Origin of the sequence: Salmonella sp. JXY0409-18 (assembly GCF_020268625.1) — a bacterium.
In the GTDB taxonomy this organism is placed as follows: Bacteria; Pseudomonadota; Gammaproteobacteria; order Enterobacterales; family Enterobacteriaceae; genus Salmonella; species Salmonella enterica.
This window is the reverse complement of sequence record NZ_CP084216.1, coordinates 2012607-2070277: the sequence shown is the minus strand read 5'-3', so window position 1 is coordinate 2070277 and position 57671 is coordinate 2012607. Positions and strand designations below refer to the sequence as shown.

The 57671-nt window shown below is 51.8% G+C and carries 50 protein-coding genes, 2 tRNA genes and 3 other RNA genes (2 of these 55 cut by a window edge); 33 read left to right on the top strand and 22 right to left on the bottom strand.

Annotated features, from left to right (window positions below; translation table 11 throughout):
* Both oppA and LDB27_RS09915 read right to left on the bottom strand, forming a co-directional pair.
* On the bottom strand, window positions 1-625 hold the start of the coding sequence (gene oppA, locus LDB27_RS09920) for an oligopeptide ABC transporter substrate-binding protein OppA (RefSeq protein WP_001530765.1). The gene continues 1007 nt to the left of window position 1, outside the view; 625 of the gene's 1632 nt are visible here — the first part of the coding sequence; the start codon lies at window positions 623-625; its stop codon lies beyond the left edge, outside the window.
* Between the two features lie 764 nt (window positions 626-1389).
* A complete protein-coding gene (locus LDB27_RS09915; protein WP_000615840.1) occupies window positions 1390-2037 on the bottom strand; it encodes a YchE family NAAT transporter in 648 nt (215 codons plus the stop codon).
* Between the two features lie 476 nt (window positions 2038-2513).
* On the opposite strand from LDB27_RS09915, the gene adhE reads away from it, so the two are divergent.
* Window positions 2514-5192: a bifunctional acetaldehyde-CoA/alcohol dehydrogenase gene (gene adhE, locus LDB27_RS09910; protein WP_000301678.1), complete on the top strand. Its 2679-nt coding sequence runs from the start codon at window positions 2514-2516 to the stop codon at window positions 5190-5192.
* 194 nt (window positions 5193-5386) lie between these two features.
* Here the strand turns inward: adhE and tdk are convergent, their stop codons facing one another.
* Complete coding sequence (tdk, locus tag LDB27_RS09905) at window positions 5387-6004, bottom strand: thymidine kinase (RefSeq protein ID WP_000068097.1); 618 nt, start codon at window positions 6002-6004, stop codon at window positions 5387-5389.
* Between the two features lie 662 nt (window positions 6005-6666).
* Between tdk and hns the strand changes: the two genes are divergently transcribed.
* Window positions 6667-7080, top strand: a complete 414-nt coding sequence (gene hns / locus LDB27_RS09900; RefSeq protein WP_001287383.1) for a histone-like nucleoid-structuring protein H-NS — start codon at window positions 6667-6669, stop codon at window positions 7078-7080.
* Between the two features lie 131 nt (window positions 7081-7211).
* On the opposite strand, the gene galU is transcribed toward hns, so the two are convergent.
* The 3 genes from galU to rssA all read right to left on the bottom strand — a co-directional run bounded on the left by galU (window position 7212) and on the right by rssA (window position 10332).
* On the bottom strand, window positions 7212-8120 hold the full coding sequence (gene galU, locus LDB27_RS09895) for a UTP--glucose-1-phosphate uridylyltransferase GalU (RefSeq protein ID WP_000729450.1): 909 nt from the start codon (window positions 8118-8120) through the stop codon (window positions 7212-7214).
* Window positions 8121-8322: 202 nt separating this feature from the next.
* Complete coding sequence (rssB, locus tag LDB27_RS09890; RefSeq protein WP_000193432.1) at window positions 8323-9336, bottom strand: two-component system response regulator RssB; 1014 nt, start codon at window positions 9334-9336, stop codon at window positions 8323-8325.
* Window positions 9337-9426: 90 nt separating this feature from the next.
* Complete coding sequence (gene rssA / locus LDB27_RS09885; protein WP_001230575.1) at window positions 9427-10332, bottom strand: patatin-like phospholipase RssA; 906 nt, start codon at window positions 10330-10332, stop codon at window positions 9427-9429.
* A gap of 110 nt (window positions 10333-10442) precedes the next feature.
* Here rssA and LDB27_RS09880 point away from each other — a divergent pair, with 110 nt between their 5' ends.
* From LDB27_RS09880 to LDB27_RS09845, 8 genes are all read left to right on the top strand, one after another.
* On the top strand, window positions 10443-10901 hold the full coding sequence (locus LDB27_RS09880; RefSeq protein ID WP_023257667.1) for a YchJ family protein: 459 nt from the start codon (window positions 10443-10445) through the stop codon (window positions 10899-10901).
* Between the two features lie 50 nt (window positions 10902-10951).
* Window positions 10952-11794, top strand: a complete 843-nt coding sequence (gene purU / locus LDB27_RS09875; protein WP_001191156.1) for a formyltetrahydrofolate deformylase — start codon at window positions 10952-10954, stop codon at window positions 11792-11794.
* Between the two features lie 158 nt (window positions 11795-11952).
* Window positions 11953-12037: transfer RNA gene (locus tag LDB27_RS09870), tRNA-Tyr, on the top strand.
* 44 nt (window positions 12038-12081) lie between these two features.
* Window positions 12082-12213, top strand: a non-coding RNA gene (locus tag LDB27_RS09865) — RtT sRNA.
* A 34-nt stretch (window positions 12214-12247) separates the two neighbouring features.
* Window positions 12248-12332 (top strand) — tRNA-Tyr (locus LDB27_RS09860).
* 44 nt (window positions 12333-12376) lie between these two features.
* Window positions 12377-12508: non-coding RNA, RtT sRNA (locus LDB27_RS09855), on the top strand.
* A 44-nt stretch (window positions 12509-12552) separates the two neighbouring features.
* Window positions 12553-12683, top strand: a non-coding RNA gene (locus tag LDB27_RS09850) — RtT sRNA.
* A gap of 116 nt (window positions 12684-12799) precedes the next feature.
* Window positions 12800-13354 (top strand): AAA family ATPase, encoded by a 555-nt coding sequence (locus tag LDB27_RS09845; RefSeq protein WP_001088482.1) that lies wholly within the window; start codon window positions 12800-12802, stop codon window positions 13352-13354.
* A 167-nt stretch (window positions 13355-13521) separates the two neighbouring features.
* Here LDB27_RS09845 and narI read toward each other — a convergent pair whose 3' ends face one another.
* From narI to narK, 5 genes are all read right to left on the bottom strand, one after another.
* Entirely contained in the window at window positions 13522-14199 is a 678-nt protein-coding gene (gene narI / locus LDB27_RS09840; RefSeq protein WP_000545594.1) for a respiratory nitrate reductase subunit gamma, read from the bottom strand.
* The gene (gene narJ / locus LDB27_RS09835) at window positions 14199-14909 is read right to left on the bottom strand and encodes a nitrate reductase molybdenum cofactor assembly chaperone (protein ID WP_000571669.1); all 711 of its coding nucleotides are present in this window, start codon (window positions 14907-14909) and stop codon (window positions 14199-14201) included. The genes narI and narJ overlap by 1 nt, the downstream gene beginning before the upstream one ends.
* Window positions 14906-16441 carry a nitrate reductase subunit beta gene (gene narH / locus LDB27_RS09830; protein WP_000702628.1) on the bottom strand — a complete coding sequence of 512 codons (1536 nt, stop codon included), beginning with the start codon at window positions 16439-16441 and terminating at the stop codon, window positions 14906-14908. The genes narJ and narH overlap by 4 nt, the downstream gene beginning before the upstream one ends.
* The gene (locus LDB27_RS09825) at window positions 16438-20181 is read right to left on the bottom strand and encodes a nitrate reductase subunit alpha (RefSeq protein ID WP_000032869.1); all 3744 of its coding nucleotides are present in this window, start codon (window positions 20179-20181) and stop codon (window positions 16438-16440) included. Before LDB27_RS09825 ends, narH begins: the two co-directional genes overlap by 4 nt.
* A gap of 387 nt (window positions 20182-20568) precedes the next feature.
* On the bottom strand, window positions 20569-21966 hold the full coding sequence (gene narK, locus LDB27_RS09820) for a nitrate transporter NarK (protein ID WP_000019851.1): 1398 nt from the start codon (window positions 21964-21966) through the stop codon (window positions 20569-20571).
* A gap of 338 nt (window positions 21967-22304) precedes the next feature.
* On the opposite strand from narK, the gene narX reads away from it, so the two are divergent.
* On the top strand, window positions 22305-24101 hold the full coding sequence (narX, locus tag LDB27_RS09815; protein WP_000476241.1) for a nitrate/nitrite two-component system sensor histidine kinase NarX: 1797 nt from the start codon (window positions 22305-22307) through the stop codon (window positions 24099-24101).
* Window positions 24094-24744 (top strand): two-component system response regulator NarL, encoded by a 651-nt coding sequence (gene narL / locus LDB27_RS09810; protein ID WP_001064598.1) that lies wholly within the window; start codon window positions 24094-24096, stop codon window positions 24742-24744. The genes narX and narL overlap by 8 nt, the downstream gene beginning before the upstream one ends.
* Here the strand turns inward: narL and LDB27_RS09805 are convergent, their stop codons facing one another.
* Window positions 24745-26169 carry a YchO/YchP family invasin gene (locus tag LDB27_RS09805; RefSeq protein WP_001116356.1) on the bottom strand — a complete coding sequence of 475 codons (1425 nt, stop codon included), beginning with the start codon at window positions 26167-26169 and terminating at the stop codon, window positions 24745-24747.
* A 176-nt stretch (window positions 26170-26345) separates the two neighbouring features.
* Here LDB27_RS09805 and LDB27_RS09800 point away from each other — a divergent pair, with 176 nt between their 5' ends.
* Window positions 26346-26699: a DsrE/DsrF/TusD sulfur relay family protein gene (locus tag LDB27_RS09800; RefSeq protein ID WP_001179794.1), complete on the top strand. Its 354-nt coding sequence runs from the start codon at window positions 26346-26348 to the stop codon at window positions 26697-26699.
* 79 nt (window positions 26700-26778) lie between these two features.
* Here LDB27_RS09800 and chaB read toward each other — a convergent pair whose 3' ends face one another.
* Window positions 26779-27009 carry a putative cation transport regulator ChaB gene (gene chaB, locus LDB27_RS09795; protein ID WP_001146392.1) on the bottom strand — a complete coding sequence of 77 codons (231 nt, stop codon included), beginning with the start codon at window positions 27007-27009 and terminating at the stop codon, window positions 26779-26781.
* Window positions 27010-27275: 266 nt separating this feature from the next.
* Between chaB and chaA the strand changes: the two genes are divergently transcribed.
* A complete protein-coding gene (gene chaA, locus LDB27_RS09790) occupies window positions 27276-28376 on the top strand; it encodes a sodium-potassium/proton antiporter ChaA (protein ID WP_000148418.1) in 1101 nt (366 codons plus the stop codon).
* A 53-nt stretch (window positions 28377-28429) separates the two neighbouring features.
* Here chaA and kdsA read toward each other — a convergent pair whose 3' ends face one another.
* Genes kdsA through hemA form a run of 6 tightly spaced genes read right to left on the bottom strand, consistent with a single transcriptional unit; the run spans window position 28430 to window position 33733 of the window.
* A complete protein-coding gene (gene kdsA / locus LDB27_RS09785) occupies window positions 28430-29284 on the bottom strand; it encodes a 3-deoxy-8-phosphooctulonate synthase (RefSeq protein WP_000811046.1) in 855 nt (284 codons plus the stop codon).
* A gap of 37 nt (window positions 29285-29321) precedes the next feature.
* Window positions 29322-30131, bottom strand: a complete 810-nt coding sequence (gene sirB1 / locus LDB27_RS09780; protein ID WP_001257069.1) for an invasion regulator SirB1 — start codon at window positions 30129-30131, stop codon at window positions 29322-29324.
* A gap of 3 nt (window positions 30132-30134) precedes the next feature.
* Entirely contained in the window at window positions 30135-30524 is a 390-nt protein-coding gene (gene sirB2 / locus LDB27_RS09775) for an invasion regulator SirB2 (protein WP_000205402.1), read from the bottom strand.
* Window positions 30521-31354 carry a peptide chain release factor N(5)-glutamine methyltransferase gene (prmC, locus tag LDB27_RS09770; protein ID WP_000347310.1) on the bottom strand — a complete coding sequence of 278 codons (834 nt, stop codon included), beginning with the start codon at window positions 31352-31354 and terminating at the stop codon, window positions 30521-30523. Before prmC ends, sirB2 begins: the two co-directional genes overlap by 4 nt.
* On the bottom strand, window positions 31354-32436 hold the full coding sequence (gene prfA, locus LDB27_RS09765) for a peptide chain release factor 1 (RefSeq protein ID WP_000804708.1): 1083 nt from the start codon (window positions 32434-32436) through the stop codon (window positions 31354-31356). Before prfA ends, prmC begins: the two co-directional genes overlap by 1 nt.
* A 40-nt stretch (window positions 32437-32476) precedes the next feature.
* Complete coding sequence (hemA, locus tag LDB27_RS09760) at window positions 32477-33733, bottom strand: glutamyl-tRNA reductase (RefSeq protein WP_000173208.1); 1257 nt, start codon at window positions 33731-33733, stop codon at window positions 32477-32479.
* 313 nt (window positions 33734-34046) lie between these two features.
* Here hemA and lolB point away from each other — a divergent pair, with 313 nt between their 5' ends.
* From lolB to dauA, 4 genes are all read left to right on the top strand, one after another.
* Complete coding sequence (lolB, locus tag LDB27_RS09755; protein WP_000174481.1) at window positions 34047-34670, top strand: lipoprotein insertase outer membrane protein LolB; 624 nt, start codon at window positions 34047-34049, stop codon at window positions 34668-34670.
* The gene (gene ispE / locus LDB27_RS09750) at window positions 34667-35518 is read left to right on the top strand and encodes a 4-(cytidine 5'-diphospho)-2-C-methyl-D-erythritol kinase (RefSeq protein ID WP_225519944.1); all 852 of its coding nucleotides are present in this window, start codon (window positions 34667-34669) and stop codon (window positions 35516-35518) included. Before lolB ends, ispE begins: the two co-directional genes overlap by 4 nt.
* Window positions 35519-35783: 265 nt before the next feature.
* A complete protein-coding gene (gene prs / locus LDB27_RS09745) occupies window positions 35784-36731 on the top strand; it encodes a ribose-phosphate diphosphokinase (protein WP_001518537.1) in 948 nt (315 codons plus the stop codon).
* A gap of 124 nt (window positions 36732-36855) precedes the next feature.
* On the top strand, window positions 36856-38541 hold the full coding sequence (gene dauA, locus LDB27_RS09740) for a C4-dicarboxylic acid transporter DauA (protein ID WP_001037186.1): 1686 nt from the start codon (window positions 36856-36858) through the stop codon (window positions 38539-38541).
* Between the two features lie 44 nt (window positions 38542-38585).
* On the opposite strand, the gene ychH is transcribed toward dauA, so the two are convergent.
* A complete protein-coding gene (ychH, locus tag LDB27_RS09735) occupies window positions 38586-38864 on the bottom strand; it encodes a stress-induced protein YchH (protein WP_000823878.1) in 279 nt (92 codons plus the stop codon).
* Window positions 38865-39139: 275 nt separating this feature from the next.
* Between ychH and pth the strand changes: the two genes are divergently transcribed.
* The 3 genes from pth (at window position 39140) to LDB27_RS09720 (ending at window position 42585) form a co-directional block, all read left to right on the top strand.
* The gene (pth, locus tag LDB27_RS09730; RefSeq protein WP_000985595.1) at window positions 39140-39724 is read left to right on the top strand and encodes an aminoacyl-tRNA hydrolase; all 585 of its coding nucleotides are present in this window, start codon (window positions 39140-39142) and stop codon (window positions 39722-39724) included.
* Between the two features lie 116 nt (window positions 39725-39840).
* Window positions 39841-40932 (top strand): redox-regulated ATPase YchF, encoded by a 1092-nt coding sequence (gene ychF, locus LDB27_RS09725; protein WP_000505850.1) that lies wholly within the window; start codon window positions 39841-39843, stop codon window positions 40930-40932.
* Between the two features lie 885 nt (window positions 40933-41817).
* The gene (locus LDB27_RS09720; RefSeq protein WP_001137287.1) at window positions 41818-42585 is read left to right on the top strand and encodes a hypothetical protein; all 768 of its coding nucleotides are present in this window, start codon (window positions 41818-41820) and stop codon (window positions 42583-42585) included.
* Window positions 42586-43074: 489 nt separating this feature from the next.
* On the opposite strand, the gene LDB27_RS09715 is transcribed toward LDB27_RS09720, so the two are convergent.
* Window positions 43075-44340 carry a DUF4427 domain-containing protein gene (locus tag LDB27_RS09715; RefSeq protein ID WP_000794372.1) on the bottom strand — a complete coding sequence of 422 codons (1266 nt, stop codon included), beginning with the start codon at window positions 44338-44340 and terminating at the stop codon, window positions 43075-43077.
* Between the two features lie 492 nt (window positions 44341-44832).
* On the opposite strand from LDB27_RS09715, the gene hyaA reads away from it, so the two are divergent.
* The 11 genes from hyaA (at window position 44833) to LDB27_RS09660 (ending at window position 56787) form a co-directional block, all read left to right on the top strand.
* On the top strand, window positions 44833-45951 hold the full coding sequence (hyaA, locus tag LDB27_RS09710; protein ID WP_001058312.1) for a hydrogenase 1 small subunit: 1119 nt from the start codon (window positions 44833-44835) through the stop codon (window positions 45949-45951).
* Window positions 45948-47741: a Ni/Fe-hydrogenase large subunit gene (gene hyaB, locus LDB27_RS09705; RefSeq protein WP_000070982.1), complete on the top strand. Its 1794-nt coding sequence runs from the start codon at window positions 45948-45950 to the stop codon at window positions 47739-47741. The genes hyaA and hyaB overlap by 4 nt, the downstream gene beginning before the upstream one ends.
* Before the next feature lie 18 nt (window positions 47742-47759).
* The gene (gene hyaC / locus LDB27_RS09700; RefSeq protein ID WP_000147031.1) at window positions 47760-48491 is read left to right on the top strand and encodes a Ni/Fe-hydrogenase b-type cytochrome subunit; all 732 of its coding nucleotides are present in this window, start codon (window positions 47760-47762) and stop codon (window positions 48489-48491) included.
* Window positions 48488-49084, top strand: coding sequence for a hydrogenase 1 maturation protease (gene hyaD, locus LDB27_RS09695; RefSeq protein WP_000993801.1), 597 nt, complete (start codon window positions 48488-48490; stop codon window positions 49082-49084). The genes hyaC and hyaD overlap by 4 nt, the downstream gene beginning before the upstream one ends.
* Window positions 49074-49478, top strand: a complete 405-nt coding sequence (gene hyaE, locus LDB27_RS09690; protein ID WP_001262570.1) for a hydrogenase-1 operon protein HyaE — start codon at window positions 49074-49076, stop codon at window positions 49476-49478. The genes hyaD and hyaE overlap by 11 nt, the downstream gene beginning before the upstream one ends.
* The gene (locus LDB27_RS09685) at window positions 49475-50323 is read left to right on the top strand and encodes a hydrogenase expression/formation protein (RefSeq protein WP_225519943.1); all 849 of its coding nucleotides are present in this window, start codon (window positions 49475-49477) and stop codon (window positions 50321-50323) included. Before hyaE ends, LDB27_RS09685 begins: the two co-directional genes overlap by 4 nt.
* Before the next feature lie 74 nt (window positions 50324-50397).
* Window positions 50398-51942 (top strand): cytochrome bd-II oxidase subunit 1, encoded by a 1545-nt coding sequence (gene appC, locus LDB27_RS09680; RefSeq protein ID WP_000263601.1) that lies wholly within the window; start codon window positions 50398-50400, stop codon window positions 51940-51942.
* 11 nt (window positions 51943-51953) lie between these two features.
* Window positions 51954-53090, top strand: a complete 1137-nt coding sequence (gene appB, locus LDB27_RS09675; protein WP_000888107.1) for a cytochrome d ubiquinol oxidase subunit II — start codon at window positions 51954-51956, stop codon at window positions 53088-53090.
* A gap of 12 nt (window positions 53091-53102) precedes the next feature.
* Window positions 53103-53192 (top strand): cytochrome bd-II oxidase subunit CbdX, encoded by a 90-nt coding sequence (gene cbdX, locus LDB27_RS09670; RefSeq protein WP_000270306.1) that lies wholly within the window; start codon window positions 53103-53105, stop codon window positions 53190-53192.
* A 394-nt stretch (window positions 53193-53586) separates the two neighbouring features.
* The gene (locus LDB27_RS09665; protein ID WP_001519734.1) at window positions 53587-54861 is read left to right on the top strand and encodes a Glu/Leu/Phe/Val family dehydrogenase; all 1275 of its coding nucleotides are present in this window, start codon (window positions 53587-53589) and stop codon (window positions 54859-54861) included.
* Window positions 54862-55074: 213 nt separating this feature from the next.
* Window positions 55075-56787 (top strand): alpha,alpha-trehalase, encoded by a 1713-nt coding sequence (locus LDB27_RS09660; RefSeq protein ID WP_000612816.1) that lies wholly within the window; start codon window positions 55075-55077, stop codon window positions 56785-56787.
* A gap of 62 nt (window positions 56788-56849) precedes the next feature.
* Here LDB27_RS09660 and LDB27_RS09655 read toward each other — a convergent pair whose 3' ends face one another.
* Entirely contained in the window at window positions 56850-57104 is a 255-nt protein-coding gene (locus LDB27_RS09655) for a GlsB/YeaQ/YmgE family stress response membrane protein (protein WP_000511320.1), read from the bottom strand.
* Between the two features lie 168 nt (window positions 57105-57272).
* Between LDB27_RS09655 and ycgR the strand changes: the two genes are divergently transcribed.
* Window positions 57273-57671, top strand: partial view of a flagellar brake protein YcgR gene (gene ycgR, locus LDB27_RS09650; RefSeq protein ID WP_000017413.1) — the 5' portion only. 336 nt of this gene lie beyond the right edge of the window; only the first 399 of its 735 coding nucleotides appear in the window; its start codon is at window positions 57273-57275; its stop codon lies beyond the right edge, outside the window.

Here is a 57671-nt window from a genome sequence, read left to right as displayed (position 1 = left end):
CCGGTTGCGTCCATTTATCGCCAAATTTTTCGACCGCTGATTTCGGTACAGGAGACACTGAAGGGTGGACCAACAATTTGTAGAAATAAGGCACCGGCTCACTTAAGGTCACTTCAAAGGTCTGATCATCAAGCGCTTTTACCCCCAGATCGGTGGCGGGTTTTTTACCGGCGATAATGTCATCGATATTAGCGATATGACCGTATTGCAGATAGCTGGCGTACGGCGATGCCGTATTAGGATCGGCCAGGCGTTGCCAGCTATAAACGAAATCATGGGCGGTGACAGGCGTACCATCTGACCATTTCGCATTTTCACGTAGATGGAATGTCCAGACTTTAAAATCTTTATTTTCCCATTTTTCCGCGACGCCCGGTGAAGGATGCCCCTCGACATCACTAATTAATAAGCCTTCAAAGAGGTCACGGCTGACGTTCGATTCCGGCACGCCTTCAATTTTATGCGGGTCGAGAGACTGCACTTCTGATCCATTATTACGTACCAACGTTTGCTTGTCGGCTAACTGAACGCCGGCGGGCACGTCTGCCGCAGTCGCGGCGCTGGCGGCGATGAGCGCAGTGAGTATTCCCGCTGCAATCAAACTTTTTTTCGTGATGTTAGACATTGTGTTTGTACTCCACTCATTATAATTACTGGTTTTTACCAGCCTGTTTAATCCCGTCAGGGTTCCTGTACAGCACTGGTGGTGTACTGCCAGGTCTGTCACTGCTTTTGCTATCACCGACTTTATTTATTCTGACGATTCGTTCGATCGCCTTTCGTCGATTCGGTATACGACGTACCTGCCCACGTCGCACGTTATTTCTGACAACCATGTAAATGAAAATAGTTATCAACAATGTGAAATCTTCTGCAAAATGTTTGGCCGAAAAGTATCAAATGCGTTTCTGAACCGCCAATTCATTTTACAATTTTGTTAACCAATTCTCTTTTATGGAAAATTTCCTGCCCAGAAAAACAGTTAAAGAATGTTAAAAAGATTTAATTTATTATTTATAATCAATAACTTGAAAGAAAATCATCTCACTGCCATATCGTAGATCATGCCTTCGCCAGAAAACACACACAAATTTAACAAATGCTCATTATTTAGCACATTCATCTACGATGGAGCTGAAACAACTAATAACATTTCAATAATCCTTCATCAAGCCCCAGAGTATGGTGTGAATAAAATAACAGACCTACCGCTTCTCACGGACTCAGTAATGTTCATAATAGTTTGATTAATAAAAATAAATAGCGTTAGATTATATTAGTATTTTTTATCATTAAAACGCTGAATGCTTATCAAAGTAAGAAGTGTTACGTGGGAATGTCACAAGGCGGCCCCCTTAGGGCACCGCCTGTAAATCAACAGGTGGGAGTTTAGTTGAGCAAGCCGGGGAAAATGCCTTTTATTCCTGTGACAATAAATTCGATGCCGAGCGCCATTAACAACAACCCCATGATTCGGGTAATAACGTTGATACCGGTTTGCCCCAGCAAACGAACCAGCCACGGCGCCATACGGAACACGCCCCAGCAGCAAAGCGCAAAAAGCGCAATGGCAACTGAAAAACCAAGCAAATGCGCGATACTGTGATAACGCGTCCCCCAGACGATAGTGGAGCTAATCGCCCCTGGCCCCGCCATTAACGGCAGCGCTAACGGCACAACGCCAATGCTCTCGCGTATGGCCGTCTCTGACTTTTCTTGCTTGTTTTGTTTATCTTCCCCCAGCTTCCCGCTGATCATCGACATTGCAATGGTGACAACCAGGATACCGCCCGCAATTCTGAACGAATCAATAGAAATACCAAACAGCTGCAGGATGCCATCGCCGAGGAATAAGGAACTCCACAAGATAATCGCGACCGACAGATTCGCGGTGAGGTTAGTTTTATTACGCGCCGTGGCCGTCTGGTAGCTGGTCATGCTGATGAAAACGGGGATAATCCCCACCGGGTTAACCAGCGCAAAGAGCCCGATAAAGAACTTAAAGTAAACAGGAAAATCAAAAAGCGGTTGAATCACGGTTAGCTCCGAAGCGTTAGCCGGATGAAGTCAATGTTCGTTAATGATCAAAACGCGCAGAAGATACGCCTTTTATTCGCATAGTTCACCTCTTATCTACACCTAATTTCATCCATTCATCGCTGTTATTTATATGTACTCGTTATGCTAATCCACTTACTCTTCATGACAACGATTTCTTAACAATTTACATAAAAGGCTAAAATGGCCTGCTGAAAGGTGTCAGCTTTGCGTAATCTTGATTTAGATCACACAATCGCTACTCAGAAGTGAGTAATCTTGCTTACGCCATCTGGACGTAACGCGTTAGAGTTAAATGATACTAACGCAGAAGCTCTTTTAGTAAATCAGAGCGAAACGGACGTTAAGTAACCACCTGAATTTCAGGCATTTATACAAAGTATCGTCGATCTGTCTATACTCACGTATCGCGCAGATGATTTACTAAAAAAGTTTAACATTATCAGGAGAGCATTATGGCTGTTACTAATGTCGCTGAACTTAACGCACTCGTAGAGCGTGTAAAAAAAGCCCAGCGTGAATATGCCAGTTTCACTCAAGAACAGGTCGACAAAATCTTCCGCGCCGCCGCTCTGGCAGCCGCTGATGCCCGCATTCCGCTGGCCAAAATGGCCGTCGCCGAATCCGGTATGGGTATCGTGGAAGACAAAGTGATTAAAAACCACTTCGCTTCTGAATATATTTACAACGCTTATAAAGATGAAAAAACCTGCGGCGTGCTGTCTGAAGACGACACCTTCGGGACCATCACCATTGCTGAACCTATCGGCATTATTTGCGGTATCGTTCCAACCACTAACCCGACCTCTACCGCGATCTTCAAATCGCTGATTAGCCTGAAGACCCGTAACGCCATCATCTTTTCTCCGCATCCGCGCGCTAAAGAAGCAACCAACAAAGCGGCAGACATCGTTCTGCAAGCGGCTATCGCTGCCGGCGCGCCGAAAGATCTGATTGGCTGGATCGATCAACCTTCCGTAGAACTGTCTAATGCGCTGATGCACCACCCGGATATTAACCTGATCCTTGCGACGGGCGGTCCAGGCATGGTTAAAGCAGCATACAGCTCCGGTAAACCTGCTATCGGCGTAGGCGCAGGCAACACCCCGGTTGTCATTGATGAAACCGCTGATATCAAACGCGCTGTGGCGTCTGTTCTGATGTCTAAAACCTTCGATAACGGCGTAATCTGTGCTTCTGAACAGTCTGTTGTCGTTGTTGATTCCGTCTATGATGCCGTTCGCGAACGTTTCGCCAGCCACGGCGGCTACATGCTGCAGGGCCAGGAGCTGAAAGCGGTTCAAAACGTTATCCTGAAAAATGGCGCTCTGAACGCCGCTATCGTTGGTCAGCCAGCCTACAAAATCGCTGAACTGGCAGGCTTCTCCGTACCAGAAACCACCAAGATTCTGATCGGTGAAGTTACGGTCGTTGATGAAAGCGAACCGTTCGCACACGAAAAACTGTCTCCGACTCTGGCGATGTATCGTGCGAAAGATTTCGAAGAAGCGGTAGAAAAAGCAGAAAAACTGGTCGCTATGGGCGGTATCGGTCACACCTCCTGCCTGTACACTGACCAGGATAACCAGCCAGAACGCGTTGCTTACTTCGGTCAGATGATGAAAACTGCGCGTATCCTGATCAACACCCCGGCCTCTCAGGGTGGTATAGGTGATCTGTACAACTTCAAACTCGCACCTTCCCTGACGTTGGGTTGTGGTTCCTGGGGTGGTAACTCCATCTCTGAAAACGTTGGTCCGAAACACCTGATCAACAAGAAAACCGTTGCTAAGCGAGCTGAAAACATGTTGTGGCACAAACTTCCGAAATCTATCTACTTCCGCCGTGGCTCTCTGCCCATCGCGCTGGATGAAGTGATTACTGATGGCCACAAACGTGCGCTCATCGTGACTGACCGCTTCCTGTTCAACAACGGCTACGCAGACCAGATCACCTCTGTGCTGAAAGCGGCTGGCGTTGAAACCGAAGTCTTCTTCGAAGTTGAAGCCGACCCGACGCTTTCCGTTGTTCGCAAAGGCGCTGAGCTGGCTAACTCCTTCAAACCAGACGTGATCATCGCGCTGGGCGGCGGTTCCCCGATGGACGCCGCGAAAATCATGTGGGTCATGTACGAACACCCGGAAACTCACTTCGAAGAACTGGCGCTGCGCTTTATGGACATCCGTAAACGTATCTACAAGTTCCCGAAAATGGGCGTGAAAGCGAAAATGATCGCCGTCACCACCACTTCCGGTACCGGTTCTGAAGTCACACCGTTTGCGGTTGTGACCGACGATGCAACTGGTCAGAAATATCCGCTGGCTGACTATGCCCTGACCCCGGATATGGCGATTGTCGACGCCAACCTGGTGATGGATATGCCGAAGTCCCTGTGTGCGTTCGGTGGTCTGGATGCGGTAACTCACGCCCTGGAAGCTTACGTTTCCGTACTGGCTTCTGAGTTCTCTGACGGTCAGGCTCTGCAGGCTCTGAAACTGCTGAAAGAAAACCTGCCGGCGTCTTACCACGAAGGGTCTAAAAACCCGGTTGCGCGTGAACGTGTTCACAGTGCAGCGACTATCGCCGGTATCGCGTTTGCCAACGCCTTCCTCGGTGTATGTCACTCCATGGCGCACAAACTGGGCTCTCAGTTCCACATTCCGCACGGTCTGGCGAACGCCCTGCTGATTTGTAACGTTATCCGCTACAACGCGAATGACAACCCGACCAAGCAGACCGCTTTCAGCCAGTACGATCGTCCGCAGGCACGCCGCCGTTACGCTGAAATTGCTGACCACCTGGGCCTGAGCGCGCCGGGCGACCGTACCGCCGCTAAGATTGAAAAACTGCTGGCATGGCTGGAAAGCATTAAAGCTGAGCTGGGTATTCCTAAGTCTATCCGTGAAGCAGGCGTACAGGAAGCTGACTTCCTGGCACACGTTGACAAACTGTCTGAAGATGCCTTTGATGACCAGTGCACCGGCGCTAACCCGCGTTATCCGCTGATCTCCGAACTGAAACAGATTCTGCTGGATACCTACTACGGTCGTGATTTCACCGAAGGTGAAGTTGCAGCGAAGAAAGACGTCGTTGCAGCACCGAAAGCAGAGAAGAAAGCGAAAAAATCCGCTTAATTCGTTATCTGCTTTAGCATGACAATAACGGCCTCAATTGAGGCCGTTTTTTGTTTTACCGGTTTATCTGATGCCTGAAGGCGCTATGCTTATCATCTGGCCTACGCACTCACGGCACGCCCTTCGTCAGGAGGCCTGAATAATGACGTCCAAAGCGCTACAGGGCGTTTTATAAGCCATCGCTACCTCGGGTATCATATGTGCCGATGACGCTCCTGAATCGCCGTCAGTGAGCCCTCCTCCAGCGCGTCCTTATAATGCTTACGGCAAACTGAAACGTAGCGTTCATTCCCGCCAATAACCACCTGTTCGCCTTCGTTATAAGGCCTGCCGTCCTGATCAAGTCGCAGAACCATACTGGCTTTACGACCGCAGAAACAGATAGTTTTTAATTCCACCAGCTTATCTGACCATGCCAGCAAGTATTGGCTGCCGACAAAGAGTTCCCCACGAAAGTCTGTTCGTAGCCCATAGCAGAGTACTGGAATATCTAATTTGTCGACAACCTCGGATAATTGATAAACCTGCTGGCGAGTCAAAAACTGGCTTTCGTCGACTAACACGCAATGTATTGTCTGCCGCGCGCTCTCGGCACGAATCTCTTCAAACAAGGATGTATTTTGGTTAAACAATTTTGCCGGCGACGACAAACCGATACGAGAGCTGACTTTGCCTGCGCCGAAACGATCGTCGATTTCCGCCGTATATACGACGGTACGCATCCCGCGTTCCTGATAATTGTATGAAGATTGCAGCAGTGCAGTCGACTTACCCGCATTCATTGCCGAATAGTAGAAATATAGCTGTGCCATTGGTCGCAGGACCTCACCTGAGTGAAATAAAGATTGGCGGGATTGTACCATAATTTACCGACGCGACGGCGCGGCTCGCGCTCCGGTGAGTATTAAGAATTGTACAAACATCGCTCACTATACCCAAAATAATTCGAGTTGCTTAAAGGCGGCAAGGGAGTGAGTCCCCAGGAGCATAGATAACTATGTGACTGGGGTGAGCGAGCGTAGCCAACACATAAGCAACTTGAAGTATGAAGGGTATATACACATTCCTTCACAAATTATGCCGTTAAAATTCATCAACAATGCTTATCATCACCCGCCAATATGAAAACCTTGTACTTATTGTTACCGTTACTCATACCCGGTGCAAAGTAATAGGGTTTTCTTGTAAGGAAAGCTAATACAAGAGATTGATATCTCTGCAATGAGATCGTATTTCATCATGATAAAATGTGACCTGACTCCTAAATTTTTAGCGACAGACGATGAGTATCCCCCCTGCCAATAAGCTCTTTTTTGTGCGTCGCCTCAAGGAAAATTTAAGTTGAGATAATTAAAACGTGTGCTTAATAAAGCGTAATTTTGAATTCCTTACATTCCTGGCTATTGCACAACTGAATTTATCGCTCTATTATTAGCTCAACAAACCACCCCAATATAAGTTTGAGATTACTACAATGAGCGAAGCACTTAAAATTCTGAACAACATCCGTACTCTTCGTGCGCAGGCAAGAGAATGTACTCTGGAAACGCTTGAAGAAATGCTGGAAAAATTAGAAGTTGTCGTTAATGAGCGTCGTGAAGAAGAAAGCGCTGCTGCTGCTGAAGTGGAAGAACGCACTCGTAAGCTGCAACAGTACCGTGAAATGTTAATTGCCGACGGCATTGACCCGAATGAACTGCTGAATAGCATGGCTGCCGCTAAATCCGGCACCAAAGCTAAACGCGCAGCTCGTCCGGCTAAATATAGCTATGTTGACGAAAACGGTGAAACTAAAACCTGGACTGGCCAGGGTCGTACACCGGCTGTAATCAAAAAAGCAATGGAAGAACAAGGTAAGCAACTGGAAGATTTCCTGATCAAGGAATAATTTACTTCCTGGATGCTTAAAATCCCGCCACTGGCGGGATTTTTTTTGCCTGAGTTCTCCGCTGACGACCCCGGGCATAAAAAAAGCGCCGGATTTACCAGCGCTTCTGTTAAAAAATTTATAACGTATCGTTACTTCTTAATACCCATTTCTTCTTCAAGCCAGGCTTTAAATTCAGCACCCAGCGAATTATGACGGATGCCATATTCAACGAATGCCTGCATATATCCTAACTTATTACCACAGTCATGGCTTTTACCCTTCATGTGGTAGGCTTCAACCGTTTCTTTTTCGATCAGCATATCGATAGCATCGGTCAACTGAATTTCATCCCCGGCGCCCGGAGGGGTTTTCGCCAGCAACGCCCAGATATCCGCGCTCAACACATAACGCCCAACAATCGCAAGGTTAGACGGCGCGACATCCGCTTTTGGTTTTTCAACCACGCCAACCATCGGCACACTTTCGCCCGGCGCCAGCTCGACGCCTTTGCAATCTACCACGCCGTATGCAGTCACATCTTCTACCGGCTCAACCATAATCTGGCTATTGCCGGTTTCGTCGAAACGGCGGATCATTTCAGCCAGGTTATCCTGAGACAGGTCGGACTCATATTCGTCAAGAATAACGTCTGGCAGAATAACAGCGACAGGTTCGTTTCCGACAACGGGATGCGCGCACAATACGGCATGGCCCAGGCCTTTTGCCAGCCCTTGACGTACCTGCATAATAGTGACATGCGGAGGGCAAATAGACTGGACCTCTTCCAGAAGCTGACGCTTAACGCGTTTTTCCAGCATCGCTTCCAGCTCAAAACTGGTATCAAAGTGGTTTTCAATAGAGTTTTTAGACGAGTGCGTCACAAGCACGATTTCAGTAATGCCAGCAGCGATACATTCGTTCACGACGTACTGAATTAATGGCTTATCAACCAGCGGCAGCATCTCTTTCGGGATAGCTTTGGTCGCTGGCAGCATCCTGGTTCCCAATCCCGCGACCGGGATAACGGCTTTTTTGACTTTCGAATTAAGGGCAGCCATTTAAAATTCTCCTGGACTGTTCATGTATTGAACGTGTTCATTAATCTGTATCGTGTTCCAGTATATCAGTACCAGAACAAGCCTCAGGTCCAAAAAGGACTTATATTGGTATAATTAAGACAAATACTTATAAATCTGCCGCAGATAGTAACACTCGTCGGGAAAGGCAGGTAAAGCAATTTCCGCTCACTCTTCCGTTTGGTCATTCCGCAGACAACATCAATCGCAGACGCCCTCCTGCGCCCCATATTTGACACTGCCATGAGTCGCAACGCTGGCTTAATTGGTTAAGGTAGGCGTTACCCAATGTTCCTAGCGGCACGCCGCTGCTAATTTGAACCTGATGAGCGCCCGTATTTAAGGTGGCGTTCAATCCGGCGGAGACGAGAATCAAATTTTTGAGCTCACTGTGATAGTAGCCGACAAATAGCGGGAATTGCCCAGGTAAATTGGCTTGTCTGAGCAGATGATTTACCTGTTTTAATAGCGCGCCTAACTCCGGTAAACGGTGCTTTTGTTGGCCGAGCTGATCCTGCAATAAGCCGTTAAATAGCGCTCGCAGCAACAATGCGGCTAACACGCCGTTATCGCCCGCCCGGGTGACATCCAGGCAATAAAATGCCAGTTCGTTATCAGATAGCGGCGCAATATCCAGCACCAGTCCAGGCTGATCGGCGGAGACGAGCTGCCGGTAATTAATGCGGCAATGAGAAATCACCTGCTGTACCGGGGGCTGCAATTCCTGCAACAATTGCGCTGCGGCGGTCGGATTACTCACCATTGCATCCCAGTCACGAAACAGGCGTTCTTCTTCTTCAACCCGCGAGTTAAACATATTAGGGTATAAGCAAGCGAATACGGTTTCCCGCAAGCGGTTGAGATCTTTTACCGGCTTCAGCAAGACATCTTCAACCCCAAGGCGTAACGCTTTGGCGATATCCGCCATATTTTCTGTTGCGGAAATAACCAGAATAGGCGTCTGGTCTCCGCGATTACGTAAGTTTTCTACCAGTTTGAGACCGTTCATTCTCGGCATAGCGATATCACATATCATGAGATCAGGGGTAAAACGCCCCATCAACTCCAGGGCATCCACCCCGTCGCCTGCCAATGCCGTTGTCGCTCCCAAAGAGGAAAACCACGAATCCAGAAGCGAGCGAAATACAGGCTCGTCTTCAACAATAAGAATCTGTTTTCCGACCAATGGCTGCGTCATGTTCTCTCCCCTGACTGGCTTTAATCAATAGTGGCATGGTATTGCCGCTTGCGCCTGTCAGAATTTGCTTAAGTGATCGTAAAAGGTACATTAAACGTCGGTACGCACCAAGGGTATAAGTTCGTCCATCTTTTTCTCTACGGCTAACTGACCCGCCGCAATAGCGGCATGGGCGCGATGAAAATCCAGCGTAGAGATTTGCGGACAGAATGGTTGAATGAGAATATCAGGCGGATCGCCAGCCATACGGTTACGTTTAAGACGATTTTCCAACACCTGAATGGAGGTTGTCATGATTTCCATTGCCCCAGGCGAACTCACGCCACGGCGTGAAGTCAGGCTACTGAAACGTTCTTTTAAACGCTTATGCCAGGGCAGCGCATCATCGCTCTCTTCATTGATATTCCCGACATTTACAGAGAGCAAATCTTGCTGCATGAGGTGGGCATCATGTTGCAGATCTACCGCAATAACGATATCAGCCCCTAGCGCCCTGGTTAACGAAACAGGTACCGGATTAACGACTGCGCCATCTACCAGCCAGTAACCGTTATGTTCAACCGGAGACATCAGCCCTGGCATACTGCACGACGCGCGTACGGCAAGGTGTAGATCGCCTTCAGTAAACCATAGCTCTCGTCCCGTGCTAAGATTCGTCGCGACCGCGCCAAAACGTCTTGAACAGTGGTCAAAATCCGTGACGGGCATAATATCCCGATAGTGATTAAATACACGTTCGCCGCGAAGCAACCCTCCTCTGCCCCAGGATACATCCATCAGGCGTAAAACATCCCAGTAGCGGAATGAACATACCCACTGTTCAAGCGCCGATAATTTATTACAGGCATACGCGGCGCCGACCAGTGAACCTATTGAGCATCCCGCAACGATATCAATATCAATGCCTGTTTGCTTGAGGGCTTTGATGACCCCAATATGAGACCATCCTCTCGCTGCGCCAGATCCCAGCGCCAGCCCTATTTTCATTTTTCTCATCGTACTTAACGACTTCCCCTGGCTTCAAGACGTAGCAACATCGCCACTGCTCAGTTAACATAATGCCACCCTGGCGTTCAACGCCGTTTTTTATATTCAGGGAGATTATTGTGTCTCAGCCTTGTCCCTGTGGTAGCGCTGACGAGTATAGCCTATGTTGTGGTCGTATTGTGTCCGGAGAACGAGTAGCACCCGATCCGTCACATCTCATGCGCTCTCGTTACTGCGCTTTTGTGATGAAAGACGCAGATTACTTAATTAAGAGCTGGCATCCAACCTGCAATGCGGCCGCGTTTCGTGATGATATCATCGCCGGATTTGCCAATACCAGGTGGCTCGGCCTGACTATTTTTGAACATACCTGGTCAGACGCAGAAAATACAGGGTATGTTAGTTTTATCGCGCGCTTTTCCGAACAAGGGAAAACCGGGGCGATTATCGAACGCTCTCGTTTTATCAAAGAAAACGGTCAGTGGTATTATATTGACGGTACCCGCCCGCAGTTGGGTCGAAATGATCCCTGCCCGTGCGGTTCAGGCAAAAAATTTAAAAAGTGCTGCGGCCAGTGATGCCTGACAGTATCGATACAACAAACACTCTCAACAGGATTTTTCCGGCAATGCAATCACTACAACGTAAAGTTCTGCGTACTATTTGTCCCGATCAAAAAGGCCTTATCGCGCGGATTACCAACATTTGCTATAAGCACGAGCTTAATATTGTGCAAAACAATGAATTTGTGGACCATCGCACCGGACGCTTTTTTATGCGGACCGAGCTGGAAGGCATCTTCAATGATTCCACTCTTCTGGCCGATCTGGACAGCGCCTTACCGGAAGGCTCTGTTCGTGAACTCAATCCCGCCGGACGCCGTCGGGTAGTGATTCTGGTTACCAAAGAGGCGCATTGTCTGGGCGACCTGCTGATGAAAGCCAACTATGGCGGGCTGGATGTTGAAATCGCTGCGGTCATTGGCAACCATGAAACGTTACGCTCGCTGGTTGAACGTTTTGAGATTCCTTTCGAACTGGTCAGCCATGAGGGATTAACGCGTGAAGAGCATGACACGAAGATGGCGGACGCCATTGATGCTCATCAACCGGACTATGTGGTGCTGGCCAAGTATATGCGTGTTTTGACGCCAGGTTTTGTGGCGCGCTTTCCGAACAAAATTATCAATATCCACCACTCATTCCTGCCGGCATTTATCGGCGCGCGCCCTTATCATCAGGCCTATGAGCGCGGCGTGAAAATCATCGGCGCTACCGCGCACTATGTGAATGATAATCTGGATGAAGGCCCAATCATTATGCAAGACGTGATTCACGTCGATCACACTTACACCGCAGAAGATATGATGCGTGCCGGGCGCGACGTTGAGAAAAACGTATTAAGCCGCGCGCTGTATCAGGTTCTGGCACAGCGAGTCTTTGTTTACGGCAATCGGACGATTATTCTTTAATCGTCAGTAATATGAATTGATTAGCTTTAATCCGTTACGGATGAAAAGTACGCAAACAGTTCATTTCAGGCAAAGGAATGCTTTACAGCGGCGTGTCATTTGATATGATGCGCCCCGCTTCCCGAAAGGAAGCAGGCCAGTATTAAGCATTACCCCGTGGTGGGGTTCCCGAGCGGCCAAAGGGAGCAGACTGTAAATCTGCCGTCATCGACTTCGAAGGTTCGAATCCTTCCCCCACCACCATTATTCACTACAGCGATGTAGTTAACTTGATGAGCAATGCAGAAGTTTGCACTTGTCGGGGAAGGGTGAGAACCTTCGATTAAGGTTCGACTTGAGCGAAAGCGAGAGAACGTTGTCAACGGCAACGGCCCGTAGGGTGAGGAGCGAAGCGACGAATAATCCTTCCCCCACCACCATCTTCAAGCTTTACCTACAATTTGAATTACCCCTGGTGGGGTTCCCGAGCGGCCAAAGGGAGCAGACTGTAAATCTGCCGTCATCGACTTCGAAGGTTCGAATCCTTCCCCCACCACCATCACTCTCGTCGCGTATCTTATCCCCGTTAAGCACAGTGCCTCATATCTCTCCGTACGGGGAAGGATGAGAAGCTTCGACTAAGGTTCGATTCGAGCGAAAGCGAGAAAGCGTTGCCAACGGCAACGACCCGAAGGGCGAAGCGCGCAGCGCTGAGTAATCCTTCCCCCACCACCATCACTCTCGTCGCGTATCTTATCCCCGTTAGGCACAGTGCCTCATATCTCTCCGTACGGGGAAGGATGAGAAGCTTCGACTAAGGTTCGATTCGAGCGCAGCGAGAAAGCGTTGCCGTAGGCAACGACCCGAAGGGCGAAGCGCGCAGCGCTGAGTAATCCTTCCCCCGTCATCCGCTGCTGAACACATCTATTCCAAATCACGTCATTCACATCCGAAAACCGCTGCCTTCAGATCTTTTTCAACACCTACCCCCAATTTCCTCACTACAAATGCATAAAGGCTATTGCTATGAATTCACGCATTATCATTACTGGCGGGCCCAGCGCGGGTAAAACTACGCTGATTACGGCTCTGGAAAAAAGTGGTTTCCACTGTCAGCCCGAATCCGGGCGTGCTGTTATCAAACAACAAATGGACATAAACGGCGATGCGCTGCCGTGGCGTTCTCCGGCGCGATTTGCAGAAGCCATGCAGGCAATGGATATTAATGCCTGGTATCAGGCCGAACAGTCCGATCGTCCCCTCTTCTACGACCGTGCGCTGCCGGATATTGCAGGCTATCTCACACTGGTGGGCGAACCAATACCCAACCGATTACATCGTGCTATTAACCAATTTCGCTATGCCACTGACGTTATTATTCTCCCGCCATGGAAAGCGATATATAAGCAGGATAACGAACGAACACAATCGTGGGAGGAAGCGGTACGGACATATGAGGCAATGAGAGAAATATATCCACGTTATGGTTATCGGCTCCACTTGTTGATGCCTGCATCAATTCAGGAGCGCGTAAATCGGCTTCTGGGGCTTATTAACGTCATATTACCCAGCCGAAAATAAGGCACCGAGCAGTTCAACGTGTGCTTATCCCCGCTCACGCAGGGAAAAATGGGCAAGAAGTGCGAAAAAACGGGCAGGAAGTCAGCCTCCATGCCCGTGCTATTTTTTTCTGCTATATTGCTGAATACATCTCAGTATTACAGTGACTTAAGCTTGTCAATGCACAATCAGTGACGCGCACGTACAATCTGATACTTGCGGGTCAGGTACTCGACCGGCACGCTCCAGATATGCACCAGGCGCGAGAATGGGAATAACAGGAACAACGTCATCCCCAGTACCAGGTGCATACGGAAGATAAAGGCTACACCGTCCAGATGTGCGGATGCGCCACCGTGGAAGGTCACAACTGACTGCGCCCACCCGACCAGCTTCATCATTTCACTCCCGTCCATATGCTGGGCGGAGAACGGAATGGTCAACAGGCCCAGCGCGCACTGAATCACCAGCAGCGAGAGAATCAAAATATCTGCTCCGGTAGTGGTGGCGCGGACACGTGGGCTGAACAGACGACGCTTGAGCAGTAAAATACCGCCAACCAGAGTCAGCACGCCGCAGGCGCCGCCGGCAATCATCGCCATCTTCTGTTTCACGTCGACCGGCAGAAAAGCTTCATACATCCAGTGCGGCGTTAACATGCCCAAGAAGTGACCGGCGAAAATACCCAAAATCCCAATGTGGAACAGGTTTGACGCCAGGTTCATTCCTTTGCGATCCAGCATCTGACTGGAAGCCGCCCGCCAGGTGTACTGACCGTAGTCGTAACGTAACCAGCTACCGATCAGAAATACCGATCCGGCAATGTACGGGTAGATATCAAAGAAGAACATATTCAGGAAGTGCATTAGTGCTGTCCTCCGGTGGTGATATTCAGATATTGCGGCGCCACGGCCCCGGCAAAACGACGCTGGTGAGCGGAGATTTCCGACTCGCCACACCCTTGATCGGCGAAGAATTTCACCCGCTCTTCTTCCCAGACCGCATCCAACGCCTGCGGGGTATCATCACGTGCTTCATTCGCAATTTTTTCAGCCACTTTGTCGCTGTCGATAACGGTATTCGCCAGTTTTAACAGCAGATCGAACAGCACCGCATAACGGCTGTCACGCTGTTGCAAACGTGCGCTGAGCAGCGCCAGAATCGGCGCGATATCCTGTAACCCCCCTAACGCTTCGCTTTTCGGCAATTGCGCAAGGTATTCCAGATACAGCGGCAGATGATCGGGAAGTTCGCGGCTGTCGAGCTGCAAACCGTGCTGCTCATACTGTGCCATCAGGTCAACCATCGCCTGACCGCGATCGCGGGACTCCCCGTGAACATGTTCAAACAGTAGCAGTGATGTGGCGCGACCACGGTCAAACAGTTCGCTATAAGCGGCCTGTACATCCAGCATGTCCTGCGCGGTTAAATCGCGCAGGAAAACGCCCAGAGTCTGGGCATCCTCTTTATCCAGGTTCTCAGATGACGCGAGCGCATCGAACAACTCCTGCTGATGCTGCCACAGGGCAGCATCCGGGTACTCGAGCAGACGCGAAACAATGACGAGTTCAATCATGCGTGCGGCTCCGTTTTGCTGGTCACATCAACAGCGTCGATGCGGCGGCTGTTGAACAGATTGAATTTGGTATCAGACCCGTGGCAACCATCGCCGAAGGTAAAGCCACAACCGTTTTTCTCCGGGAATGCGTCACGCGCCAGTTCACGATGGCTGCTCGGTACCACAAAGCGATCTTCATAGTTGGCAATCGCCAGATAACGATACATTTCCTGCGCCTGGGCTTCGCTTAAACCCACCTCTTCCAGAGCGCGGGTATCCACTTTACCGTCTACGGTTTCCGCACGTTTGTAGTGACGCATCGCCAGCATGCGTTTCAGCGCCAACAGTACCGGCTGAGTGTCGCCAGCGGTCAACAGGTTCGCCAGGTACTGCACCGGGATACGCAGACTGTCTACATCCGGCAGAATACCGTTGCTGCCCAGTTCACCCGCGTCGGCGGCAGACTGAATCGGTGACAAAGGCGGCACGTACCAGACCATCGGCAGCGTGCGGTATTCCGGATGCAGCGGCAGCGCCAGCTTCCAGTCCATCGCCATTTTGTACACTGGCGATTGCTGCGCCGCATCGATCACGCTCTGCGGCACGCCGTCCTTCAGCGCCTGCTCAATGACAGCCGGATCGTTCGGATCGAGGAACACGTCCAGTTGACGCTGGTACAGATCTTTTTCGTTTTCCGTACTGGCGGCGCTTTCAATGGCATCGGCGTCATACAGCAGTACGCCAAGATAACGGATACGGCCCACGCAGGTTTCCGAGCAAACAGTCGGCTGACCGGCTTCGATACGCGGGTAGCAGAAGATGCACTTCTCGGACTTGCCGCTCTTCCAGTTGAAGTAAATCTTCTTGTACGGGCAGCCGGTGATGCACATCCGCCAGCCGCGGCACTTGTCCTGGTCGATCAGCACGATGCCATCTTCTTCACGCTTGTAGATAGCACCGCTCGGGCAGGTCGCCACGCACGCCGGGTTGAGACAGTGCTCGCACAGGCGCGGCAGGTACATCATGAAGGTGTTTTCGAACTGGCCGTACATCGCCTTCTGCATGTTTTCGAAATTCTGATCTTTGGCGCGTTTTTCGAACTCGCCGCCCAGAATCTCTTCCCAGTTTGGCCCGCTGGTAATTTTGTCCATCCGCTGGCCGGTAATCAGCGAGCGCGGACGCGCGATCGGCTGATGTTTGCTTTCCGGCGCGGTATGCAGGTTCTGGTAGTCGTAATCAAACGGCTCGTAGTAGTCGTCGATGCCCGGCAGATGCGGGTTAGCGAAGATTTTACCTAGCAGCAGCGCCCGGTTGCCCATGCGCGGCTGTAGTTTGCCGTTGATTTTGCGGATCCAGCCGCCTTTCCATTTTTCCTGATTTTCCCAGTCATTCGGAAAACCAACGCCAGGCTTACTTTCTACGTTGTTGAACCACGCGTATTCCATACCTTCGCGACTGGTCCAGACGTTTTTACAGGTGACTGAACAGGTATGACAGCCGATGCACTTATCGAGATTCAGCACCATGCCGACTTGTGAACGAATTTTCATTTTACGCTCTCCTGTACCTGGTCATTGCCTTCGCCATCCAACCAGTTAATGTTCTTCATCTTACGTACCACCACAAACTCATCGCGGTTGGAGCCGACGGTACCGTAGTAGTTAAAGCCGTAGGCTAACTGCGCATAGCCGCCGATCATATGGGTCGGTTTCGGCGTAATGCGCGTCACCGAGTTATGAATACCGCCGCGCTGCTGGGTAATTTCCGACCCCGGCAGGTTTACGATACGTTCCTGCGCGTGGTACATCATGGTCATGCCCGCCGGTACACGCTGGCTGACCACTGCGCGTGCGGTCAATGCGCCGTTGCTGTTGAAGACTTCGATCCAGTCGTTATCTTCAATGCCCAGCTCTTTGGCGTCGGTTTCGCTCATCCATACAATCGGGCCGCCACGCGACAAGGTCAGCATCAACAGGTTATCGCTGTAGGTCGAGTGGATACCCCATTTCTGGTGCGGCGTCAGGAAGTTGAGCGCCTTCTCCGGATTACCGTTGGATTTACGCCCCATCACCGCTTTCACCGAGCGGGTGTCGATCGGTGGACGATACACCAGCAAACTTTCGCCGAAGTCGCGCATCCACTGGTGATCCTGATACAACTGTTGGCGACCAGACAGCGTACGCCACGGGATCAGCTCGTGAACGTTGGTATAACCGGCGTTATAAGAAACGTGCTCATCTTCCAGACCAGACCAGGTCGGGCTGGAGATAATTTTGCGCGGCTGGGCCTGAATATCGCGGAAGCGGATTTTCTCTTCTTCTTTATTGGTTGCCAGATGCGTATGGTCGCGACCGGTAAACTCGCTCAGCGCCGCCCAGGCTTTCACCGCCACCTGACCGTTGGTTTCCGGCGCTAACGTCAGGATCATCTCTGCCGCGTCAATCGCCGTGTTGAGCATCGGCTGACCTTTCGCCGGACCGTCCGCTTTGGTGTAATTGAGCTTACGCAGCAAGTCCATTTCGCTCTGCGTGTTCCAGGCAATCCCTTTCCCGCCGTTGCCGATTTTCTCCATCAGCGGGCCGATAGAGGTAAATCGCTCATAGGTGGCCGGATAATCGCGCTCGACGGTCATGATGTGCGGCGCGGTTTTCCCTGGAATCAGGTCGCATTCACCTTTTTTCCAGTCTTTCACGTCCAGCGGCTGCGCCAGTTCAGCGGCAGAATCGTGCTGGATCGGCAGCGTCACGACGTCAGTCTCTTTACCCAGGTGGCCTACACAGACTTCGGAGAATTTCTTCGCAATGCCTTTGTAGATTTCCCAGTCGCTTTTCGATTCCCAGGCCGGATCTACGGCGGCAGACAGCGGATGAATAAACGGATGCATATCCGAGGTATTCATATCGTCTTTTTCATACCAGGTGGCGGTCGGCAGTACGATATCGGAGTACAGGCAGGTGCTCGACAGGCGGAAGTCCAGCGTCACCACCAGATCCAGTTTGCCGTCCAGGCCATTGTCACGCCACTCCACTTCTTCCGGCTTCACACCGCCCTGTTTACCCAGATCCAGCCCCTGAATACCATGCTCAGTACCCAGCAGATATTTCAGCATGTACTCATGGCCTTTACCGGAAGACCCAAGCAGGTTAGAACGCCAGATGAACAGGTTACGCGGGTGGTTTTTACCGTTTTCCGGCTGCTCGGCGGCAAAGCGAATCGAACCCTCTTTCAGGGATTTGACGGTATAATCTACCGGCGTCATACCGGCTTTTTCCGCTTCACGCGCAATGTACAGCGGGTTGGTGCCTAACTGCGGTGCCGACGGCAACCAGCCCATACGCTCGGCGCGCACATTGAAGTCAATCAGATGCCCGCTATAGCGGGATTTGTCCGCCATCGGCGACAGTAACTCCTCGGCGGTCACCGTCTCGTAGCGCCACTGGCTGGAGTGGTTATAGAAGTAAGAGGTGCTGTTCATGTGACGCGCGGGACGCTGCCAGTCAAGGGCAAACGCCAGCGGCTGCCAGCCGGTCTGCGGACGCAGTTTTTCCTGGCCGACGTAGTGCGCCCAGCCGCCGCCGCTCTGACCAACGCAACCACAGAACACCAACATATTGATCAGCCCGCGATAGTTCATATCGAGGTGATACCAGTGGTTCAGCCCGGCGCCAACGATAATCATTGAACGCCCGTGCGTTTTGTCCGCGTTATCGGCGAACTCCCGTGCGATACGGATGATCTGCGCCCGCGGCACGCCAGTGATCTGCTCGGCCCATGCTGGCGTATACGCTTTGGTATCGTCATAACTGGCGGCACAGTTTTCATCGTTCAGGCCGCGTTCCAGACCATAGTTCGCCATGGTCAGATCGTAAACGGTGGTCACCAGCGCGGTAGAACCATCGGCCAGTTGCAGACGTTTTGCCGGCAGTTTATGCAGCAGGACGTTATCCAGCGCCACATGATTAAAGTACGCTGAACCTTCGCCGCCGAAATATGGGAAGCCCACGTCAGCAATCTCATCCTGGCTGCCCAGCAAGCTGAGCTGCAATTCAGTTTCTGCACCGGTAGTCCCGTCGCGCTGTTCGAGGTTCCATTTGCCTTTTTCGCCCCAGCGGAAACCAATTGAACCGTTTGGCGCCACCATTTCACCGTTGCTGTTAATGGCGACGGTTTTCCATTCCGGGTTATTTTCCTGCCCCAGCGAATCAACGAGATCGGCAGCGCGCAGCATACGACCTGCGGCATAATAACCATCACGCTCTTCAAGCATCACCAGCATTGGCATGTCGGTATAGCGACGGACATAATCGGTGAAGTACTGGCGCGGGTTGTCGAGGTGGAACTCGCGCAGCATGACGTGGCCCATCGCCAGCGCCATCGCCGCATCAGTCCCCTGCTTCGGCGCCAGCCACAGATCGCACAGTTTGGCGATTTCAGCATAGTCCGGCGTCACCGCGACGGTTTTGGTGCCTTTGTAACGTACTTCGGTAAAGAAGTGGGCATCCGGCGTACGGGTTTGCGGCACGTTAGAGCCCCAGGCGATAATATAGCTGGAGTTGTACCAGTCAGCGGATTCCGGCACGTCGGTCTGCTCGCCCCAGGTTTGCGGGGAGGCTGGCGGCAGGTCGCAGTACCAGTCGTAGAAGCTCAGGCAGGTACCGCCAATCAGCGAAAGATAACGTGCGCCGGAAGCGTAGGAGACCATCGACATCGCCGGGATGGGTGAGAAGCCCGCGACGCGGTCAGGGCCATAGGCTTTCACGGTGTACACGTTGGAGGCGGCGATCAGCTCGTTCACTTCCTGCCATGAGGAGCGAACAAAGCCGCCACGACCACGCGCCTGTTTGAAGCTTTTGGCTTTATCGGCATCTTCAATGATGGAGGCCCATGCCTCTACCGGATCGCGATGCAGTTTTTTCGCCTCGCGCCACATCTTCATCAGACGTTTGCGCATTAGCGGATATTTCAGTCGGTTAGCGCTGTAGAGATACCAGGAGTAACTTGCCCCGCGCGGGCAGCCGCGAGGTTCATGGTTTGGCATATCAGGACGGGTGCGCGGGTAATCGGTTTGCTGTGTTTCCCAGGTCACCAGACCATTTTTGACATAAATTTTCCAGCTACAAGAACCGGTGCAGTTCACCCCATGGGTTGAGCGCACAATTTTGTCATGCTGCCAACGTTGGCGGTATCCGTCCTCCCAGTCCCGGTTTGTTTCGAGAAGCTGGCCGTGCCCATCGGCAAAGGTTTCGCCCTTCTGCTTGAAGTAGCGAAACCGGTCCAGGAATTTACTCATCGGGTTTCTCCTGTGTGGAACCTTACGGCTCTCTGATAAATCGACATTGCTTAACTAAGGGCGAAGGTAACGCGCTGAATGGGCGTGAGAATTGATAACGATCAAGGCGGACAGGGATGCAAATGGTGCGCAAACCTCCTGCATACTCCTTTTGGATGAGGAGTTTTATTTATATATATTACTGATTTAATTACATAAAATTAAATTTACGCACGACATGAATGTTAAATTTTCAACAAGTGGGTATTAAGGGGTATCCCCGTGGATGACCGATAAAAATGTGCGTGGTCAGCCCTGTCGCGCCTCTCTTCTTGACTATAAGTATGTTGTAACTAAATGCGGGTAAAAAAAAGCGCGGTCTAACGCCGCGCAAAGGATAATCAAAAGTTACTTTTTATTTTTAGAATGACGTCCATATACCGCCCAGGTAATAACGACGCAGGCGATATAGAAAATAAGAAAGACTTTCATCGCGCCGACTGGCGAACCGGTTAATGCTAAAGATGAACCAAACGCTTTCGGAATAAAAAAGCCGCCAATCGCGCCAATCGCGGAAATAAAGCCCAGCGCCGCCGCCGTATCGGTCGCCGCTTCACGCATGGCTCTTTCGTCCGACCCGCCTTCCGCTTTTACCCGGTCCATCGTCAGTTTACGGAAGATAACGGAGATCATCTGGAAGGTAGAACCACTCCCCAGCCCCGCCGTCAGGAATAGCGCCAGAAATACCCCGTAGAATGCGACAAAGCTACCACCAACGCCGCCAGTAGGTAATGTCAGGAACAGCAGACCGCTGAAAATCGCCATCAGGACAAAGTTGATAAGCGTGACGCGAGTCCCCCCCAGACGGTCAGAAATTGCGCCGCCTGCCGAACGCGCCAGCGCGCCGATAAACGGACCGAAAAACGCATAATGCAGGATCTGCACATCCGGGAATTGCGTTTTAGACAGCATAGCGAACCCCGCGGAGAAACCGATAAACGATCCGAAGGTCGCCAGATACAGCAGACTCATGATCCACAGATGACCACGTTTGAGCACCGGCAGTTGCTCTTTTAGCGAGGCCTTAGACGTCGCCAGTTCGTTCATGCCGAACCACGCCGCCAGCGTAAAAATGGCCAGGAAAGGCACCCAAATCCAGGCCGCGTTCGCCAGATAGAGCTGAGAACCGTCCGGCTGCTCTACACCGTGGCTGCCAAAGGCGGCAAAGATAGAGAGCGAAACCACCAGCGGCGCAACCAGCTGCATCACGCTCACGCCCATATTGCCCAGACCGCCGTTCAGACCCAGCGCGCCGCCCTGCTTTTGTTTAGGAAAGAAAAAGCTGATGTTCGCCATACTGGAGGCAAAGTTCGCGCCGGCAAAACCACACAGCAAGGAAATAATAATGAAAGTGCTAAATGGCGTACTGGTATCCTGAACGGCAAAGCCTAACCATACGCAAGGCACGATGAGGATACCGGTACTGAACGCTGTCCAGCGACGTCCGCCAAATAGCGGCACCATAAAGGAGTAAGGCACCCGTAGCAGCGCGCCGGAAACAGATGGCAGCGCAGTCAACATAAAGAGCTGATCGGTCGTAAAATTAAATCCCACTTTCGGCAGGTTCACCGCCACTGCGCTGAATAGCATCCAGACGCAAAACGCCAGCAGTAAACACGGCACAGAAATCCACAGATTACGGCTAGCGACACGATGGCCGCGCTGCTGCCAGAATGCCGGATCTTCCGGACGCCATTCCGTGATAACAGCGCCAGTTGCCCTTTCCGGGGCGGATGAGTGACTCATAGACACCTCTGATTCTTGATTTGATGTCTGCCACATTAGGGTTTACTGCCGAAGGTAAGTTGATATAAATCAAAGGAAAAGTCGTCATCACCGGCGACTAAAAATAGTTATTACCCTTAATGAGTAGGCTATTTTGGTAAAAAAGCTGTGGTTTTTCACCATGCTGTGTCTGCCTACTCCTTCCCGTCGCAGATACCTCTCTACGGCGGCAATTAAGGAGTAACTCGTTATAGGTATGGGTATACTCCGCTGTATCGTTGAGAATAGCGGCACAGCCGATTGACGCCCCTTTTTTGCTACGTTTTTTCGGCGACATTACCCCGAAGAAAGAAGGTAACATGTTTAAACGGTGTTTCTCTCCTCTTACGCTGGTTAACCAATTGGCGCTGATTGTCATGCTCTCTACCGCTATCGGCGTGGCGGGGATGGCGGTTTCCGGCTGGCTTGTTCAGGGCGTACAGGGTAGCGCTCATGCGATTAATAAAGCGGGCTCATTGCGTATGCAAAGCTATCGACTACTGGCCGCTGTCCCGCTGGATGCTAAAGATCAAAAGCTGCTGGATGAGATGGAGCAAACGGCATTCAGCCCGGAACTGACCCGCGCCGCTGAGCGAGACGGGCAGCAGAAGCAGCTTAAAGCGTTGCAGGATTACTGGCATAACGAACTCTCGCCAGGGCTACAGCACGCGCAAAACGCGCACGCGGTCGCAGAAGATGTCACGCGCTTTGTAGCGGGCCTGGATCGCCTGGTGACGTCGTTCGACCATACTACTGAATTGCGTATCGAACGCGTGGTATTAGTTCACCGGGTAATGGCGATCTTTATGGCGCTATTGCTGGTATTTACGATTATCTGGCTACGTGTTCGCCTTTTGCAGCCCTGGAAACAGTTATTATCAATGGCGCGCGCCGTCAGTCAGCGCGACTTTACCCAACGTGCCAATATCAGTGGACGCAATGAGATGGCCGCGTTGGGTTCTGCGCTCAATAATATGTCTGAAGAACTGGCCGAAAGTTATGCGGTACTGGAACAGCGCGTACAGGAAAAAACAGCCGGTCTGGAACATAAAAACCAGATTCTCTCGTTTTTGTGGCAAGCCAACCGTCGGCTGCATTCACCGGCTCCGCTATGTGAGCGTCTTTCACCGGTACTGAATGGCCTGCAAAATTTAACCCAGTTGCATGATATTGAGCTGCGAGTCTATGACCTGGAAGATGAAGATAATCACCAGGAATTTACCTGTCAGTCGGACATCAGTTGCGATGATAAAGGCTGCCACCTTTGCCCACGTAGCGCCCTGCCGATGATTAACGGCGGCACCACTTTAAAATGGCGGCTCACCGATTCTCACACCCAATACGGTATTTTGCTGGCGACGCTGCCCTATGGACGCCATCTCAGCCACGATCAGCAACAGTTGGTGGACACGCTGGTTGAACAGCTTACCGCGACTCTGGCGCTCGACAGGCATCAGGAGCGCCAGCAGCAGTTGATTGTCATGGAAGAGCGTGCCACCATTGCCCGCGAACTGCACGATTCTATTGCCCAGTCGCTCTCTTGTATGAAGATGCAGGTGAGCTGCCTGCAAATGCAGGGCGACGTGTTACCGGAAAGCAGCCGTGTGTTACTCAGCCAAATTCGCAATGAGCTGAACTGCTCCTGGGCGCAACTGCGCGAACTGTTAACCACTTTCCGGTTACAGTTGACGGAACCCGGGCTACGTCCGGCGCTGGAGGCAAGCTGCCAGGAGTTCAGCGCCCGGTTTGGCTTTACGGTAAAACTGGATTATCAGCTTCCCCCCCGCCTGGTGCCTTCACACCAGGCGATACACCTGTTGCAAATTGCCAGGGAAGCCCTCAGCAACGCCCTTAAACACTCTCATGCCGACGATGTGGTGGTGACAGTGACGCAATGTGGCAAACAGGTCAAACTAAAAGTGCAGGATAATGGCTGCGGCGTCCCGGAAAACGCCGAACGCAGTAATCACTACGGCATGATCATCATGCGCGATCGGGCGCAAAGTTTGCGCGGCGATTGCCAGGTACGCCGACGCGAGACTGGCGGAACAGAGGTCACTGTTACTTTTATTCCAGAAACAAACTTCACAGAAACCCAGGGAGATACCCATGAATAATCAGGAACCGGCAACCATCCTGTTAATTGACGACCATCCGATGCTACGCACGGGTGTAAAGCAGCTTGTGAGTATGGCGCCCGATATCAGCGTGGTCGGAGAAGCCAGCAACGGTGAGCAGGGTATTGACCTGGCGGAATCGCTCGATCCCGATCTGATCCTCCTTGATTTGAATATGCCGGGAATGAATGGTCTCGAAACGCTGGATAAATTACGCGAAAAAGCGCTGTCAGGACGTATTGTCGTTTTCAGCGTATCCAACCATGAAGAAGATGTCGTCACGGCGCTAAAGCGCGGCGCGGATGGTTATCTGTTGAAAGACATGGAGCCTGAGGACTTGCTCAAAGCGTTACAACAGGCCGCCGCCGGCGAAATGGTATTAAGTGAAGCGTTAACGCCGGTACTGGCGGCCAGCCTGCGGGCCAACCGCGCCACCACCGATCGCGATGTAACGCAACTCACCCCGCGTGAGCGCGATATTCTGAAGCTCATCGCGCAGGGATTGCCGAATAAGATGATTGCCCGGCGTCTGGATATCACCGAAAGTACGGTCAAAGTGCACGTGAAACATATGCTCAAGAAAATGAAGCTGAAATCGCGCGTGGAGGCCGCCGTCTGGGTGCATCAGGAACGTATCTTTTAATTATTGCTCTTGGAACGGTTGCCAATGCGGATTATCGTCCGGCATCGTGATAAACGGTTCAGTCAGCGCGAGCGTGATCTCATTGGAAGAGACACGCTGACCTTTTTCATCCTCAACTACCACCGATAAACGCCAGCGATTTGCCGCGCCTTCGCGGTGATCCCAGGCCGGCATAATGATTGTCCAGCCCTCGGTACTGCGGGTGTCCGTTCCTGCCGTCAAACTTAATGCCTGTGTATCGCCCTGCCAGCTCAAATGACGAATACCGTGCACGCTGCGCACCTGCAATTTTAACGCAACCGTCTCACCAGGCGTAAGATCCCAGGGCGGCGTCGCCAGAAAAACCGTTAACGTTTTACGCTGCCGATACTCCATTGTCGGCAGCGAGTTACGTTGCGGCGTATCATAGCGGCTACCGCGTAATGACTGGCTTTGCGCCACTTCACTGGCGGCAAGCTGCTTTTTGAGCGACATGCCGAAGCGGTAGTTAAGCGTCAGCCCCAGGTTATTCTGACTGACCCCGCTCTCGCCCTGTTTGTGCTGGGCGGTCACGGTAAGCAAAGGTACTGGCGTATAGTTGAGACCCAGTTTTAACGCGACAGGATTGTGATACCCCGTTCCGGAGTCAAACAGATCCACGCTATCGCCAAAGTACTGCTCCAGACTAACGCTGGTATTGATATGCTGGTAAAACGGCAGGCGCATTTGCGCGTTGATATCATATCCGCGCGCCATTCGCTGTTCTAAGGTCGCCGTATGCGTCTGCCAGTCGGCAAAAGGCTGATAATAGTTGGCGGATAAACGCAAATATTCGCCCCACGCCTCCGCGCCAAAGCCGGCGCGCTGCAGATTTTCATCCAGCAGATTATCGTAAAAGGTATTATAGCCAAGAAGCCAGCCATCCTGCGCCCAGCGCTGTCCTACGCCAACGTTGCTTACCAGTCCGTCAGTCTGTTGCGTAAGGCCAAGCTGGCTCCAGGTCAGATAGCGCTGTTTATCCTGTAAAGGGATAAACCAGCTTCCGCGACTGCCGTTAAAATGACCTTCGTTATCGACGTTAATATCAACGCTGGCGCTGCCCCAGGCTGATAACCAGCTTTCAAGCTGCTGGTTAACCTGCTCGCTGACCACATCGCGTACCTGTCCGAAAGCGAATTGCCGCGCCTGTTCACCAGTATCCAGATCGTTATTTTTCATGCTGGCTTCGCCAAACGCTTTGGCCATCTCGGCAAAATGCTTTTCCCCTTCGTGGGATTCCGGCATCATGCCTAAATCCGGCAGACGGTTTTGCGTGAAAGGATCTTGCGCCTGCGCACAGATCGTACCACTGGCAGTCAGCAAGAGAAGCGAGAGTGAGAATGAACGAAAAACAATACGGCTCAACGTGTCGGCAACTTCTACAACAAAAGATAAGAGGAATGGCATCAGAGTAAACCATAACGTGTCCGGACAGGTTTTGCAGCCTTTTCTCGTGCTTCCAGGAATATCCTTATTTTTTCCGCAGAGCGTCCCGGGATTTTATCCACGCATTTGGCGGCACCCGGTTCCCGAGGTAACATAACGCCATTGCCGACAAAATTTCTCAAGGAGAAGGGTTATCCATGCAAAATATCGTCATTATCGCTAACGGCGCCGCCTACGGCAGCGAATCATTATTTAATAGCCTGCGTCTGGCCATTGCGCTGCGCGAGCAGGAAAGCCATCTCGATTTACGCCTGTTTTTGATGTCAGATGCCGTAACCGCAGGGTTACGCGGTCAAAAACCAGCCGAAGGCTACAATATTCAGCAAATGCTGGAAATTCTGACCGCGCAAAACGTACCGGTAAAATTATGCAAAACCTGTGCGGACGGACGTGGTATCACTCCCCTGCCGCTGATTGACGGTGTGGAAATCGGAACGCTGGTCGAGCTGGCGCAATGGACGCTGGCGGCGGACAAAGTGCTGACATTTTAAATCTGTACGCGGGAAAAGCTCCCGCGTCAGGATAGACTTCCGGCAAGAAAATCAGGCTAACACGCGAGTAATACCGCGTTCATTTTTTCTTATGCCATTTATCATCCTCGCCTTTTTCATAATCGTTTTTAACCGCCGCCCAGGCGACTTTGTGTGCGGTTTCCTCGCGACTGGCGTCATCACGACGATCGGCTTTATCTTTATATTGCTCCCAGGCGCTATTAAACGCTTCTTTGTAAATGTCCTGGGCATGAGCTGGAAGAACATTCCGCACATTATCGGGTAAATCACTTTTGGCTTTATACGGCATCCGCACCTCCGTCTTCAGGGAAAACATTAAGTGTGGTAAACAATGCGTTATTACGCCAGTCGAGGAGGATTTTTGCTTTTTACGGAAATTAACTTTTTGTTATTTAAACAGTGTTAAAACAAGATGGTTGTTTTACTGACCTTGAAAGAAAAAAATCGTCTACGCCGTAAAACTACGTAAAAAACCGCTAAAAAAATACAAATTTCTGCTATTTTTACCTTCTTTACTCTTTCCAAAATATTAACACCTGCACAAGGGAGACCCTCATGACACATGCCTGTGAGGCGGTGAAAACCCGCCATAAGGAGACTTCGCTTATTTTCCCGGTTCTTGCGCTGGTAGTGCTGTTCCTTTGGGGAAGCAGCCAGTCACTACCAGTGGTTATTGGCATCAATATCCTTGCACTTATTGGTATTTTAAGCAGCGCATTTAGCGTGGTCCGTCATGCCGATGTATTAGCGCACCGACTCGGCGAACCCTACGGATCGCTTATTTTAAGCCTGTCCGTCGTTATTCTTGAAGTGAGTTTAATTTCAGCGCTGATGGCCACCGGCGATGCTGCGCCAACGCTTATGCGTGATACGCTCTACTCTATTATTATGATTGTCACCGGGGGACTGGTCGGTTTCTCGTTGTTGTTGGGCGGGCGTAAATTCGCAACGCAATATATGAATTTATTCGGGATTAAGCAGTATCTTATCGCGCTGTTTCCGCTGGCGATTATTGTGCTGGTTTTTCCCATGGCATTGCCGCAAGCTAATTTCTCTACCGGTCAGGCATTATTGGTCGCGTTAATTTCTGCCGCGATGTACGGCGTATTTTTGTTGATTCAAACCAAAACGCACCAGAGCTTATTTATCTATGAACATGAAGATGAAGGCGATGATGACAATCCACACCACGGTAAACCCTCCGCGCACAGTAGCGGCTGGCATACGGTCTGGTTACTCATTCATTTAATTGCGGTCATTGCCGTTACCAAAATGAATGCCAGCCCGCTGGAGGCGTTGCTGACCAGCATGAACGCCCCGGTCGCCTTTACCGGTTTCCTGGTCGCGTTGTTAATTCTCTCGCCGGAAGGACTGGGAGCGCTGAAGGCAGTACTGAATAATCAGGTTCAGCGGGCAATGAATCTGTTCTTCGGATCGGTGTTGGCGACGATTTCATTAACCGTGCCGGTCGTCACGCTCATCGCCTGGGCGACAGGTAATGATCTGGTGTTTGGTTTAGGCGCGCCGGAAATGGTAGTGATGGTGGCCTCGTTAGTGCTGTGCCATATTTCGTTCTCTACCGGACGCACCAACGTGCTAAACGGCGCGGCGCATCTGGCTTTATTTGCCGCCTATCTGATGACGATTTTTGCCTGATATAAAAAAGCCGGATAGTATCTTATCCGGCCTACACAAGCTAAAAACCTCAATCAGTTCTCGGTATCCAGCTCGTCGAAGCTTTTCACCAAATCATCAATCGCTTTTATCTGGGTCAGGAACTGCTCCAGTTTCGCCAGCGGCAGCGCGGAAGGACCGTCGCACTTCGCGTTAGCCGGGTCCGGATGCGACTCCAGGAACAGGCCAGCCAGACCGACAGCCATACCGGCGCGCGCCAGCTCGGTCACCTGACCACGACGACCACCCGAGGCGGCGCCAAATGGGTCGCGGCATTGCAACGCATGGGTAACGTCGAAAATCACCGGCGAGTTGCCGGAGACCTTTTTCATCACGCTAAAGCCCAGCATATCCACCACCAGGTTGTCATAACCGAAGTTCGCGCCGCGATCGCACAGAATCACCTTATCGTTACCGCCCTCATGGAACTTATCCACGATATTGCCCATCTGACCCGGGCTTACGAACTGCGGCTTTTTCACGTTAATCACAGCGCCGGTTTTCGCCATCGCTTCCACCAGGTCGGTCTGGCGCGCCAGAAACGCCGGGAGCTGAATCACGTCAACCACATCAGCAACAGGCTGCGCCTGGCTGGCTTCATGGACGTCAGTGATCACTTTTACGCCAAATGTCTGCTTGAGTTCCTGGAAGATTTTCATCCCTTCTTCCAGACCCGGCCCGCGGTAAGAGTGAATAGAGGAACGGTTGGCTTTATCAAAAGAGGCCTTGAACACGTAAGGAATACCCAGCTTCTGGGTAACGGTTACGTAGTGCTCACAAATGCGCATTGCCAGATCGCGTGACTCCAACACGTTCATACCGCCAAACAGCACAAACGGCAGGTCATTTGCCACCTTAATGTCGCCAATGTTAACCACTTTTTGTTTCATAGGATCGCCTTACACTTATAGGTAAAATGTCGGTTAATTAATGTAGAACAATTTGCTTGTGCGCAATGGTGTTGATCTGCGCACGAATCATTTCGCTGATCGGGTCTTCCGGACACTGTTCAACGAAGTAGCTTAAATCAGTCAGCGCAACGTGTTCACACTCAAGCTGCGCGTAGATCAACCCGCGGTCACGGATTTCGTAAGGATCTTCCGGGTTAAATTGCAACAATGCTTCGCTAACGCGCAGCGCCAGCTCCATTTGCCGTTCCTCCATCAGCGAGGATTTCAGCGTATCCAGTAGCTTACGAATCACTTCGGCGTTATCCGCCTCGTCCAAATCTTCGTTAAACAACTCGGCGACCGGACTAATATTGCCTTTTAACCAGACTTCCAGAGTATGTTCATCAAGCGTTTCACCGTTGAACGGGTTAATCAGCCACATTTCCCCTTCCAGCGATTCAATACGCAAAATCAACTGCGTTGGGAAGATAACGGGCACCAACGGCAAATCAAGACGGTTTGCTACCCATAATAAAATAGCGCCCAACGATACCGCGCTCCCCTGGCGTTTTTTCAGGACTTTATCGAGCCATAAAGCATCAGAAAGACGGTAAACGCCACGGGAATCCGTGAACCCCCACTCGCCGTAAAAAAGTGCCAGCAATTTTTCCAGTTGCTCATCCTGAGACAGGAGCTGGCTAATTTCTTCCTGCGCCAGACTGACCAGACGTTCCAGTTCGTCGTAGACAAACTGCGTGGGAAAATCCAGGCGAATCATCTCTGATGCCAGGATCATGCCATCACACAGCGGCGCATTGTTAAATTCGAAATCAGCTAACGACCTCATGACTTACCCCAGTAACGGTATTTTTGTGGTGGCGAGTTTAATGATGATGTACAGCACCACCAGCGCCAGCGGAAAAGCGATAAAACGCACCTGCTGGCTGCGCGCCTGACGATAATCAAGCGCAATAAAACCCAAAACGATGTAGATGATAACGCCAAACAGTTTTTCAGTCAGCCATGAGCCCGACTCCGTGAATGGCAGGATGTGCGTTTTAACGATTAACCCGATACCGCTAAGCAGTAACAGGGTATCTATGACGGGAGGCACGATTCGTGTCCAGCGCGCGGCGGCCAACGCATGGCCGCAATAGCGCCACCAGTAACGAGCGACAAACAAACTGACGGAGAGCGCAACACAGATAAGATGAAGCGTGAGCAACATTGCAGTTGTCATGGCGTAAAACGTCCGCAGGTCACGCGTTCATTACCACCATAATCACGACACGTTTCTACATCCGAGTAACCAGACCGCCTGAAAACCGCTCTTACCGCTTCGCCCTGCTGCCAGCCGTGTTCCAGCAGCAGGAAGCCGCCGGGCGTTAACATCTGGCGGGCATTATCGATAATATGCGTAAGATCCGCCATACCGTTTTCGTCCGCCACCAACGCCGAGCGCGGTTCAAAGCGTACATCGCCTTCGCTAAGGTGCGGGTCCTGCGCGTCAATGTAGGGCGGATTGCTGACAATCATGTCGAACTGCTGCCCCGATAGCGCGCTGAACCAACAACTTTGCAGTATACGCACATTCCGGATAGCCAAATGTTCCGCGTTGCGTATCGCCAGCGCAACCGCATCAGGCATACGATCGACCGCAGTCACCTCACAATCCGGTCGCTCGCAGGCCAGCGCCAGCGCAATCGCGCCAGTTCCGGTGCCTAAATCCAGAATACGACAGGTTTTGACCGGCAATCGCGCCAACGCCTGTTCAACCAGACATTCGGTATCCGGGCGCGGGATTAGCGTGGCGGGAGAAACGAAGAGCGGCAGCGACCAGAATTCGCGTAAGCCCGTCAGGTACGCAATGGGTTCGCCCTGTTTACGCCGCTGCAGCAGATCCGCGAGCTGTTGTTGCTGGACGTCAGTAAGCGGCGTTTCGCCAAAGGCCATGATATACGTCCGCCCCTTGCCCGTAACGTACTCAAGCAGGATCTCGGCGTCGCGCCGGGGGCTGTCGCTGTCCCGGAGCTGGTTTACCGCCTCATGCAGCCAGTGCTGAAAATCCATTATTCCTGCTCGGACAACGCGGCTAACAGGTCAGCCTGATGTTCCTGAACAATCGGCTCAATCAGCATATCCAACTTACCTTCCATCGTTTCATCAAGGCGATATAACGTCAGATTAATACGATGATCGGTCACGCGCCCCTGCGGGAAATTATAGGTCCGGTTACGATCGCTGCGATCGCCGCTGCCAAGCAGGTTGCGGCGCGTTGACGCCTCGGCCTGCTGGCGTTTTGCCGTTTCGGCGGCGTGAATACGCGCCCCGAGCACCGAGAGCGCTTTCGCTTTGTTTTTATGCTGCGAACGCTCGTCCTGGCATTCCACCACGATGCCGGTCGGCAAGTGGGTAATACGGATAGCGGAGTCGGTGGTGTTAACGTGCTGACCGCCCGCGCCGGAAGAACGAAACGTATCAATGCGCAGATCCGCCGGGTTAATATCCGGCAGCTCGGCTTCCGGCAGCTCCGGCATCACGGCGACGGTACAGGCGGAGGTATGGATACGCCCCTGCGACTCGGTCGCCGGAACACGCTGTACGCGGTGTCCGCCGGACTCAAATTTCAGTCGGCCATACACGCCGTCGCCGCTGATTTTGGCGATGATCTCTTTATAACCGCCATGCTCGCCTTCGCTCATGCTCATGATCTCCACGCGCCAGCGGCGCGATTCGGCATAACGGCTGTACATGCGGAACAGATCGCCGGCAAACAGCGCGGCTTCATCGCCGCCGGTGCCGGCGCGAACCTCAAGGAACGCGTTTCGTTCATCGTCCGGATCTTTCGGCAGCAGCAGTACCTGTAACTGTTGCTCCAGTTGTTCGCTTTTTTCTTTCGCTTCGCGCAGTTCTTCCTGCGCCATTTCTCGCATTTCAGGATCGTCGAGCATCATCTGAGCCGTCTCGATATCGTCCTGAACCTGTTGCCAGTCCGTAAAACAGCGAGAAACGTCGCTTAATTGCGCATATTCGCGCGACAATGCGCGAAAGCGGTCCTGGTCGGCGATAATTCCCGCATCGCCCAGCAACGCCTGAACTTCCTCATGGCGTTCGTGCAGGGCTTCCAGTTTGGCAACGATAGAAGGCTTCATAGGCGTAAATTCACCCTGTAAAAAAGTGTGGTGTGTGCTGCTACTCCAGCCCGAGGCTGTCGCGCAGAATATTCAGGCGTTCGTCATCCCCGTCACGGGCAGCCTGTTGAAGTGATTTCGTTGGCGCATGAATCAGGCGGTTGGTCAGTTTCCATGCCAGATCCTGCAAGATGGCTTGCGCATCACCGCCCTGTTGAAGGGCCGACAGCGCTTTGGTAGTCAGTTCGTCACGAATCTGCTCCGACTGACTACGGTATTCCCGAATGGTCTCGCTGGCCCCCTGGGCGCGTAGCCAGGCCATAAACTCGCTGGCTTCCTGCTCAACAATCGTTTCCGCTTCTACCGCCGCAGCCTGACGCTGCGCCAGATTATGCGAAATGATGCTCTGTAAATCATCGACGCTATAAAGATAAGCGTTCGCCAGTTTGCCGACTTCCGGCTCAACGTCGCGCGGTACGGCGATATCCACCAGCAGCATCGGCTGGTTGCGACGGCTTTTTAATGCGCGCTCCACCATGCCTTTACCGATAATCGGCAGCGGGCTGGCGGTCGAACTGATGATAATATCGGCATCCTGCAAACGGGCGTCGATATCGCTGAGCGAGATAACCTCAGCGCCTACTTCATCCGCCAGGGCTTGCGCGCGCTCGCGGGTTCGGTTGGCGATAATCATCTTTTGTACTTTATGCTCGCGCAGGTGACGCGCCACTAGTTCAATAGTTTCGCCCGCGCCAACTAACAGTACAGTGACCGTCGAGAGCGATTCAAAGATTTGGCGAGCGAGCGTACAGGCGGCAAACGCGACGGAGACGGCGCTGGCGCCGATATCGGTTTCAGTCCGCACTCGCTTGGCGACGGAAAACGACTTCTGAAACATTCGCTCCAGCGCGCTGGCGTTAAGGTGGCCTTTTTGCGAATCCGCAAACGCTTTTTTCACCTGACCGAGGATTTGCGGTTCGCCCAGCACCAGTGAATCCAGACCGCTGGCGACGCGCATCAGGTGGCTGACGGCGTCATTGTCCTGATGCCAGTACAGACTGTTGCGCAGATCGTCCTCGTTCAGGTTATGGTAATCGCATAACCAGCGGATCAGCGCTTCCTGCAGGTTATCCTGCTCTTCCACGCTCAAATACAGTTCTGTACGGTTACAGGTTGACAGCACGACCCCGCCCTGCACCATTGGCTGCGCAAGCAGGCTGTCCAGCGCCTGATCAAGCGTGTCCGGCGAAAACGTTACGCGTTCTCGCAGCGATACAGGTGCCGTTTTATGGTTAATACCGAGCGCTAAAAGGGTCATGTCTGCGGGAGTAGTACCAGCGTTGATATGGTTAGTCTGCTTGCATCATACAGGATGCGCGTGGTCAATAAAAGAGAGAGCCCCCTTTTGGAGTAATTGGCAGCGCTCGCTAATTTGATGATTTAAGACAACTTGAAAGTAGACGATGTCACCAGGCGGCGCTAGCATTAAAGGCTATAACTGTAACCGATAGCAAAAATTTGCCGAATCGCGGCGCGAACGTTTTTACAGCCTGCAGGTTCAGTTTTCAGGCCTGATAAGCGTAACGCCATCAGGCAATTATTGCACCGTATCACAAGGATTCGTCATCACTATGACCCTGCCCGATTTTCGCCTGATTCGTCTACTGCCGTTAGCAAGCCTGGTTCTCACCGCCTGTACGCTTCCTGGGCATGAAGGCCCGGGCAAGAGCCCGGATTCCCCTCAGTGGCGCCAGCATCAGCAAGAGGTGCGTCATCTGAATCAATACCAGACGCGCGGCGCCTTTGCTTACATCTCAGATGATCAGAAAGTCTATGCGCGCTTCTTCTGGCAACAGACCGGACAGGATCGCTACCGCCTGCTGCTTACCAACCCGCTGGGCAGCACCGAGCTGGAGCTTAACGCCCAGCCGGGCAACGTCCAGTTGGTGGATAACAAAGGCCAGCGTTATACCGCCGATGACGCCGAAGAGATGATCGGCAAACTCACCGGGATGCCGATTCCGTTAAACAGCCTGCGGCAGTGGATCCTCGGTCTGCCTGGCGATGCCACCGACTACAAACTGGACGACCAGTATCGCCTGAGCGAAGTGAACTATCGCCAGGATGGTAAAAACTGGAAAGTGGTTTACGGTGGCTATGACAGCAAAACGCAGCCTGCCATGCCTGCCAATATGGAGCTTTCAGACGGCAGTCAGCGCATTAAGCTGAAAATGGATAACTGGATTGTGAAATGATGACCCATTGGCCTTCTCCGGCAAAATTAAATCTGTTTTTATATATCACCGGACAGCGAGCAGACGGCTACCACACGCTGCAGACGCTGTTTCAGTTTCTGGATTATGGCGACACACTCCACATCGAACCGCGTCACGATGGCGAAATCCATTTATTAACGCCGGTTACCGGCGTTGAAAATGAAGACAATCTGATCGTCCGCACCGCGCGGCTGTTGATGAAAGCCGCCTCGGAGAGTGGACGCCTGCCCGTCGGAAGCGGTGCGGATATCAGCATTGAGAAGCGCCTTCCCATGGGCGGCGGTCTGGGCGGCGGCTCGTCTAACGCCGCGACCGTTCTGGTGGCGCTCAATCATCTTTGGCAATGCGGGCTTTCCATTGATGAACTGGCGACGCTCGGCCTGACGCTCGGCGCCGACGTCCCGGTCTTTGTTCGTGGCCACGCCGCGTTTGCCGAAGGCGTAGGCGAAATATTAACGCCGGTGAATCCGCCGGAAAAATGGTATCTGGTCGCGCACCCTGGCGTAAGCATTCCGACGCCGGTTATCTTTAAAGATCCTCAATTGCCGCGTAATACGCCAAAAAGGTCAATAGATACGTTACTAAAATGTGAATTCAGCAATGATTGCGAGGTTATCGCAAGAAAACGTTTTCGCGAGGTTGATGCGGCGCTTTCCTGGCTGTTAGAATACGCGCCGTCGCGCCTGACTGGGACAGGGGCCTGTGTCTTTGCTGAATTCGATACAGAGTCTTGTGCTCGCCAGGTGCTTGAGCAAGCCCCGGAATGGCTCAATGCTTTTGTGGCGAAGGGTGTCAACCTCTCCCCATTGCATCGAGAGTTACTCTAACGCATTCGGGTTTCAGGAAGATGGCGAAATGACGAGTCGCCGGTCATATATGCCGTATTTGACCGGTGTGAGGCATTGATACCAGCGCACATGAAACGTGAATGAAGACGAGTAAGCCGGGCAAGCTGAGCTTCGGTGACAACGTCACCTTGTTCCAGACGTTGCATCGCGCTCTTTAATACACCGCCTGGATAGGATTTTGCCTGGCCCGCACAGTTTTCGGCAGATTCTTTCCACCAATGGACGCATGCCTGAGGTTCTTCTCGTGCCTGATATGAAGCTTTTTGCTGGTAACGCCACCCCGGAACTAGCACAACGTATTGCCAACCGCCTGTACACTTCTCTCGGCGACGCCGCCGTAGGTCGCTTTAGCGACGGCGAAGTCAGCGTACAAATCAACGAAAATGTACGCGGTGGTGATATTTTCATCATCCAGTCCACTTGTGCCCCAACCAACGACAACCTGATGGAATTGGTCGTTATGGTTGATGCCCTGCGTCGTGCTTCCGCAGGTCGTATCACCGCCGTTATCCCCTACTTTGGCTATGCACGTCAGGACCGTCGCGTACGTTCCGCCCGTGTGCCGATTACCGCAAAAGTTGTCGCTGACTTCCTGTCCAGCGTCGGCGTTGACCGCGTTCTCACCGTAGATCTGCATGCTGAACAGATCCAGGGCTTCTTTGACGTTCCGGTTGATAACGTGTTCGGTAGCCCAATCCTGCTCGAAGATATGCTGCAACTGAATCTGGATAACCCGATCGTGGTTTCCCCGGATATTGGCGGCGTGGTTCGTGCCCGCGCTATCGCTAAGCTGCTGAACGATACCGATATGGCTATCATTGATAAACGTCGTCCGCGCGCGAACGTTTCTCAGGTGATGCACATCATCGGCGACGTCGCTGGCCGTGACTGCGTGCTGGTTGATGATATGATCGATACCGGCGGTACTCTGTGCAAAGCAGCAGAAGCATTGAAAGAACGTGGCGCTAAACGCGTGTTTGCCTACGCGACGCACCCGATCTTCTCAGGCAATGCGGCAAACAACCTGCGCAACTCCGTCATTGATGAAGTCGTTGTCTGCGACACCATTCCGCTGACCGACGAAATCAAAGCGCTGCCGAACGTGCGTACCTTGACCCTGTCAGGTATGCTGGCCGAAGCGATTCGCCGTATCAGCAACGAAGAATCGATTTCCGCCATGTTCGAGCATTGATCGAACCCGGATCTGAAACCCGCTGCGGCGGGTTTTTTTGTCTGTAACACCCTTTTGTATGACTTATGCCTCCTTCACCTGCCATTTAGTTGACAGATGATGCGCTCATGGATGAAACATTATTGTGAACAAATTATTTTCCTCACATGTGATGCCTTTCCGCGCTCTCATCGATGCTTGCTGGAAAGAAAAATATACCGCCTCCCGGTTCACCCGTGATGTGATAGCCGGGATCACCGTCGGGATTATTGCTATCCCGCTGGCGATGGCGCTGGCAATTGGCAGTGGCGTTGCGCCGCAATATGGCCTCTATACCTCCGCTGTCGCCGGGATCGTGATCGCGCTAACCGGCGGCTCGCGCTTTAGCGTTTCCGGCCCTACCGCCGCGTTTGTGGTGATTTTGTATCCGGTATCGCAACAGTTTGGTCTGGCGGGCCTACTGGTCGCCACGCTGATGTCGGGCTTCTTCCTGATCCTTTTCGGCCTGGCGAGACTGGGGCGATTGATTGAATATATCCCGGTGTCGGTCACGTTGGGTTTTACCTCAGGGATTGGTATTACCATCGGTACCATGCAGATTAAAGATTTTCTTGGTCTGCAGATGGCCCATGTGCCAGAGCACTATTTGCAGAAAGTCGGCGCGCTGTTTATGGCGTTGCCCACCGTCAATATTGGCGATGCCGCCATTGGCGTGGTAACGCTGGGAACGTTGATTTTCTGGCCGCGTCTCGGTATTCGTCTGCCAGGACATCTTCCCGCGCTGCTGGCCGGTTGCGCCGTAATGGGGATTGTTAATCTGCTGGGCGGCAATGTGGCGACTATCGGCTCACAGTTCCATTACGTTCTGGCTGACGGCACTCAGGGCAACGGCATCCCGCAGCTCCTGCCGCAACTGATGCTGCCGTGGAGTCTTCCAGGCTCCGATTTCACGCTAAGCTGGGATTCACTGCGCGCGCTGCTGCCAGCGGCTTTCTCAATGGCAATGCTGGGGGCAATCGAATCATTGCTCTGCGCCGTCGTGCTGGACGGCATGACCGGCACCAAACATAAAGCTAACAGCGAACTTATCGGCCAGGGGCTGGGGAATATGGTCGCGCCGTTCTTTGGCGGCATCACCGCCACCGCCGCGATTGCCCGCTCTGCCGCCAACGTTCGCGCTGGCGCGACCTCTCCCGTCTCGGCGGTAATTCACGCTATCCTGGTCATTCTGGCGCTACTGGTCTTAGCCCCGCTACTCTCTTGGCTGCCGCTTTCCGCGATGGCGGCGCTACTGCTGATGGTGGCATGGAATATGAGTGAAGCCCATAAAGTGGTGGATCTGTTACGCCATGCGCCGAAAGACGACATCATCGTTATGCTGCTGTGCATGTCATTAACGGTTCTGTTTGATATGGTCATCGCCATCAGCGTGGGGATTGTTCTTGCTTCCCTGCTGTTTATGCGCCGTATTGCGCGAATGACTCGACTTGCGCCGGTCAATGTCGATGTGCCTGATGATGTGCTGGTGCTGCGTGTTATCGGTCCGCTCTTTTTCGCCGCGGCGGAAGGGCTGTTTACCGACCTTGAGTCACGTATTAAGGGCAAACGTATCGTCGTTCTGAAATGGGACGCAGTACCAGTGCTGGATGCAGGCGGGCTTGATGCTTTTCAGCGTTTTGTGAAGCGTCTGCCGGAGGGTTGCGAATTGCGTATCAGTAACCTGGAGTTCCAACCGCTGCGCACAATGGCGCGTGCCGGTATCAAACCTATTCCTGGGCGTCTGACCTTCTTCCCGAACAGGACGGAGGCGTTAGCGGATTTACTCAGTTAATGGACAATGCCCGGTGGCGATAACGCTTACCGGGCCTGAACCGGTTAGCTATGACGACGATTGTCGTTACGGCGGCAACGTTTGTCATAGTGACGTACCCACCAATATTTGTCGCTCACCTGCTCATGCCCCCCTACACGAGCCCCCGCCAGCCAAAGAACTGCACCGACAAAAATGCTCAGTATTGCGCCATGCGCAAAAAATTGCGGCAAATTAAACTGCGGCAGTTGGTTTAAAATAGAGTAACCCACGCCGACAACCATCACGACCAGCCCCAACCCCATCAGCACGTTACCGAATAACGAAGCGTTTTTGCGTTTCATATGTCACCTCCGGAACTTTTGGGTTGTTTTTAGGAAATCCCCCTAAACTTTATGTGTAAAGTATAGACAACACTTTCGTTTGTAAGTGCGGCTGTGATCACAAATGTAAAGTTTCATTTAACAAAACTTTACAAATAACACACTGAACAGTTTACATTTTTAATAATCAATGCTGGCAATTATTTAATTTACTTCAGAGTGTCGCTGTGTTTTGTCAAGCGGGCAGACAGACAGTAAACTACGCGCCAGTTATGGATCTACTCAGGACAAAAAACGTGGCAATTAAATTGATTGTTGGTCTGGCGAATCCCGGCGCGGAATATGCCGCGACGCGACACAATGCAGGCGCATGGTACGTCGATTTACTGGCGGAGCGCCTGCGTGCGCCATTGCGTGAAGAGCCTAAATTCTTTGGCTATACCTCACGCATCACGCTGGAAGGGGAAGATGTTCGCCTGCTGGTACCCACCACGTTCATGAACCTCAGTGGTAAAGCAGTTGGCGCAATGGCCAGTTTTTACCGTATTCAGCCGGACGAAATTCTGGTCGCTCACGACGAGCTGGATCTCCCTCCGGGCGTCGCGAAATTTAAACTTGGCGGCGGCCACGGCGGCCACAATGGTCTGAAAGACATCATCAGCAAGCTGGGCAATAATCCCAACTTTCACCGCTTACGCGTTGGAATTGGTCATCCAGGCGATAAAAATAAAGTTGTTGGTTTCGTGCTGGGTAAACCCCCTGTTTCTGAACAAAAATTAATTGATGAGGCCATTGACGAAGCGGCACGCTGTACGGAATTGTGGTTCAAAGAGGGTCTGGCCAAAGCAACAAGCCGTTTGCATACCTTTAAGGCGCAATAACCAGTGATGTGCGGCATTTTTGCCGCACGCCGTGTATAATAGGCGAAGTTATTTCCATTTCTGCAATCTGTTTTCTATAACAGGTTGATTATTAAGATATTAAGGTGAGTTAAATCATGGGATTCAAATGCGGTATCGTCGGTCTGCCCAACGTCGGGAAATCCACCCTGTTCAACGCGCTGACAAAAGCCGGTATTGAAGCGGCAAACTTTCCGTTCTGCACTATCGAACCGAATACCGGTGTCGTGCCGATGCCCGATCCGCGTCTGGACCAGTTGGCTGAGATTGTTAAACCGCAACGCATTCTACCAACCACGATGGAGTTCGTGGATATCGCCGGTCTGGTGAAAGGCGCGTCCAAAGGCGAAGGGTTGGGTAACCAGTTCCTGACCAATATCCGTGAAACCGAAGCTATCGGTCACGTGGTTCGCTGCTTTGAGAACGACAATATCATCCACGTGGCCGGTAAAGTAAATCCGGCAGAAGATATTGATGTTATCAATACCGAACTGGCGCTGGCTGACCTCGATACCTGCGAGCGCGCTATCCATCGCGTACAGAAGAAAGCCAAAGGCGGCGATAAAGACGCCAAAGCGGAACTGGCCGCGCTGGAAAAATGCCTGCCGCACCTGGCCGAAGCGGGGATGCTGCGTTCGCTGGACCTGACGGACGAAGATAAAGCGGCTATCCGTTATTTAAGCTTCCTGACGCTGAAGCCGACGATGTATATCGCTAACGTCAATGAAGACGGTTTTGAAAATAACCCGTATCTCGACCAGGTTCGCGAAATCGCCGCCAAAGAAGGTTCGGTCGTGGTTCCGGTGTGTGCCGCCGTCGAAGCTGATATTGCTGAGCTGGATGATGACGAGCGCGACGAATTTATGGCTGAACTGGGTCTGGAAGAACCGGGGCTGAACCGCGTTATTCGCGCAGGTTATCGCCTGCTGAACCTCCAGACCTACTTTACCGCCGGGGTGAAAGAAGTTCGCGCATGGACCATTCCGGTTGGCGCAACCGCGCCGCAGGCGGCAGGTAAAATCCATACCGACTTCGAAAAAGGCTTTATCCGCGCCCAAACTATCGCCTTTGACGACTTTATTACCTATAAAGGTGAACAAGGCGCGAAAGAAGCCGGTAAGATGCGAGCGGAAGGCAAAGATTACATCGTTAAAGATGGCGATATAATGAACTTCCTGTTCAACGTCTAAATAACATTTGTTGTCTCATGAGGTTTTGCTGAATCTCATGACAGCGGTAAACCCTATAAAATCCACGCCATTGCGTGGATTTTTCATTTCATAGTATCTCAGATGAGAGCGTAGAAACGCGGCTAAAAATGAGCATTCCGGTGAATACAATAAGCAGCTATTTTCACGCGTGATAAGTCCGCCCACTCAAATTAGCTGAGCATCCAGAAGCTCACTACAGTTAACGTTTTCAAAATGGCAGTGAATTGTCTGAATGACTGGTTCCAGAACAGATAGACTCGTCACCAACGACTACATAATTTAGGAAACAATGTTCACGAATTGTATATCTACACCAAAAAGATACGATATTTTCTATCAATGGAATATCTATGAGGTGAATTTTTACCACCATTATCACCCATATTATAAATATTAGGAACTTCAGTATCGGTAGATTTCTAAAAGCACCTTCTAACAGGCTTCAAAACGGTGTCCGCCCCTGCATTCTTTAGGGCCCCGAAGAATTTACTGTCCGTTGAAAGGGAAATTTCATTCGATTTTCGTATATCAGCATTGGTAAATATTAATATTTGGTCACGAATTTAACAACCAACCATAATAGCTATCACAGCGTTGCGAAACCATAAAGTATTTTAAACATATCATTTATAACTATTCAGATTGATATTATTCATCAATTTTATGCAAGCTGAGAATAGATTAATTCAAGCAATCTAATCACCACTGAGTGCAGATTAACGATAATTATATTGATTATTATCAAGCTACAGTAATATCCTGTGGTAAACTGCATATGTTCATTATAATGTATCATAAAAGAACATTTCATTTTTCAGCTAAATTTTACTACAAGGTTTAAACATCTAAGCTTAAGGAGCACATATGCCAAGAGGACTAATCTCAGGCCGAGACTATTCGGAATGCGATATCTTTGACCATACTTTATATCCAAGAATGAAGGAGGAACCTCTTCTTAATGAAGATGACTGTATTGTTGTCCCTGTAAGAAATGAGATTACTCCCCATTTCAGAAGAGTAGGAAATCCATCTTTCGGCAAGAGGTTAGGTAGAGCCGAAGATAATCCAACTCACGATAATTGCGTAAATTATTTATATGATGAGTTAAATGATAAAAATATTGAAGCTGTTAAGTTCTCTACATATGTTTTTGCAGAGGATCGAACATATGAAGAGCAAGTAATTTTTAGTCCGCTGAAAGATAGTGATTTTGGGTGGTATAAAGAAAAGGACGCACGTATTGCATTTCATGAGGATTCTTATATTCAACCCGATATTGGAGGAAGGGATAGAAACAAATTTTTCCCCCGCTCAGCCTATCCAAACATTATCATTGAAGTAATTCGTACTCACTACCCAGAAAGGGATATCTTTCAGAAACTCCTTGAGCTTTCAAAAACAAATCACCACGTTTATTTTTATTTTATAGATGAAGGAAACAAAAAATCAAAACTAAATAGTCTTTCTATTAAAAATGGCATATTGACATTAAGAGTATCTCACTATCTAATTGGTGGTCAACTCTATAAGAATGGTAATTGCTATGCGCCAAAAGGTGAGGATGAATCTTTCGAGCACTGGTATCAATATCTTGAAAATAGTTATTTTACAAATGCTATGGAAAGAGCTTAACAAGTTCAGACAGCATTTTATGATGCATAAAAGAGTATGAAAAGTGCCTGTTATCAGAGGTTACTAGTAATTCTCTGTAACTGCCTGCTTTCTTGAAGGTGAGCGTTCAGACGGTCACCAAACTCCGATAATAAAATGGTTCTTCGCCAGCACTCCAGAGCAACATACTCCATTTTTCGACGCATCCTTGATCGCCGGATAAATAATCTAGCCTCCGTCAGAAATACTTTGCGTTTCTCAAAGGCTGTCCATAGCGATTCGACAGCGCCTATAGTTTTTAAGGGCTGTAGCAACTTTCGTAGCGAGCCGCAGAATTTTAATTCATCCACAAGCTGCCTGACTCTGTTGTTGGAATACACATATCAAAAACAGACAGATGTGCAATTTTAATTACAGTCTATTTTATAATAGCCTCTAATGTCTTTCATTCATCTGTAAAATCAATGCGTTAAATTAACGCAGAGCTAACAGGGTAAGTTCTTTTCTTAATTACCAGTCGACATTCACTGTATGATTATAAAAAGGATGCTGATCCTTTAGCGGCGTCTCATAACTTGGGATCGCATCATAATGATCTTTTCCCTGAACGGAATACCTTCCCGCTTCGATATCAAAACGATGTTTGAGCCATCCCGCAATATGACTTGCGAAAGCTTCTTTTCTTCTTAATGGCCAATCAACAGAAGCCAAATTAACATCTAATAAGTACCGCCCTTCTTTATTAACCTTGATCATTCCAGCCTGCAGTAACGCCCGTACCACCTGGGATTGGTTATCATGAATCCAGACCCAGGCATTTCCAAATTCCATTGCATAACTATCATTTAAAAAATCTTTTTTTGAATATAATTCATTTACATAATCATTGATAGAATCAGCATAATTTTTTACTTTAGATGCAGATAAATCAAAAAAAGATTCAAATTCAAATGTATTATCATTAATACAGGACAGTAACGCGCCCGGTTCCGAGAGCTGGGTCCATGATTGTAAACTCTCTACAGCTATAATGAATTTGAAAGTATTTCTTCCAATGATACCCCGGTCAATTAAAGTTAAAATATCGTGAGCTACGGTAGGAATATCTTCTACAAATGGGACGATTATTCCCGCACCACTTATTTCGCTTGATTTAAAATCAAACCCTGGGGTGCTTTCAATGTTTTCCGGAATACCATACTCTTTAATATGATTAAGGAATTTTTTAATATCGCCACGATATGGCCATCGCCATTCGCGTTCATGCGTCCAGTCAATCTTACCTGGAACATAAGTAACATATCTATATTGTTCAATCAAAGGAAGAGCAGTTTCATCAAGAATACGTTCCCCGTTTCTGCCTTGCGAGCATCTAGCATTGTTATGCTCATCCAACCCATATATGACTGGCCTTGCCCCATAATTAAACATTTGCTCTTTAGGTAAAACGATTGCATATAAACCGATTTTTTCTTTTCGTTCTAATCGGCGAACACCAGTTTCTAAATAAGCTGCAATCGGCATATCTGTAAAGCATACCACCGGGGAGTCACCATATACGGTTCGTTGCCCATTTCGGTATGACCAGGACGAGAAAATTTTATGACTGCGTAAAGATAATCGAAGTAAATATTTAGCATCAATGAAACATGCGTGGTGCTGATTATTAAAACCACAGTGTTCAGGGAAATAAATATGGCTACCGGTCTCTAAATCAACGTCCCGAAAAAAATGAATCAAATAATCGGACAAGTCAAATCTGATGTTATTTTTCATGGGACGCCCTCTTTCAAACGGTCTCTTTTTTGCATTCCTTTAAAACCAGCATCACTATTTTATATAAAAATCTTCACGAAGTATGCTTCTTTTAACGATGACATCAAATCCTCCCTCCTTTTGCGTCAACTTACGTATCCTGAAATGGCGAGACCAGGCTAAATCTACCCGAGGTCACTCACTGAAACCTCATCCTGGAACAAGCTCAACCGTCCTTCCCCGCCACGGCCCTTTCGCCGAAAAACCGATAATGGGTATAAATATACCGCTATAAGCTATACCCACACACTTCACATTGTTTCTTATCGTTAATCCGATACGCTTTTTTCACATTATTTCTGGCGATATACGCCGGTGCAAAGTGAATCGGGCTCGTTTCCGCGCTCGCGCGTAACACAATGATTTGCCTTGCTGGCGGAACGTCAACGGACCCGCAAAAGCGCCTTATGCCCCTGGCGGAGCGTGGTGCAAAAAGGAGAAAAAATACGCGTTATGAATAACGAGGAGACCTTTTATCAAGCCATGCGTCGTAAGGGAGTGACCCGACGCAGCTTTCTCAAATTCTGTAGCCTTGCCGCCACATCGCTGGGACTGGGCGCCGGAATGACGCCAAAGATCGCCTGGGCGCTGGAGAATAAACCGCGGATTCCGGTGGTCTGGATTCATGGACTGGAATGCACCTGCTGTACCGAATCCTTTATCCGTTCCTCGCACCCGCTAGCCAAAGATGTGATCCTCTCGCTGATTTCCCTCGATTATGACGACACCCTGATGGCCGCCGCCGGCGCACAGGCCGAAGAAGTCTTTGACGATATTACCACTCGCTACGCTGGGAAATACATTCTGGCGGTGGAAGGCAATCCACCGTTAGGAGAACAAGGGATGTTCTGTATCAGCGGCGGTCGCCCGTTTATTGAAAAACTGAAGAAAGCCGCCGCGGGCGCCAGCGCTATTATTGCCTGGGGAAACTGCGCTTCCTGGGGTTGCGTCCAGGCCGCCCGCCCCAATCCGACCCAGGCAACGCCTATCGATAAAGTGATCACCGACAAGCCGATCGTGAAGGTCCCTGGATGTCCGCCAATCCCGGATGTCATGAGCGCCATTATCACCTATATGGTGACGTTTGATCGTCTGCCGGAGCTCGATCGCATGGGCCGTCCACTAATGTTCTACGGTCAGCGTATCCACGATAAATGCTACCGCCGCGCCCATTTTGACGCCGGTGAATTTGTCGAGAGCTGGGATGATGACGCCGCCCGCAAGGGATACTGCCTGTACAAGATGGGCTGTAAAGGACCAACCACCTATAACGCCTGCTCCTCCACACGCTGGAATGACGGCGTCTCCTTTCCTATCCAGTCCGGTCACGGATGTCTGGGATGTTCAGAAAATGGTTTCTGGGATCGCGGCTCGTTTTATAGCCGCGTGGTGGATATTCCCCAGATGGGTACCCATTCAACCGCCGATACGGTGGGGCTGACCGCGCTGGGCGTGGTCGCGGCGGGCGTTGGCGGTCACGCTGTCGCCAGCGCGCTCAACCAACGTAAACGCCACAAACAACAGTTAGCGCAAGCCGAACAACAGCCGGACAATGAGGATAAACAGGCATGAGTAACCAGTATCAAACCCAGGGTTATACCGTTAACGACGCCGGCCGTCGTCTGATCGTGGACCCGATTACCCGCATCGAAGGGCATATGCGCTGCGAAGTGAACATTGATGAGCAAAACGTCATTACCAATGCCGTTTCCTGCGGCACGATGTTCCGCGGGCTGGAGATCATTCTGCAAGGCCGTGACCCGCGTGACGCCTGGGCGTTTGTTGAACGTATTTGTGGTGTCTGTACCGGGGTACATGCTCTGGCATCGGTGTACGCTATCGAAGATGCGATTGGTATCCAGGTGCCGGATAACGCCAATATTATACGTAACATCATGCTGGCTACGTTGTGGTGTCACGATCATCTGGTCCATTTTTATCAGTTAGCCGGTATGGACTGGATTGATGTTCTGAATGCGCTGAAAGCCGATCCGCGCGCCACCTCGCAGTTGGCGCAAAGCCTTTCCGCCTGGCCGATGTCATCGCCGGGCTACTTCTTTGACGTACAAAATCGATTGAAGAAATTTGTCGATGGCGGCCAGCTTGGGATATTCCGTAACGGCTATTGGGGACATCCACAGTACAAACTGTCGCCAGAGGCTAATCTGATGGGTTTTGCCCACTATCTTGAAGCCCTCGACTTCCAACGCGAGATCGTCAAAATCCATACCATATTTGGCGGTAAGAACCCCCATCCTAACTGGATCGTCGGCGGGATGCCGTGCGCGATCAATCTCGATCAAAGCGGCGCGGTCGGGGCTATCAATATGGAGCGCCTCAACCTGGTGCAGTCGATCATCACCCGCACCGCCGACTTCATTAACAACGTGATGGTTCCGGACGCGCTGGCTATCGGCCAGTTCAATAAAGCATGGAGTCAAATTGGCACCGGTCTGTCGGATAAATGCGTGCTGAGTTACGGCGCATTTCCGGACATTGCCAACGACTTCAGCCAGCAAAGCCTGTTAATGCCGGGCGGCGCGGTGGTCAATGGCGATTTTAAAAATGTCATGCCGGTAGATTTGGCCGATCCGCAGCAGATACAGGAGTTTGTGGATCACGCCTGGTACCGCTATCCGGACGATCGGCTGGGTCGTCATCCTTTTGACGGCATTACCGATCCCTGGTACAACCCGGGTGATGTCAAAGGCAGCGATACGCATATCCAGCAGCTCAACGAGCAGGAACGTTACTCCTGGATTAAAGCGCCGCGCTGGCGGGGTCATGCCATGGAAGTCGGCCCGCTTGCCCGAACGCTTATCGCGTACCACAAAGGGGATGCCGCCACCATAGAGTCGGTAGATCGCATGATGTCCGCCCTTAAACTGCCGCTCTCCGGTATCCAGTCTACGCTTGGTCGTATTTTATGCCGCGCGCACGAAGCGCAATGGGCCGTCGGTAAGCTGCAGTATTTTTTCGACAGGCTTATGACCAACCTGAAAAACGGCGACCTGGCCACCGCCAATACCGAGAAATGGGAACCGGCCAGTTGGCCGCAGCACTGCCGCGGCATCGGTTTTACCGAAGCGCCTCGCGGAGCGTTGGGACACTGGGCGTCAATACGCGATCAGAAGATTGAACTCTATCAGTGCGTGGTCCCCACCACCTGGAACGCCAGCCCACGCGATCCTAAAAAACAGATCGGCGCCTATGAAGCGGCATTGATGGGAACGCAAATGGCGATTCCCGACCAACCGTTAGAAATCCTGAGGACGCTGCACAGCTTCGACCCCTGCCTCGCCTGTTCAACCCACGTGCTCGGCGACGACGGCAGCGAACTGATTGCCGTCCAGGTACGCTAAGCGTTAAGGAAAAGAACGATGACTGGAAAGCTATCTCCACGCGTCGGGGAGGCGCGTGATACTGCCGTCAGCCACTATGTGTTTGAAGCGCCGGTACGCCTGTGGCACTGGCTAACGGTGGCCTGCATGTTGGTACTGATGGTAACAGGCTACTTCATTGGCCGACCGCTGCCGTCGGTGAGTGGCGAGGCGACCTATCTGTTTTACATGGGCTATATCCGGCTGATCCACTTTGCCGCCGCGATGATCTTTACCGTGTTACTGCTGGGGCGAATTTATTGGGCCTGTGTCGGCAACCGCTATTCGCGAGAGCTGTTTATCGTCCCGGTCTGGCGTCGCAGTTGGTGGCAAGGCGCTTTCTCCGTGGTCCGCTGGTATCTGTTTCTGGAGAAAAAACCGGGGAGCGACATCGGACATAACCCTGTCGCGCAGGCCGCGATGTTCGGCTATTTCCTGTTATCGGTATTTATGATCCTCACCGGTTTCGCTCTGTTTGGCGAGCATAGCCAGTACGCCATCTTTGCGCCGTTCCGCTATGTAGTTGAATTTTTCTACTGGACCGGCGGCAACTCCATCGATATTCACAGTTGGCACCGACTGGGCATGTGGCTGATCGCCGCCTTCATCGTCGGGCACGTTTACCTCGCTATCCGGGAAGACATTATGTCCGACGATACGGTGATCTCCACCATGATCAATGGCTATCGCAGCCACAAATTCCCCAAACCACACGACAAGGAGCCCTCATGAATGCGCAACGCGTAGTGGTGATGGGGTTAGGAAACCTGCTGTGGGCCGATGAAGGATTCGGTATCCGGGTCGCGGAGCGTTTGTATGCCCGATATCACTGGCCTGAAGAGGTAGAAATTGTGGACGGCGGTACGCAAGGGCTAAACCTGTTAGGTTATGTTGAGCAAGCCAGCCATCTCCTGCTCCTTGACGCGATCGATTACGGCCTGGCGCCGGGCAGCCTGCGAACCTATGCCGGCGAGAAAATCCCCGCGTATCTCAGCGCCAAAAAAATGAGCCTGCATCAAAACAGTTTTTCCGAAGTTCTGGCGCTGGCCGACATCCGCGGGCATCTGCCCTGTCACATTGCGCTGGTCGGCCTGCAACCGGCGCTACTGGACGACTACGGTGGTAGCCTGAGCGAAATAGCTCGCGGCCAGCTACCGGCGGCGGAACAGGCCGCCCTGGCGCAACTGGCCGCCTGGGGGATCGTACCGCAGGCAAACGAGGTCGCACGCTGCCTGAACTATAAATGCCTGTCGATGGAAAATTATGAGGGAGTGCGCATACGTCAGTATCAGACACGTCTGGAGGGCAAAAGAAGTGGCGAATGACACCCCGTTCTCTGCGCTATGGCAACGCCTGTTAACCCGGGGATGGCAACCGGTAGAGGCTTCCACGGTAGACGACTGGATCAAACTGGTTGGAGATGGCGTCATCCTGTTAAGTAGCGATCCGCGGCGTACGCCGGAAGTCAGCGATAACCCGGTGATGATTGCCGAACTCCTGCGTGAGTTCCCGCAGTTTGACTGGCAGGTGGCGGTGGCCGACCTTGAACAAAGCGAAGCTATCGGCGATCGCTTTAATGTTCGTCGGTTTCCGGCGACGTTGGTTTTTACAGACGGCGAGTTACGCGGCGCGCTCAGCGGCATTCATCCCTGGGCTGAACTGCTCACGCTGATGCGTTCGATGGTTGACACTCCCGCAGCGCAGGAGACAGCACAATGAGCAACGCCTTTTTTCATCTGCTGGGGCCAGGTACGCAGCCTGATGACGCCAGTTTCTCGATGAATCCCTTACCGCTCACCTGTCAGGTCAATGGCGACCCAAGTATGGCGGCGCTGGAGCGCTGCGCTCACAGCCCGGCGGTGATGGCATTGTTGACCGATCTGCGAGGTCAGCTTGCCCGGTGCATTCCGGAAGTCGGCGACGTGCTGGGATGGGAGTTATCTCCCCTGAATGCCGATGATCTCTCATTCCTCAATACGTTATTGGGAGAAGGCGAAGTCTCGGTACGCATTCAGCATCCGGACGGGAGTGAAAGCGAGATCCAGGAGACCATCTTCTGCGGCCTGTGGCGGGTACGCCATCTGCATAACCGACGCCTGCTGACGGATCGTCTGGAAGCGGGTAGCGCGCCCCTGACATTGTGGCAAGCGGCGACTGCCGATACGCTGCCTGACGACTCTCTGCTGCCTCCGCCTGTCGCTGGCCTGATGAATGGACTGCCGCTGGCCCATGAGTTATTGGCGCACGTACGCGATCCGGCGTTGCAACCTCACAGCATCAATTTGACCCAACTGCCACTCAGCGAGGCCGATCGTCTTTTTCTGGCGCGTTTATGCGGACGCGGGAACATCCAAATTCGCATCTCCGGGTATGGCGAAAGCCAAATCAACGCCACAGCATTGCGCCATCTCTGGCATGTGCGCTGTCTGGACGCCCTTAAAGGGCCGTTGCTCGATAGCTATGAGATTTGTCCTTTGCCGGAGCTGGTACTGGCGGCACCGGAAGATCTGGCCGATTCGCGCCAGCGCCTGGATGAAGTCTGCCGATGGCTGGAGACGCGATAACGCTCTCAACAGGAACGTAACCGGTGTCCGGTACTGATTAGCTTTTTACTCTCTTTCTGCCTACAGGAGTTAGCATGTGGGATGTCATTGACTTATCGCGCTGGCAGTTTGCGCTGACCGCGCTGTATCACTTTTTATTTGTTCCTCTTACGCTTGGGCTGATTTTTTTGCTGGCCGTCATGGAGACGATCTATGTGGTGACGGGGAAAACCGTCTACCGCGATATGACGCGTTTCTGGGGCAAGCTCTTCGGGATCAATTTTGCTCTCGGTGTGGCTACCGGCCTGACCATGGAGTTTCAGTTCGGGACTAACTGGTCGCTCTATTCCAACTATGTGGGCGATATTTTCGGCGCGCCGCTGGCGATGGAAGCGTTACTGGCCTTCTTTCTCGAATCCACTTTTGTCGGCCTGTTCTTTTTCGGCTGGCAGCGGCTGAATAAATACCAACACCTGCTGGTCACCTGGCTGGTGGCCTTCGGCTCCAATATTTCAGCATTATGGATTCTGAATGCCAATGGCTGGATGCAGCATCCTACCGGCGCTCATTTCAACATCGATACGTTACGGATGGAAATGAGCAGCTTCAGCGATCTGGTCTTTAACCCGGTGAGCCAGGTGAAATTCGTCCATACCGTCATGTCCGGTTATGTCACCGGCGCCATGTTTATTATGTCCATCAGCGCCTGGTATCTGCTACGTGGCCGCGAGCGTGAAGTGGCCTTGCGCTCGTTTGCTATCGGCTCAGTATTCGGCACCCTGGCCATTCTGGGAACCCTGCAACTGGGGGACAGTTCGGCCTACGAGGTCGCCCAAATTCAGCCGGTGAAACTGGCGGCGATGGAAGGCGAATGGCAAACCGAACCCGCGCCCGCGCCGTTTCATCTGATTGCCTGGCCGCAGCAGGAACAGGAGCGTAATGCGTTTGCCGTGAAGATCCCCGCTCTGCTGGGTATTCTGGCCACCCATTCGCTGGATACGCCGGTTCCGGGGTTAAAAAACCTGATGGACGACACTCTGCCGCGCCTGAAGCGTGGCCGGGAGGCCTGGCTACTCATGCAGGAGATAGCGCAAGGCAATCGCTCGCCGCAGGTACTGAATGCGTTTCACGCCGTTGAGGGCGATCTGGGGTACGGCATTCTGCTGGCGAAATATGCCCCGGATATGAACCATGTGACGCCGGAGCAGTATCGTGCGGCCCAGCGTGGCGCTATTCCTCAGGTGGCGCCGGTGTTCTGGAGTTTCCGTATTATGGTCGGCTGCGGTTCGCTGCTGTTAGTGGTGATGTTGATTGCGTTGATACAGACGCTACGAATGCGTATCGACCAGCATCGCTGGGTATTGCGTATGACGCTCTGGAGCCTGCCGTTACCGTGGATTGCCATTGAAGCCGGTTGGTTTATGACGGAGTTTGGCCGTCAGCCCTGGGCGATTCAGGACATTCTGCCGACCTGGTACGCTCACTCCGCGCTGACGCCGGGCCAGTTGGCCTTCTCAATGGGACTTATCCTCGGACTTTACACCCTGTTTTTAATCGCGGAAGTCTATCTGATGCAGAAGTACGCGCGTCTTGGGCCAAGCGCCATGCAACATCAACAACAAGCGCAACAACAGGGATAAAGGAGACAATCATGTTGGATTATGAAACGTTGCGGTTCATTTGGTGGCTGCTGATCGGCGTTATCCTGGTGGCATTTATGGTAACTGACGGGTTTGATATGGGTGTCGGTTGCCTGCTCCCGCTGATAGCGCGCAACGATGACGAACGCCGGGTGTTGATCAATAGCGTCGGCGCCCACTGGGAAGGAAACCAGGTATGGTTGATTCTCGCGGGCGGGGCATTATTCGCCGCCTGGCCACGGGTCTATGCCGCCGCGTTTTCCGGTTTTTATGTGGCGATGATCCTGGTGCTGTGTGCCCTCTTCTTTCGCCCGCTGGCCTTTGATTATCGGGGAAAAATCGCCAATGCCCGCTGGCGCGCGCTGTGGGATACCGGTCTGGTTATTGGCAGCCTGGTTCCCCCAGTCGTATTCGGTATCGCGTTCGGCAACCTGTTTTTAGGCGTGCCGTTTGCCTTCACGCCGCAGCTTCATGTTGACTATTGTGGCACCTTCTGGCAGTTACTCTCGCCCTTTGCCCTACTGTGTGGATTATTGAGTCTGTCGTTGGTGATTATGCAAGGAGGCGTCTGGTTACAGTTGAAAACGGAGGGCGTTATTCGTCAACGGGCTCTGTCGGCCACCCGCCACAGCGCGCTGCTGATCGTGATCTGCTTCCTGCTGGCCGGTTACTGGCTGTGGGCCGGCGTTGATGGCTTTGTCTTACTCACGCAAGATGCCAACGGCCCTTCCAATCCGCTCTTAAAAGGCGTGGCGATACTCCCTGGCGCATGGATGAACCACTTTATACGCTCGCCGCTACTGCTCATCATCCCGTTGCTCGGTATGATCCTGCCGATTCTGGCTTTCTATGCCTGCCTTCGCGGTCAGACTATTCGTGGATTTCTGTTCGCTTCCCTGACCCAGGCCTGCGTCATCTTTACCGCCGGCATAACGCTATTTCCTTTTGTGATGCCGTCGAGTGTTAGTCCTCTCTCCAGCCTGACGGTGTGGGACAGCACCTCCAGCCAGATGACGCTCGAAATCATGCTGGTGATTGTGCTGATTTTTCTGCCGATCGTACTGCTCTATACGCTGTGGAGCTATTACAAAATGTTGGGGCGTATCAACCTGGAAACCCTCCGCCGCAACGATCATGAACTTTATTAGGGAGCGGAAGCGATGTGGTATTTACTGTGGTTTGTCGGCATTCTGCTGATGTGCTCACTGTCGACACTGGTGTTGGTATGGCTTGAGTCGCGTCAACAATAAAGAGGTAAACCGGGGTCAGCGCCGTCTGACTCCGGTTATTTTTATCTTTTTACGCGCCTGGTGAAGACGTTTCCCCGCCGACAGGACGACATAACATTGATACATGTCGTTATCATAATGTTTACTTTTAGAGGTGCGTCATAATTATGACAAATAGCCGCCTTGCACATATTACGCATATTTAAGCAATTAATTGCATAATTAGCGATATATCACCTCTTATATAGGATAGTTAACCACTTCCCATCCAAAATCATAACGAAAATCCAACTGCCTGCCATTTTTGATCTGAGTTAATTGTTTAAAAAAGTGTTAAATTTATCGCTACATGGTGTGATCTACTATGTACCACGGTCAATTAAAGAACATATTACTTTTATCACTAAGGTTTATCATGGATAAGTTATCTTACGCTTCAGATAGCAGCACATCTGCCTGGAATACCTACCTGCAACAAATCGAGCGTGTGGCCCCTTATCTGGGCGAGTTATCCCCCTGGGTGGATACTCTGCGCCACCCAAAACGCGCTCTGATCGTCGATATTCCGGTACAAATGGATGATGGCACTATTCGTCATTTCGAAGGATATCGCGTGCAGCACAACCTCTCCCGAGGTCCGGGTAAAGGCGGTGTTCGCTACCATCCTGACGTTGATCTCAATGAAGTGATGGCCCTGTCAGCATGGATGACCATCAAATGTGCCGCGCTGAATCTGCCGTACGGCGGCGCCAAAGGCGGCATCCGCGTCGATCCGTTCTCGCTGTCGGAAGGTGAACTGGAGCGTTTGACCCGCCGCTATACCAGCGAGATCGGCATTATCATCGGGCCGCAGAAAGATATTCCTGCGCCGGATGTCGGCACCAACGGTAAAGTGATGGCCTGGATGATGGATACGTATTCCATGAATCATGGCACGACGGTCACTGGCGTCGTCACCGGTAAGCCTATCCATCTTGGCGGTTCGCTGGGCCGTGAAAAAGCGACGGGGCGCGGCGTTTTCGTCAGCGGGCTGGAAGCCGCGCGTCGGGCGAATATCGCCGTTGAAGGCGCTCGCGTTGCGGTTCAGGGTTTTGGTAACGTCGGCAGCGAAGCCGCGCGTCTGTTTGCAGGCGCTGGCGCCCGTGTCGTGGCGATTCAGGATCATACCGCAACGCTGTTTAACGCCACCGGTATTGACATGAAGGCGCTCACGGCATGGCAGACAGAACACAAACAGATAGCCGGTTTCCCGGGCGCGGAAACTATCGCCAGCGATGCGTTCTGGCGTCTGGAGATGGATATTCTGATCCCGGCGGCGCTTGAAGGCCAGATAACTCGTCAGCGCGCGGAAGCCCTGACGTGTAAGCTGGTGCTGGAAGGGGCTAACGGCCCGACCTATCCGGATGCTGATGATGTTCTGGCCAGCCGTGGTATCCTTGTGGTGCCTGACGTGGTCTGTAACGCAGGCGGCGTAACCGTCAGCTACTTCGAATGGGTACAAGATATGGCCAGCTTCTTCTGGAGCGAAGAAGAGATCAACGCGCGCATGGACAAAATCATGACCGACGCTATCGTCCATGTCTGGGAGAAAGCGACTGAGAAATCCTGTTCTCTGCGCACCGCAGCCTATATTGTCGCCTGTGAGCGCATTCTGCTGGCCCGTAAAGATCGCGGTATCTATCCAGGTTAAGGCGACAAATCATTGCGCTAAAATCCACGTCCCGGCGTGGATTTTTTGTCTGTATACCCCGTTTTCCACGCGCGCGCCGATAAATTCTGTCTCAATAAAATGTCTGTTTGTTCGCAAAATAGCGGTTCAATCACGCGTATCTGGTCATCGTAGACTAAGGTTTTGTCATGGTAAATGCCGTTGGCTTTGGCTCACCGCTAAGGAGATAACTTGATGATACCCCCAGAGATTCGCCGTTCTGTTCTACTGCAGAAAGCCATAAAACTGGCGCTGGCAGGGACGCTGCTGACGTTTGCATCGTTTTCGGCGACTGCCGCAGACCCGTCTTCCGACACTGAAACTCCGCAGCCGCCGGATATTTTGCTTGGCCCGCTCTTTAATGATGTCCAGAATGCAAAACTCTTCCCCGATCAGAAAACCTTTGCTGACGCCATACCTAATAGCGATCCGCTCATGATTCTTGCGGATTATCGTATGCAGCGGAACCAGTCCGGCTTCGATTTGCGTCATTTTGTTGATGTTAACTTCACCCTGCCGAAAGCGGGTGAAAAATATGTCCCGCCTGCCGGGCAGTCATTGCGTGAACATATTGATGGCCTGTGGCCGGTGCTGACCCGTTCAACTAAAAACGTCGAAAAGTGGGACTCGCTCTTGCCGTTGCCTGAATCCTATGTCGTGCCGGGTGGGCGATTCAGAGAGATTTACTACTGGGACAGCTACTTTACGATGCTGGGGCTGGCGGAAAGCGGGCACTGGGATAAGGTGGCGGATATGGTGGCGAACTTTGGTTACGAAATTGACGCCTGGGGGCATATTCCTAACGGCAACCGTACCTACTACCTGAGTCGTTCGCAGCCGCCTTTCTTTGCGTTTATGATTGAGTTACTGGCGCAACATGAAGGTGACGATGCGCTGAAAGAATACCTGCCGCAACTGCAAAAAGAGTACGCCTACTGGATGGAGGGCGTTGAGACATTGCAGCCAGGGCAACAAAACCAACGCGTCGTCAAACTGGAAGACGGTAGCGTTCTCAACCGCTACTGGGACGATCGGGATACGCCCCGCCCTGAATCCTGGGTTGAAGATATCGCTACCGCCAAAAGCAACCCCAACCGCCCGGCAACGGAGATCTATCGAGACCTCCGCTCTGCCGCCGCCTCCGGCTGGGATTTCAGCTCCCGCTGGATGGATAATCCGCAGCAGCTCAGTACCATCCGTACCACCACGATTGTCCCTGTCGATCTTAACGCTCTGCTGTATCAGCTGGAGAAAACCCTCGCCCGCGCCAGCGCTGCGGCGGGCGATCGGGCCGAAGCCTCGCAATATGACGCGCTGGCCAACGCGCGGCAAAAAGCCATTGAAATGCATCTGTGGAATAACAAAGAGGGTTGGTATGCCGACTACGATCTGCAGAACAATAAAATCCGTGACCAACTCACCGCTGCCGCGCTGTTCCCGCTCTATGTAAACGCCGCCGCGAAAGATCGCGCCGTGAAAGTGGCGGCGGCGGCCCAGGCGCATCTGCTACAGCCTGGCGGGCTGGCTACCACCTCGGTTAAAAGCGGACAGCAGTGGGATGCGCCAAACGGCTGGGCGCCGTTACAATGGGTCGCTGCCGAAGGATTACAAAATTATGGGCAGGATGACGTGGCAATGGAAGTCACCTGGCGTTTTTTAACCAATGTGCAGCACACCTACGATCGCGAGAAAAAACTGGTCGAAAAATATGACGTCAGCAGTACCGGAACCGGCGGTGGCGGCGGCGAATATCCCCTTCAGGACGGCTTTGGCTGGACCAACGGCGTGACGCTGAAAATGCTCGATCTGATTTGTCCGCAGGAAAAACCGTGTGATAGCGTACCGTCTACTCGTCCGGCATCGTTAAGCGCAACGCCGACAAAAACGCCGTCTGCAGCGACGCAGTAACGCGTGTTTATAGTAGGTTGACCCGGCGCTGACCGGGTCAACGCTTACACGTTCTGCAGCGGTTAGCCGCGTCGCAGAAGGCGGAAAATCACCAGCACCACAATCGCGCCCACCACGGCGACCAGGAAACTGTGCAGATTAAAGCCGCTGATACTGCCGCCAATACCAAACATCGTCGCCAGCCATCCGCCAACGACCGCCCCGACGATACCGAGAATACAGGTCAGGATAAATCCCCCGCCATCGCGCCCCGGCATAAGCAATTTGGCGATAACGCCGGCAATCAAACCAAAAATAATCCAGGCGATAATTCCCATTTGCAAACCCTCTTTCCAGTAAAAACGTTTTAAGTATAGGCAAAGTCGAGCGTCGCATTTCTGAACACTGATTTATCTCGCGGACATAAAAATTTATTTATCGCTATTAAGTTCTTTCTACCGATGCCGATAACCCAACGATAGTCTGCGTATCAGGGGTTATTTCGTGTGAGTGGTTACAATGAGCAGTTCCTGAAAAAAAATCCATTAGCGATATTAGGCGTGCTACGGGATTTAAATAAAAATCAGGTTCCACTGCGTATTTCATGGGCGCATGGTCAATTCATCAGTAAAATTTTGGCGGTAGACCCGGAAAAACTCATCGTAGATTACGGCAGCCAGGAATATGAAAATAGCGCCGTATTACGTGCCGGGCAGGTAGCCATTATCGCAGAAACGCAGGGCGCAAAAGTCGAGTTCACGTTGCCGCAACTCGTTACAGGCGAATATCAGCGGCTGCCGGCCTTTATCACGCCCCTGCCGTCGTCACTGTGGTTTGTCCAGCGCCGGGAGTATTTTCGCATTGGCGCGCCGCTGTATCCGCCTTATTACGGCGTCACCACGCTA

Coding starts and splice junctions, on each gene's coding strand:
- galU (WP_000729450.1), bottom strand. CDS start 8,120: ATGGCTGCCCTTAATTCGAAAGTCAAAAAAGCCGTTATCCCGGTCGCG.
- prmC (WP_000347310.1), bottom strand. CDS start 31,354: ATGGATTTTCAGCACTGGCTGCATGAGGCGGTAAACCAGCTCCGGGAC.
- sirB1 (WP_001257069.1), bottom strand. CDS start 30,131: ATGAGGTCGTTAGCTGATTTCGAATTTAACAATGCGCCGCTGTGTGAT.
- ispE (WP_225519944.1), top strand. CDS start 34,667: ATGATGACCCATTGGCCTTCTCCGGCAAAATTAAATCTGTTTTTATAT.
- LDB27_RS09845 (WP_001088482.1), top strand. CDS start 12,800: ATGAATTCACGCATTATCATTACTGGCGGGCCCAGCGCGGGTAAAACT.
- appB (WP_000888107.1), top strand. CDS start 51,954: ATGTTGGATTATGAAACGTTGCGGTTCATTTGGTGGCTGCTGATCGGC.
- LDB27_RS09660 (WP_000612816.1), top strand. CDS start 55,075: ATGATACCCCCAGAGATTCGCCGTTCTGTTCTACTGCAGAAAGCCATA.
- purU (WP_001191156.1), top strand. CDS start 10,952: ATGCAATCACTACAACGTAAAGTTCTGCGTACTATTTGTCCCGATCAA.
- narI (WP_000545594.1), bottom strand. CDS start 14,199: ATGCACTTCCTGAATATGTTCTTCTTTGATATCTACCCGTACATTGCC.
- kdsA (WP_000811046.1), bottom strand. CDS start 29,284: ATGAAACAAAAAGTGGTTAACATTGGCGACATTAAGGTGGCAAATGAC.
- hns (WP_001287383.1), top strand. CDS start 6,667: ATGAGCGAAGCACTTAAAATTCTGAACAACATCCGTACTCTTCGTGCG.
- LDB27_RS09720 (WP_001137287.1), top strand. CDS start 41,818: ATGCCAAGAGGACTAATCTCAGGCCGAGACTATTCGGAATGCGATATC.
- narX (WP_000476241.1), top strand. CDS start 22,305: ATGTTTAAACGGTGTTTCTCTCCTCTTACGCTGGTTAACCAATTGGCG.
- narH (WP_000702628.1), bottom strand. CDS start 16,441: ATGAAAATTCGTTCACAAGTCGGCATGGTGCTGAATCTCGATAAGTGC.
- hyaC (WP_000147031.1), top strand. CDS start 47,760: ATGACTGGAAAGCTATCTCCACGCGTCGGGGAGGCGCGTGATACTGCC.
- hyaD (WP_000993801.1), top strand. CDS start 48,488: ATGAATGCGCAACGCGTAGTGGTGATGGGGTTAGGAAACCTGCTGTGG.
- rssB (WP_000193432.1), bottom strand. CDS start 9,336: ATGACGCAGCCATTGGTCGGAAAACAGATTCTTATTGTTGAAGACGAG.
- LDB27_RS09800 (WP_001179794.1), top strand. CDS start 26,346: ATGCAAAATATCGTCATTATCGCTAACGGCGCCGCCTACGGCAGCGAA.
- LDB27_RS09715 (WP_000794372.1), bottom strand. CDS start 44,340: ATGAAAAATAACATCAGATTTGACTTGTCCGATTATTTGATTCATTTT.
- narL (WP_001064598.1), top strand. CDS start 24,094: ATGAATAATCAGGAACCGGCAACCATCCTGTTAATTGACGACCATCCG.
- ychH (WP_000823878.1), bottom strand. CDS start 38,864: ATGAAACGCAAAAACGCTTCGTTATTCGGTAACGTGCTGATGGGGTTG.
- hemA (WP_000173208.1), bottom strand. CDS start 33,733: ATGACCCTTTTAGCGCTCGGTATTAACCATAAAACGGCACCTGTATCG.
- narK (WP_000019851.1), bottom strand. CDS start 21,966: ATGAGTCACTCATCCGCCCCGGAAAGGGCAACTGGCGCTGTTATCACG.
- cbdX (WP_000270306.1), top strand. CDS start 53,103: ATGTGGTATTTACTGTGGTTTGTCGGCATTCTGCTGATGTGCTCACTG.
- LDB27_RS09665 (WP_001519734.1), top strand. CDS start 53,587: ATGGATAAGTTATCTTACGCTTCAGATAGCAGCACATCTGCCTGGAAT.
- chaA (WP_000148418.1), top strand. CDS start 27,276: ATGACACATGCCTGTGAGGCGGTGAAAACCCGCCATAAGGAGACTTCG.
- prfA (WP_000804708.1), bottom strand. CDS start 32,436: ATGAAGCCTTCTATCGTTGCCAAACTGGAAGCCCTGCACGAACGCCAT.
- rssA (WP_001230575.1), bottom strand. CDS start 10,332: ATGAGAAAAATGAAAATAGGGCTGGCGCTGGGATCTGGCGCAGCGAGA.
- lolB (WP_000174481.1), top strand. CDS start 34,047: ATGACCCTGCCCGATTTTCGCCTGATTCGTCTACTGCCGTTAGCAAGC.
- LDB27_RS09685 (WP_225519943.1), top strand. CDS start 49,475: ATGAGCAACGCCTTTTTTCATCTGCTGGGGCCAGGTACGCAGCCTGAT.
- appC (WP_000263601.1), top strand. CDS start 50,398: ATGTGGGATGTCATTGACTTATCGCGCTGGCAGTTTGCGCTGACCGCG.
- hyaA (WP_001058312.1), top strand. CDS start 44,833: ATGAATAACGAGGAGACCTTTTATCAAGCCATGCGTCGTAAGGGAGTG.
- adhE (WP_000301678.1), top strand. CDS start 2,514: ATGGCTGTTACTAATGTCGCTGAACTTAACGCACTCGTAGAGCGTGTA.
- chaB (WP_001146392.1), bottom strand. CDS start 27,009: ATGCCGTATAAAGCCAAAAGTGATTTACCCGATAATGTGCGGAATGTT.
- LDB27_RS09655 (WP_000511320.1), bottom strand. CDS start 57,104: ATGGGAATTATCGCCTGGATTATTTTTGGTTTGATTGCCGGCGTTATC.
- LDB27_RS09825 (WP_000032869.1), bottom strand. CDS start 20,181: ATGAGTAAATTCCTGGACCGGTTTCGCTACTTCAAGCAGAAGGGCGAA.
- narJ (WP_000571669.1), bottom strand. CDS start 14,909: ATGATTGAACTCGTCATTGTTTCGCGTCTGCTCGAGTACCCGGATGCT.
- ychF (WP_000505850.1), top strand. CDS start 39,841: ATGGGATTCAAATGCGGTATCGTCGGTCTGCCCAACGTCGGGAAATCC.
- tdk (WP_000068097.1), bottom strand. CDS start 6,004: ATGGCACAGCTATATTTCTACTATTCGGCAATGAATGCGGGTAAGTCG.
- sirB2 (WP_000205402.1), bottom strand. CDS start 30,524: ATGACAACTGCAATGTTGCTCACGCTTCATCTTATCTGTGTTGCGCTC.
- LDB27_RS09805 (WP_001116356.1), bottom strand. CDS start 26,169: ATGCCATTCCTCTTATCTTTTGTTGTAGAAGTTGCCGACACGTTGAGC.
- hyaB (WP_000070982.1), top strand. CDS start 45,948: ATGAGTAACCAGTATCAAACCCAGGGTTATACCGTTAACGACGCCGGC.